Source organism: Clostridium sp. MT-14 (assembly GCF_042436595.1).
In the GTDB taxonomy this organism is placed as follows: Bacteria; Bacillota; Clostridia; order Clostridiales; family Clostridiaceae; genus Clostridium_B; species Clostridium_B aromativorans.
On sequence record NZ_JBHMIY010000011.1, the window covers coordinates 57672 to 102245 of the forward strand.

Annotated in this window: 32 protein-coding genes, 1 pseudogene and 3 CRISPR repeat arrays (1 of these 36 cut by a window edge); of the genes and pseudogenes, 32 read left to right on the plus strand and 1 reads right to left on the minus strand. The window is 31.4% G+C overall.

Annotation, left to right across the window (positions count from 1 at the left end):
- The 7 genes and pseudogenes from ACFHWD_RS09935 to ACFHWD_RS09965 form a co-directional block, all read left to right on the plus strand.
- Positions 1-272 carry the final stretch of an EAL and HDOD domain-containing protein gene (locus tag ACFHWD_RS09935; protein ID WP_150356320.1) on the plus strand. The gene continues 955 nt to the left of window position 1, outside the view, so 272 of the gene's 1227 nt are visible here — the last part of the coding sequence; its start codon lies off the left edge, out of view; the stop codon is at positions 270-272.
- Between the two features lie 211 nt (positions 273-483).
- Entirely contained in the window at positions 484-1281 is a 798-nt protein-coding gene (locus ACFHWD_RS09940) for a TrmB family transcriptional regulator (protein ID WP_190972172.1), read from the plus strand.
- A gap of 137 nt (positions 1282-1418) precedes the next feature.
- Positions 1419-2408, plus strand: a complete 990-nt coding sequence (locus tag ACFHWD_RS09945) for an ornithine cyclodeaminase family protein (protein ID WP_150356318.1) — start codon at positions 1419-1421, stop codon at positions 2406-2408.
- 1246 nt (positions 2409-3654) lie between these two features.
- Positions 3655-7011: a CRISPR direct-repeat array (repeat unit 30 nt; unit sequence GATTTTAGGATACCTATAAGGAATTGAAAC).
- 106 nt (positions 7012-7117) lie between these two features.
- The gene (locus ACFHWD_RS09950) at positions 7118-7297 is read left to right on the plus strand and encodes a transposase (protein WP_378061662.1); all 180 of its coding nucleotides are present in this window, start codon (positions 7118-7120) and stop codon (positions 7295-7297) included.
- 138 nt (positions 7298-7435) lie between these two features.
- Positions 7436-7576 carry a hypothetical protein gene (locus ACFHWD_RS09955; protein WP_378061664.1) on the plus strand — a complete coding sequence of 47 codons (141 nt, stop codon included), beginning with the start codon at positions 7436-7438 and terminating at the stop codon, positions 7574-7576.
- Positions 7577-7851: 275 nt separating this feature from the next.
- Positions 7852-8403: a flavoprotein gene (locus ACFHWD_RS09960; RefSeq protein WP_378061666.1), complete on the plus strand. Its 552-nt coding sequence runs from the start codon at positions 7852-7854 to the stop codon at positions 8401-8403.
- Between the two features lie 292 nt (positions 8404-8695).
- Positions 8696-9558, plus strand: a pseudogene (locus tag ACFHWD_RS09965) (transposase).
- 416 nt (positions 9559-9974) lie between these two features.
- Here ACFHWD_RS09965 and ACFHWD_RS09970 read toward each other — a convergent pair.
- Positions 9975-10106 (minus strand): CPC_1213 family protein, encoded by a 132-nt coding sequence (locus ACFHWD_RS09970; RefSeq protein ID WP_378061668.1) that lies wholly within the window; start codon positions 10104-10106, stop codon positions 9975-9977.
- A 231-nt stretch (positions 10107-10337) separates the two neighbouring features.
- Between ACFHWD_RS09970 and ACFHWD_RS09975 the strand changes: the two genes are divergently transcribed.
- The 25 genes from ACFHWD_RS09975 (at position 10338) to cas2 (ending at position 42493) form a co-directional block, all read left to right on the plus strand.
- A complete protein-coding gene (locus ACFHWD_RS09975; RefSeq protein WP_378061670.1) occupies positions 10338-11036 on the plus strand; it encodes a cysteine hydrolase family protein in 699 nt (232 codons plus the stop codon).
- Positions 11037-11051: 15 nt separating this feature from the next.
- Positions 11052-12410, plus strand: a complete 1359-nt coding sequence (locus ACFHWD_RS09980) for an APC family permease (protein WP_378061672.1) — start codon at positions 11052-11054, stop codon at positions 12408-12410.
- A gap of 390 nt (positions 12411-12800) precedes the next feature.
- Positions 12801-15956: direct repeats of the CRISPR family, unit length 30 nt; unit sequence GTTTTTAGATTACCTATGAGGAATTGAAAT.
- Positions 15957-15975: 19 nt separating this feature from the next.
- On the plus strand, positions 15976-17190 hold the full coding sequence (locus tag ACFHWD_RS09985; protein WP_378061674.1) for a hypothetical protein: 1215 nt from the start codon (positions 15976-15978) through the stop codon (positions 17188-17190).
- Positions 17191-17465: 275 nt separating this feature from the next.
- A complete protein-coding gene (gene cas6, locus ACFHWD_RS09990; protein WP_378061676.1) occupies positions 17466-18203 on the plus strand; it encodes a CRISPR-associated endoribonuclease Cas6 in 738 nt (245 codons plus the stop codon).
- Positions 18204-18764: 561 nt separating this feature from the next.
- A complete protein-coding gene (locus ACFHWD_RS09995) occupies positions 18765-20084 on the plus strand; it encodes a DEAD/DEAH box helicase (RefSeq protein WP_378061678.1) in 1320 nt (439 codons plus the stop codon).
- Positions 20041-20820, plus strand: coding sequence for a DEAD/DEAH box helicase (locus tag ACFHWD_RS10000; RefSeq protein WP_378061680.1), 780 nt, complete (start codon positions 20041-20043; stop codon positions 20818-20820). Before ACFHWD_RS09995 ends, ACFHWD_RS10000 begins: the two co-directional genes overlap by 44 nt.
- Positions 20817-21773, plus strand: a complete 957-nt coding sequence (locus ACFHWD_RS10005; protein WP_378061682.1) for a hypothetical protein — start codon at positions 20817-20819, stop codon at positions 21771-21773. Before ACFHWD_RS10000 ends, ACFHWD_RS10005 begins: the two co-directional genes overlap by 4 nt.
- Positions 21774-22126: 353 nt before the next feature.
- Entirely contained in the window at positions 22127-23308 is a 1182-nt protein-coding gene (gene cmr1, locus ACFHWD_RS10010; RefSeq protein ID WP_378061684.1) for a type III-B CRISPR module RAMP protein Cmr1, read from the plus strand.
- A gap of 2 nt (positions 23309-23310) precedes the next feature.
- The gene (locus tag ACFHWD_RS10015) at positions 23311-24381 is read left to right on the plus strand and encodes an RAMP superfamily CRISPR-associated protein (protein WP_378061686.1); all 1071 of its coding nucleotides are present in this window, start codon (positions 23311-23313) and stop codon (positions 24379-24381) included.
- Position 24382: 1 nt separating this feature from the next.
- Positions 24383-27592 carry a CRISPR-associated protein Csx11 gene (locus tag ACFHWD_RS10020; protein ID WP_378061688.1) on the plus strand — a complete coding sequence of 1070 codons (3210 nt, stop codon included), beginning with the start codon at positions 24383-24385 and terminating at the stop codon, positions 27590-27592.
- 17 nt (positions 27593-27609) lie between these two features.
- Positions 27610-28665, plus strand: coding sequence for an RAMP superfamily CRISPR-associated protein (locus ACFHWD_RS10025; protein WP_378061690.1), 1056 nt, complete (start codon positions 27610-27612; stop codon positions 28663-28665).
- A complete protein-coding gene (locus tag ACFHWD_RS10030; protein ID WP_378061692.1) occupies positions 28637-29023 on the plus strand; it encodes a hypothetical protein in 387 nt (128 codons plus the stop codon). The genes ACFHWD_RS10025 and ACFHWD_RS10030 overlap by 29 nt, the downstream gene beginning before the upstream one ends.
- On the plus strand, positions 29016-29861 hold the full coding sequence (locus tag ACFHWD_RS10035) for a hypothetical protein (RefSeq protein WP_378061694.1): 846 nt from the start codon (positions 29016-29018) through the stop codon (positions 29859-29861). The genes ACFHWD_RS10030 and ACFHWD_RS10035 overlap by 8 nt, the downstream gene beginning before the upstream one ends.
- Before the next feature lie 722 nt (positions 29862-30583).
- Positions 30584-30949: a DUF4180 domain-containing protein gene (locus tag ACFHWD_RS10040; protein WP_378061695.1), complete on the plus strand. Its 366-nt coding sequence runs from the start codon at positions 30584-30586 to the stop codon at positions 30947-30949.
- A 923-nt stretch (positions 30950-31872) separates the two neighbouring features.
- On the plus strand, positions 31873-32742 hold the full coding sequence (locus ACFHWD_RS10045; protein ID WP_378061697.1) for a radical SAM protein: 870 nt from the start codon (positions 31873-31875) through the stop codon (positions 32740-32742).
- A gap of 137 nt (positions 32743-32879) precedes the next feature.
- Positions 32880-33308 (plus strand): DUF86 domain-containing protein, encoded by a 429-nt coding sequence (locus ACFHWD_RS10050; protein ID WP_150358998.1) that lies wholly within the window; start codon positions 32880-32882, stop codon positions 33306-33308.
- A 40-nt stretch (positions 33309-33348) separates the two neighbouring features.
- The gene (locus tag ACFHWD_RS10055) at positions 33349-33747 is read left to right on the plus strand and encodes a nucleotidyltransferase domain-containing protein (protein ID WP_378061700.1); all 399 of its coding nucleotides are present in this window, start codon (positions 33349-33351) and stop codon (positions 33745-33747) included.
- A gap of 225 nt (positions 33748-33972) precedes the next feature.
- Positions 33973-34134: a hypothetical protein gene (locus ACFHWD_RS10060; RefSeq protein ID WP_378061702.1), complete on the plus strand. Its 162-nt coding sequence runs from the start codon at positions 33973-33975 to the stop codon at positions 34132-34134.
- Positions 34135-34856: 722 nt separating this feature from the next.
- Positions 34857-36800, plus strand: a complete 1944-nt coding sequence (locus ACFHWD_RS10065) for a TIGR02556 family CRISPR-associated protein (RefSeq protein ID WP_378061704.1) — start codon at positions 34857-34859, stop codon at positions 36798-36800.
- Complete coding sequence (gene cas7b / locus ACFHWD_RS10070) at positions 36790-37665, plus strand: type I-B CRISPR-associated protein Cas7/Csh2 (RefSeq protein WP_378061706.1); 876 nt, start codon at positions 36790-36792, stop codon at positions 37663-37665. The genes ACFHWD_RS10065 and cas7b overlap by 11 nt, the downstream gene beginning before the upstream one ends.
- Before the next feature lie 10 nt (positions 37666-37675).
- Entirely contained in the window at positions 37676-38398 is a 723-nt protein-coding gene (gene cas5b, locus ACFHWD_RS10075; RefSeq protein WP_378061708.1) for a type I-B CRISPR-associated protein Cas5b, read from the plus strand.
- A gap of 11 nt (positions 38399-38409) precedes the next feature.
- Positions 38410-40722 carry a CRISPR-associated helicase Cas3' gene (gene cas3, locus ACFHWD_RS10080; protein WP_378061710.1) on the plus strand — a complete coding sequence of 771 codons (2313 nt, stop codon included), beginning with the start codon at positions 38410-38412 and terminating at the stop codon, positions 40720-40722.
- Between the two features lie 10 nt (positions 40723-40732).
- Complete coding sequence (gene cas4, locus ACFHWD_RS10085) at positions 40733-41224, plus strand: CRISPR-associated protein Cas4 (RefSeq protein ID WP_179978584.1); 492 nt, start codon at positions 40733-40735, stop codon at positions 41222-41224.
- 9 nt (positions 41225-41233) lie between these two features.
- Positions 41234-42226 carry a type I-B CRISPR-associated endonuclease Cas1b gene (gene cas1b, locus ACFHWD_RS10090; RefSeq protein ID WP_106010410.1) on the plus strand — a complete coding sequence of 331 codons (993 nt, stop codon included), beginning with the start codon at positions 41234-41236 and terminating at the stop codon, positions 42224-42226.
- 3 nt (positions 42227-42229) lie between these two features.
- The gene (cas2, locus tag ACFHWD_RS10095; protein WP_106010409.1) at positions 42230-42493 is read left to right on the plus strand and encodes a CRISPR-associated endonuclease Cas2; all 264 of its coding nucleotides are present in this window, start codon (positions 42230-42232) and stop codon (positions 42491-42493) included.
- A gap of 435 nt (positions 42494-42928) precedes the next feature.
- Positions 42929-44560: direct repeats of the CRISPR family, unit length 30 nt; unit sequence GATTTTAGATTACCTATGAGGAATTGAAAC.
- The last annotated feature ends 14 nt before the right edge of the window (positions 44561-44574 follow it).

Sequence of the window (44574 nt, forward strand, 5' to 3'; positions counted from 1 at the left end):
CAGGGATCATGTCTCTTATGGATGTTATTTTACAGAAACCACTGCGTGAGATATTGGATGAACTGATGATTCCCCAGGATGTAAAATGTGCCTTATTAGGTAGAAAATCAAACTTTTACAGTAAAATACTCGATATAGCTGTTGCATATCAGAAGGGAGAATGGGGAAAAAGTATGCTGCTGGCATCCCATCTCGGTATTGACAAAGTTGATCTGGCCAGTGCATATATTGAATCTATTAAATGGCTTGATGAGGTTGTTCAGGAAATCTAGTAATTACGGTAAATTACTTATGATATAAATTTTTAACGTATTTTGTAATTGTAAGGAGAAAAAAGTATATAAGACGCTGTAAAATACAGATAAATATGAGGATCAGGTTCATTTAACAGGATTTGATCCTCTAAATTTTTTATTGACAAAAATTTATCGTTACAATATAGTAGTATTAAATGGTGCTACTAAGTGATGAGAAGGAATGATTGTGGATAAAGTATTGGAATTGCTGAAAAGTATGAATTTAACGGATGTAGAAGCAAAAGTTTACATAGAATTGCTGAAAAACGGACCGTCTACGGGTTATGAGATAAGCAAGATATCAGCGGTATCCAGGTCCAGGGTATATAATGTGCTCTCAAAGCTGGTAAAAAATGGATTCATAGTGGCTTCAAAATCTAAAAACCCCACCTATTATAATTGCATTTCGGTGGACGAGTTCATAAATAATAAAAAATTTGAATATGATTCACTGCTTCTGGAAATGTCAAATGAATTGAAAAAGGTCGAATGTTCCAACAATATGGATTACATATGGTATATAAATGGCTATGACAATATATTCAACAAATGCAGAAATATTTTGAAGAAATCGAAGAAAGAAGTATATGTTCAGATATGGATGGAAGATGTACCGCAGATGTATGATCAACTGAAAAAACTTGATGATGAAAATATTCCACTGTTGACTGTACTGTACAGCAGTGATCATAAATATAAACTGGATTTGAAATTAGTGTATAAGCATGGCTTTGAACAGGAAAAACATGAGGAATTGGGTGGAAGGTTGATTTCCCTTGTTTCCGATGACAGAGAAGTGGTTTTCGGCCGTATATTTGACGATGGAGAGTCTGAAGTCATATGGACACAGAACCGCTCTCTTGTATTTTTAGTTGAGGAATATGTAAGGCATGATGCTTATTGCCTTAAATTGATTGATTCTGTGGGAAAATCGGATTTTAGTAACTTGAATCAATGCATATCGAATATAAGGGATATATTTTAGTTTGAATACTCAGGCTTAATGTCCTTTGTTAAGAAATGAAAAAGTGGGCAATTTAAAAGAAGAGTGCAGAGAAATTCAGGACTGATAATGTTTGCTGAGAAATTTAAAGTTGATTTATATAGGAGGATATTAAAATTATGTTATTGCTTAATAAAGAGGATATTAAAAAGGTATTTGACATGAAAGATGCTATTGATGCTGCAAAAGAGTCATTGTCTATATTTTCACAGGGTAAAAGTGTAGTGCCCTTGAGGACGAATATTGATATACCCAAATATGAAGGGCAGAGTTTGTTTATGCCTGCTTATGTGGAGAGCCTTGACAGCGCCGGCATCAAGATTGTTTCGGTCTTCCCTAAAAACATTGAGAAAGGGCTGCCTTCAGTACCAGCTAAGATGATACTTCTTGATGGCAAAACCGGCGATGTAATATGTATAATGGATGGTACTTATCTGACTCAGCTTAGAACGGGTGCCACCTCAGGTGCGGCAGCTGATATATTGTCGAGAAAAGATTCGAAAAATGGTGCATTGTTTGGAACTGGTGGTCAAGCCGCATCCCAGCTTGAGGCAATGCTCACCGTGAGAAATCTTAATATAGTAAAGGTTTTTGATATTGATAAAGAAAGAGCTGAGGCTTTTGCTGAAAGAATGAGCGGGGAGTTAAGCCGTTTTTCTACAAAAATCGTTGCTGCAGAGAGTTCCGATGATGCCGTTAATGATGCAGACATCATAACTACAGTAACTACTTCTAAAAAAGCTGTTTTTAACGGCAGGCTTGTAAAGAAGGGTGCTCATATAAATGGAGTTGGTTCATATACCCCTGTTATGGAGGAGCTTGATGAATACATAGTCCAAAATGCTGATAAAATCTATATGGATTCCAAAAGTGCTGTTCTTTCTGAAAGCGGCGACTTTATAATTCCAATTCAAAAAGGGCTTATTGATGAAAGCAAGATAAATGGCGAACTAGGAGAAGTTATCTGTGGAAAAATTCAGGGAAGAATTTCCGAAGATGAAATAACCATATACGAAACTGTGGGAATTGCCGTAATGGATGTTGTTACAGCCTATAAAATTTACGAAAAGGCAGTTAAGGCTAAAATCGGCACAAATGTAGATTTGTAAATATCGTAATAGTTCTTAACTTTTCATGTTGTAGAACTGAGAGGTTTAAAACTGGCAGTCATCGGATAGGTTTTTCCCCTAAGGGATAACGTATTCTAAATACTAAAGCTACTGACAATAACTGTTAATAGGGTTCAGGTGTAGAAAAGTATTCTTTATTGGTAAACTCCATCTGAACCTAAGAATCACTTGATGTTGATGTTAATGTAATGTACACAAAAGCTTTAAAAAATTTGATATTTAACATCAATTGGCGAGAAACCATCCATCTCTCCATAACTGGTGCGACGAATCGCTCTTTCTTTTGATTTTTGGTGTGATCAATCTATAATATAATGTGAAACGGGTTGATGTAAAAGATGCTTATAAAATTATAAAAATATTGGATCCAGGCTTATCAAATGTGATTTTCCAATGTCAATGAGGATATTTTGACCCAGAATCTGAGATTACACTCCACAGCATAAGTAAGGAAAACAGGAACCGTAGAAACTATAGGGATAACTTGGAAAATAAGAGAAACTAGAAACTACTGTTGGTAAAAAAATATTCCGTGGAGTCTGCTCTCTTTCCAGGAAACTCCAACTTCAAGCGTGAAGTACCTCTGGATGCAGCTAAGTGGTGATTAGTTTACTATAAGTAAACCACTTGTTGCAAAATGATTTCCAACCAAATTAAACTCTAAAAGTGTTTCAATGTTTTGAAATGGAATGGATTGAGATACCTGTTTTTATTTCTCTTAAAAAAATAAAAACAGCTGGAAAACTTTCGCCGAAATGCTTTATTTATGCGACTTTAAGTCCTATAATAAAAATAAAGAATGGCTATTTTATGTTAGCTGAACTTTAACATGAGATGTATTTAAATTAAAATAAAGGGTACAAAGAATAATTCTTCGGTGACGCTGAACTTTAACATGAGATGTATTTAAATGAGATTTACCATTAGCCATTTCTTTCTTTATATTATGCTGAACTTTAACATGAGATGTATTTAAATGGTATTATGTTGAACATTAGTGACAAAGATAGAATTGCTGAACCTTAACATGGGATTAGTTTAAAAAATGTTTTAGAATTATATTAAATTTTATGTCGTCGACCCTGAATAGAGTAAAAGTTGCTGGAGGTCGACAATTTTTATATTTATAGTTAATTAGCCGCCTGAGATTAATTTTTAAAACTTTTGTAGGAATATTTCTGAATATTGCATTTTTCTAGATGCTGATGTATTCTATACTTGATGGGATTTTAGGATACCTATAAGGAATTGAAACTTAATAAATTCAATTTTGCTTCTATATTGTTCTATTTGATTTTAGGATACCTATAAGGAATTGAAACATATGAAAAATGAAAAGAATGTACAATTCTATGAGGATTTTAGGATACCTATAAGGAATTGAAACCCATAAGTATCTTTGACTCTGGACTCAAAATTTTTAGATTTTAGGATACCTATAAGGAATTGAAACACAGAACAGACACTATATAACCTGTTCTGTTACGGTAGATTTTAGGATACCTATAAGGAATTGAAACTACATGGCTGGAACTTCCTGCAAGTGATGAAGAAATAGATTTTAGGATACCTATAAGGAATTGAAACATAATCTACCACAAATTATAGATACAGCAACCCAAATGATTTTAGGATACCTATAAGGAATTGAAACATGCCTTTAAAACGGATGCTGCTACTGGTTGCGAGGTGATTTTAGGATACCTATAAGGAATTGAAACAAGCTAGTGCCACAGGAACAGTTACCCCCGACAAGGTGATTTTAGGATACCTATAAGGAATTGAAACATCCATTCATATATTTCTGTTTTGGAATCTAATATTGATTTTAGGATACCTATAAGGAATTGAAACACCTGTGATACTGGGGCCCCAGTTGAAGCAACTTCTGATTTTAGGATACCTATAAGGAATTGAAACTCTGTATTCACAGTCATTTTTCATCAATTCCTTTCATAGATTTTAGGATACCTATAAGGAATTGAAACCATTGATGAAGTGAAGAGAATTGCCAAGAGCAGCACGATTTTAGGATACCTATAAGGAATTGAAACTTTTGTCAAAACATCCAGAATATAGAACATTAGCATGATTTTAGGATACCTATAAGGAATTGAAACGCATAGCTAGTTTTATTTCCTTTAATTCTGAACTATGATTTTAGGATACCTATAAGGAATTGAAACTGCAACATTGCGATCTATAAAAGAGGTAATTCAACAAGATTTTAGGATACCTATAAGGAATTGAAACCTAAAATTTTAAAGAGAGAAAAAGAATCCACCGGGGTGATTTTAGGATACCTATAAGGAATTGAAACTCAGGGAAATTAGGAACTATCCTCCATTGAACATCAAGGATTTTAGGATACCTATAAGGAATTGAAACTCAATATATAAATTTAAGTTGTTATCTTATATCCCTGATTTTAGGATACCTATAAGGAATTGAAACATATGAGCCAGTTAGTACAATATTTGGGCATAGCACCGATTTTAGGATACCTATAAGGAATTGAAACTCAGCTGTATATAGTGCTTTATCTGCATCTAAATCGGGATTTTAGGATACCTATAAGGAATTGAAACTTCCAAAAAAATATTGGAAGCCACAGCCAGACGTTTTGATTTTAGGATACCTATAAGGAATTGAAACGATTCAATCAGATTCTCTACTATATTCCTAAAGTCGATTTTAGGATACCTATAAGGAATTGAAACATGGCTCTATCCTTATTAGCATTAATTGTAGCAACTGATTTTAGGATACCTATAAGGAATTGAAACCTGATAATACATGGCAAATGATTGATAGTTGGCTTCGATTTTAGGATACCTATAAGGAATTGAAACTGGATATAGATAGAGGAGCATATAAGAGAGAAGACAGATTTTAGGATACCTATAAGGAATTGAAACTCGCTAATATGGTAATCTCTCATAGCCATATGAAGCCAGATTTTAGGATACCTATAAGGAATTGAAACGCAGATGCGTTTAAATCCGACAATCCTGACGATATAACGATTTTAGGATACCTATAAGGAATTGAAACTCGGCATAAATTTGTTTTTCAAAATCCTTTGTATCTGATTTTAGGATACCTATAAGGAATTGAAACTTGAATGTTTATCTAATTTGTCATTTATCGGCTGTAAGATTTTAGGATACCTATAAGGAATTGAAACTCAAAATACAAAACATGGTCCGGAAGTATTCCATCATGGATTTTAGGATACCTATAAGGAATTGAAACAGAGGATATATAGCAAGGGGAATGGCGCGCCTAACTGATTTTAGGATACCTATAAGGAATTGAAACTGGGGATCGCTTCCTGTTAAGGTGGAAACGATCTGGGATTTTAGGATACCTATAAGGAATTGAAACTGTCTTTTTCTAAAGGTTGTAGCAACTCTTTTATTGCGATTTTAGGATACCTATAAGGAATTGAAACAATGATATGATTCCAGAATTAAGACATGATTTTGAGATTTTAGGATACCTATAAGGAATTGAAACTTCAATTTTGACGAATATTGGAAAAGCAAAAATAGCGATTTTAGGATACCTATAAGGAATTGAAACCATCTTGGTACACGACTCCCCATGCATCCGTAGTTGTGATTTTAGGATACCTATAAGGAATTGAAACATAAAAACAATATGGGTTTAAAGGATACAAAAAATAGATTTTAGGATACCTATAAGGAATTGAAACGCTTTATCAACAAGCATGGGGCTTACCCTGTATTTAAGATTTTAGGATACCTATAAGGAATTGAAACTAGTCAAGTACCTTCTATCCTGGATATCCAAAGGTATTGATTTTAGGATACCTATAAGGAATTGAAACTATGCTCCTATAGCTCCATTCACAACAGTAGCAAAATTTTAGGATACCTATAAGGAATTGAAACTAAGTGGTATCCTCTAGAAAAATAACCGTAAGTCCCGATTTTAGGATACCTATAAGGAATTGAAACTAGGGGTTTATTCCAAGGATATTGACAAATACGGCAGATTTTAGGATACCTATAAGGAATTGAAACATGATAATAATGTTCTCAAAGCAAGCTGGAGAGGCTGATTTTAGGATACCTATAAGGAATTGAAACTTGCAATAATCGGTGTGGCTTTATATTTTCTTGCTAAAGATTTTAGGATACCTATAAGGAATTGAAACAGGGCATATACTGCCTGCTTTTCTGTGAATTCATATTCGATTTTAGGATACCTATAAGGAATTGAAACGAAGATACACAGCAGTCTGACCTTAACAGGTTAGAGGGATTTTAGGATACCTATAAGGAATTGAAACTCTTCAAAATAATCGGCAAGCATAAAATCGAGAAGAGATTTTAGGATACCTATAAGGAATTGAAACTTAAATATGTTGCACTTTATGACAGATGGTGTGACTGGATTTTAGGATACCTATAAGGAATTGAAACCATTGGAGATTTTAAAGGCGGCTTTGATTGCGGATGGATTTTAGGATACCTATGAGGAATTGAAACAGTCATGTTGGTCCACCTTCCCAGTATGTTGTACCCATTTTAGATTACCTATTAGGAATTGAACCCCAAATTACTAAAGTACAACAACTTGCAACATTGCGGATTTGGCCTATATTCGAATTGATGAACATATATGAGTTAGCTATAATAATCATATGGAGGGGATAAGAAATGTCAGGTAATGGTAAGAGGTATAATACAGAATTCAGAGCAGATGCTGTAAGGCTTGTAGTAGAAGAAGGTAGATTTGTAAACAGTGTGGCAAATGATTTAGGAATAAATGAGCAAACCTTGAGAAACTGGTTCAGACTCTTGGTTTTCAGCAGCACAAAATTTTGGAGTAAATGCTAGGGGGCTAATAGAAATATATACATGGGCTCAAAATTATGATATGTCGTATGTTTCGAATACTAGGAACTTTAGATTGCAATTAGATATAAGCTATTATAATAATTATACGATTGTTACGTTAGATTAGGAGGAACTAAAATGTATAAATTTCGATACAAAGATGATGCTGAAAAACAAAACATAACTGACCAAAACAAAGATAAAATATTAATTGAAGGAGATAGCATTAAGCAGGGTAATTTTCTTATCTTTAGTGATATTAAACCACTGGAAAATTAAATGTAAGACTTGAATAATACAGCAAATATGATTTTACTTAAATAGGAGGGGATTATTATAGAATACAGGGCAAAATAGCAGCTAGAGTAGCTTTTTTTATTTTTTGCCATAAATATTAAAAAATATGATAATATTAATTCGTAGAAGTAAATGCTATTTTTAGAAATGAGGTTATTATTAACTTTGAGATAAGTTATCTTTCACCAGATCACAAAGATTATTGATTCGAATTTTAATAAGTACAGATAAAATCATATGAAAATGGAGGAGTAAATATGTTATCAGGAAAAATAATAACTTTAGGAATCACGGCATGTAGCCCAGCATACCAATCAATTACGTTAATTAGGGAATTGAGAAAGCGTGGTGCACAGGTACATGTAGTTATGACGACAAACGCAGTTAATTTTGTTACACCACTTATGGTACAGAGAGAGGCAGGAACACCTATCCAGATTGAGCAGTTTGAACTTCCAAAGGCTTATGATATGAATCATCAGTCACTGTCGTTTAAATCTGATTTAATGCTTGTTGCACCAGCTTCTGCTAATACCATTGGAAAGGCAGCAAATGGAATAGCAGATAATCTTCTTACTACAAATCTATTATCAACAAATTCGCCTATTATTTTTGCAACTCATATTAACCCGACAATGTACAGTAAACCAAGTGTACAAAGAAATGTGAAAGTACTTAAAGAAGATGGGGTAATATTTGTTGAAAATAAAGAGGCCAAATTCCCCAGCATGTTTCCGAGCATAGAGGCTATTATTAAAACAGTCGAAGAAGTAATTAGTTACTGTGACTCCTGCACAAAACACAGCTAGTGAGATCCTGCGTATCCAGTACAACCAGCACAATAAATTTAGCCTCGGGTTATTTATTGAAGCTGAGGCTTATTTTTGTTATAAAGTGTATTATAATATACAAAATTTAAAAGTTTTGTATAAGATAATATAGAGATTCTCATGATATGAAAATATCTGTAATTAACTATAAATGAGAAGATTTCATAACATATATTTACAGTAAAAAGATTTCATAAAAAATAGAGACAAAACTCACTTTTTGTTGTATAAATTATTTACTACAACAACTTTAACAACAGGAGTGAAGAATATGCCTCATAAAAGTATATTAACAGAAAAATCATTAATAAATCAATACTTATTTAAGCCTGGATTTTTCTTATACTTCTCTAAACCGGTGTTAAAGCATATTGAAGAATTTATAAAAGGTTCCACACAAAAAGGTTACAGAGGAAAAATAACAGATATTGTTATGTCAAGTCTTGTAAACTGCCACAGAACAACCTTCGGTAAATTCTTAAGTCAGGGTGTATGGAATACAAATTTGCATGGAAAGCAATATGGTTTACAAATGAGAAAGTTATAAATGCTCATTTTAAAAAAGGATATCATCTTATAGGCGGACTAAAAACAAATAGCATTATTTATCCGGAAGGGTTTGGCATTCAAATCAAACAATTTACCCAGTATATTGAAAAGAATGATGTTTGCCTTGTTACAGTAAACAATTCTCAATACTGGGTTTATCGTTATGAAGGTGCCCTGAAAGGTATTGATAATGCAGTGGTTTTATTATGCTGGCAAAAGAACAGCTTTAAAAAGGAAGGGGCACTCCGTGCATTTTTATGCACTGACCTGGAATTAAGCAGCCAAACTATTCTTGAATATTACAGCAGGAGATGGCCCATAGAGATATTTTTCAGGCAGACTAAAAACAATATTGGAATCAACAAATATCAGGTTAGATCCTCTAAAGCTATTGATAGAATACTATTATTGGCTTCTTTAACTTATATTTATTGCTCAATAGACGAAGATGCTGGTGATTCTTTTGGCAGAGGGCCCATATTACGTAGAAATCAATTCAGAAAATACAACATTCAATGGATCTACGAGTCTGCCCAAAATGGTATTTCTCCTGATGCTGTTTTAAAAGCCATGAAAGCTGCTTAGAAGATAGCATAACTATATACTGTAAATATTTGTATCTATTTTTTCTCATTTATAGTTCTAAATGAAAATTTGAAAGATAGAAGTAAGAAACACATTTAGGAGAAGTCTAAAGAAACTAAACTAGATAGTGATGGATCTATGTCAATAAAGTAGCACCAAGACCAATTACTCAAATACAGCATAAGTAAAGCAGTAGTTATTGCCCCGGAAACGGGACTTTATTTTTTATTATGTATAGTTAATAAAAATAACCCCCAGCTCAATGATATGCTTCCCTTTTATCATGAGGAGGAGCATATCGAGAAGCTGGAGGTACTGAGTTATAGAACTAATAAAATGAAAGAATTTATCAATTAGTAATATATCCATAAAATATGGAATTATTCTTAATATTTTAAACTATTGATTTTTAGAGGTTAATCTAAGTGTTTTTCCGATTGAGAGCGGGATTTTGCTTTTGAGCTTTCAGCTTGAGGATCATGATTTATATGTTTCTTTTTAAATTTACCATCTTCTTTTTTATTGTTGTTTTTTATTTTATTATGCATAAATACATCGCCTCCCTTGTATAGGTTTTCCTCAGCCTCTGTTTTTATACCGGAGTATAAATGATTAGAAATAATATAAATTCCTTTTAAAATGGGATTTTATGGTGCGGGGCAGATACTTGATATGTACTTAAAAAACTGCTATATTTTAATAAAGTAAAGTTGTACATCAATATTATGTGAAATTATCAAACTATTAAAACTGTGAAGAATTATGGAGGATGAATATTTATGGAGAATAAAACTTTGTATTATGAATTTGTTCCTGCTGAGGGCAATGTGGTTAAACCTGATCCAGAAAAGACTGCACTTCTTATTGTGGACATGCAGAATCAGTTTGTAAAAAAGGATTTTGGAGATGCCAGGATTGCCAAAGAGAAAGGAATGTGGGACAGCTGGAAATATTTTTATGATCGTTTAGAGAATACTGTTATTCCAAATAATAAAAAACTTTTGGATTTTTTCAGAAAAAATAAAATGGAAGTCACTTATGGGAGGATAGCCTGTTACCATAGGGATGGAAGGGACAGATCTCCTGTACAGAGGAGACCTGGATGGAATAATATACTTCTTCCTGTTGGAACTTATGGGGCTGAGATTATAGATGAACTCAAGCCTTTAAAAGATGAGATTGTAGTTGAAAAAACCACTGACAGTGTACTTTATGGCTCCAATTATGAAAGAATTTTGAGAAACATGGGCATTGAATATGTGGTATGTACTGGGGTTGTTACAGATCAATGCGTGGCATCTACAGTAAGGAGCCTTGCAGATGCAGGCTTTGAGGTGATACTTCCCGAAGACGGCTGTTGTGCTGCCACAAAAGAGCTTCATGATGCGGAACTGACTATAATGAACCAGATCTACTGCAGTGTGACCAGCGTAGACGAGATTATAGAGATTTTGGAAAGGCAATTGAAAAATATATAGAAAGGTTTGATAAAAATGGACAAGCAATTTGCTGCATCAGATACTCAGAATTATTCACAACAATTTAAACGTGTCCTGTCTTTAAAGGACTTGATTATCTACGGGATTGCATTTATGACACCTATAGCACCGGCATATATTTATGGAAGTGCGGCTGAATCTACAAAGGGAATGCTCTCTCTTTCGTATTTGATTGCCATGCTGGCAATGATGTTTTCGGCTTACAGCTATGGTAAAATGGCAGCGGCGTTTCCTGTGGCAGGCTCCACTTATTCTTATACACAGAGAGCCATAAATCCATATCTCGGATTTTTCTCAGGCTGGGCAATGTTTATGGATTATGTACTTGTGCCTTTGATTGTTTTCATGGTGGGAGCTTCCTATGCCAATGCGCTTGTGTCGTCTATCCCATATTGGGTCTGGGTGCTCATAATTGCGGCTGTTATCACTGCAATAAATATAGTGGGCATAGAATTGGCAGCTAAAACCAACAATATTCTGGTTTTATTTATGGGAATCGTAGTAATTGTGTTTATTGTTTCCTGTTTTAAAGCTGTTTCCCAGGGGGCAGGGGAGGGAACTTTAATTTCTATAAAACCCTTCTTTGACAGTGAGAATTTTTCCACTACACTTATAATCTCAGGTGCTGCAATGGCCTGTTTTTCTTTTCTGGGTTTTGACTCCATAACCACACTCTCAGAGGAAGCAATAGATCCCAGACGGGATATGTGGAAAGCAGCTATATTATCCTGCTTTATATGTGGAATACTTTTTATAGTGCAAGCTTATGCAGCACAGCTTATGTGGCCAGATGTCACTGCATTTCCCTCAAGTGATGCAGCTTTGTTTGATATAGCCAAAAAGGCTGGTGGTCCTGCAATGGCAACTTTGTATACAGTGGCAGTTATAATATCTACTTTAACAGCGGGACTCACAGGGCAGTCAAGTGCCTCCAGGCTTATGTTTGGAATGGGGCGTGATCAGGTGCTCCCGGAAAAGTTTTTTACCCATCTTCATCCTAAATTCAACACGCCTGTTTACAATATCATGCTTATGTGTTCCATAAGTATTGTAGGTGCATTGCTTCTGCCTATTTCCACGGTTGCAGAATTGATGAATTTTGGCGGCCTTGCCGGCTTCATGTGTGTAAATCTTTCAGTTATTGTATATTACTTTTTTACAAAAAGAGAGAAAAAGATTTTTCGTAACTTGATAATTCCAGCTTTGGGGTTTATAATATGTTTTTATCTATGGATTCATTTATCTCACCTGACCTTGAAGGTCGGCTTTATATGGCTTATAGTTGGGGCTGTGTATCTTGCTTTAAGTACCAGGGGATTTAAAAAGGTACCGCCTGTTTTTAAAGGAATGTGACAGAATTGGACGTCAATTGATTACCTTTATTTACAGCAGGCTTTTGAACCTATAAAATGTATTGAAAATTCAACTGAGATTTGTTTTTATGCGATTTGTAAAGATGATGTTATTTAGGCTTTTATGTGGATCTATCAATTCAAGCTTCTATTATACGGGTTATGGAGAAACGCTCAAGGAAAGACTTTGTGTCATTTAAAATTACTTTGCTGCGGTCTTGAATTTTATGCAGATTTTGTTGTCGACCCTGAATAGAGTAAAAATTACCGTGGGTCGACAATTTTTATGTTTTCAGTTAATTTGCGGCCCGGGATTGGTTTTTGAAATTCTTCCAGAAATTTTCCTGGATATTGCAATTTTGGACAAGCTGATGTATGCTTTGTTTGATTGGTTTTTAGATTACCTATGAGGAATTGAAATTCGTACCTCTGTTCTAAGTCAAATGACTTTGGATGTTGTTTTTAGATTACCTATGAGGAATTGAAATTCTCTACATCCGACATATATAACACATTATTATTCTGTTTTTAGATTACCTATGAGGAATTGAAATGAAGTATAACCCTTATTAAAAATTTCATACATTTAAGTTTTTAGATTACCTATGAGGAATTGAAATTCCCTCTCAGCTTTAGACACCTCAGTACTGTGTACCGTTTTTAGATTACCTATGAGGAATTGAAATTCTTTGGTAAATAATATTTTGGATGTTGATATACAAGTTTTTAGATTACCTATGAGGAATTGAAATTCATTCATCCTTAGCCTCCTCAATTCAAGTATTTTAGTTTTTAGATTACCTATGAGGAATTGAAATCTCATACTTGAAGCGATCACTTAGATGTCTTTAGATCGTTTTTAGATTACCTATGAGGAATTGAAATTTAGTTGGAGGATTGCCACCTTTTGGGGGTATATAGGTTTTTAGATTACCTATGAGGAATTGAAATTCATAAGCAGCGTTCCAAGCTTCTTCTTTTTGTCGTGTTTTTAGATTACCTATGAGGAATTGAAATAAAATATGAAGCTTGAAAGTCAAATTAAATCATTTAAGTTTTTAGATTACCTATGAGGAATTGAAATTTTTGTTCATCTTCACTATTAAACACTACTCATTACGTTTTTAGATTACCTATGAGGAATTGAAATTAAGAGTTTCAGCCCTACGGGTATAAACATCTATAAGTTTTTAGATTACCTATGAGGAATTGAAATATGGACACAAGCATAATTACAGTTATTTCTTCTGTAGGTTTTTAGATTACCTATGAGGAATTGAAATAACATTAACGAATTCGCAGGTACTTTACAGCAGCAGGGGTTTTTAGATTACCTATGAGGAATTGAAATCCATCTACTTTGGCAGATTTAACATCTTTGATATGGGTTTTTAGATTACCTATGAGGAATTGAAATTATCGTTTGAATTGTTTCTTCTGCCTATATCATGTAAGTTTTTAGATTACCTATGAGGAATTGAAATTACCACGCCATAGGGTAACATATGTTGCAGAATGTTGTTTTTAGATTACCTATGAGGAATTGAAATCACATGGAACCAGAAACAGGCGAGGAATATTCTCCGGTTTTTAGATTACCTATGAGGAATTGAAATTTAATTACTCTCCCTCGCACATATCTGTCTTTATTTGTTTTTAGATTACCTATGAGGAATTGAAATCATCAAAAACATATTCTCTGTCTTCTTCTCTAATAAAGTTTTTAGATTACCTATGAGGAATTGAAATTATTTACAAAGGATAAGGAACAAGTAAGATATTCACAGTTTTTAGATTACCTATGAGGAATTGAAATCTATCTCCCACATTTATTACAGTAAGTGCATATTTCTCCGTTTTTAGATTACCTATGAGGAATTGAAATCCCATTCTTCCTCTGCAAAATATTTTCTCTCAGTGCGTTTTTAGATTACCTATGAGGAATTGAAATAACCTTCCAATACCAACACAGGGGCAAGTACAATAGTTTTTAGATTACCTATGAGGAATTGAAATCAGAGAATGGATGGAGAGTGGAAAAAGAATGGACAGGTTTTTAGATTACCTATGAGGAATTGAAATTCTGAACCTGCTCAAGATTTTTCTGCTAAATTTAGGTTTTTAGATTACCTATGAGGAATTGAAATAATTCTTCAAACTCACATTCTTCATCTGCAAAATAAGTTTTTAGATTACCTATGAGGAATTGAAATCCATGTCAGGCATCCATTGTCCATATGTTGTCAACGGGTTTTTAGATTACCTATGAGGAATTGAAATTTCTTTCTCTTTCCCTGTCAGCAAAAGCCTTGGTTTCAGTTTTTAGATTACCTATGAGGAATTGAAATCGTTTTTGATTATGCTAGAAGCCTGTTGAGCTGTTATGTTTTTAGATTACCTATGAGGAATTGAAATATTGCACATCTGCTTTCCCTGATTTCTGGCAAAAATAGTTTTTAGATTACCTATGAGGAATTGAAATCCATCACATCCCACAATTCCATGTAAGCAGCTCTATAGTTTTTAGATTACCTATGAGGAATTGAAATGAAAATTCATAGAAGATATTCTGGAAAGTAATAAAGTTTTTAGATTACCTATGAGGAATTGAAATCCCCCATCATCTGTTTTATACTGGTATATATTTAAGTGTTTTTAGATTACCTATGAGGAATTGAAATCCGCTCTCATACGCCTTCTGCTTTCATATGCCCGTACGTTTTTAGATTACCTATGAGGAATTGAAATTGTGCTGCTGCATATTGTCTATACCAGTTTTCTTTCAGTTTTTAGATTACCTATGAGGAATTGAAATTTCAATTCGTACAATTTTAATACCTCCTAGAATAAACGTTTTTAGATTACCTATGAGGAATTGAAATCTATTTTTGGAGATAAAATCAAAGAATTCTCGAATGGTTTTTAGATTACCTATGAGGAATTGAAATTTGCCATGATATGCAGCTTTTTAAGGTGGTCCCTGAGTTTTTAGATTACCTATGAGGAATTGAAATTATAACCCGCAATGCCTTCATTTTGGATATTACTAAGTTTTTAGATTACCTATGAGGAATTGAAATACATTAAAAAACACATCCTTTGGCCTGTTAAAGCCGTTTTTAGATTACCTATGAGGAATTGAAATTCCTCAATATCTCCCCAACAATTCGTAAATAGGTCATGGTTTTTAGATTACCTATGAGGAATTGAAATATAAGAGTATTAATTAATTTAGAACCATCCAACTTTGTTTTTAGATTACCTATGAGGAATTGAAATAAAACAGCATATGTATTCAATGATGGAAAAACTACTGGGTTTTTAGATTACCTATGAGGAATTGAAATAGTCTAGCGTGGCAGGTATGAAAGATTGGGGTAAAAGTTTTTAGATTACCTATGAGGAATTGAAATTGTATAATGTTGCATTGAAACAAATGAACGATAATTGTTTTTAGATTACCTATGAGGAATTGAAACATACTATTTTGCTACATTTGCAGGAGCCACAGCAGTCTGCTTTTAGATTACCTATGAGGAAAAATAAAATGTTTGAAGGGAACTTATATGAGAAAACGGCATTATTATAAAGGTGAACCAATGGATATGTTGCATACGGTGGCATTTAAAGAGATGTATCCTATTATTTCCTGTATAGTAAAATTATCCTCACCAATCAATGTGAATCGTCTTAAAAAAGCTGTCGAACTTACAAGTGTGCAAATTCCCGAAATTTTATGCCATTACCAGCCTGGGAAAAATCGATGGATTTATTCATCAGAATCAAATCACACAGTGGTCATCCAATTGGGAGAAAATGATGATTTCTTTCAGCAGCCCGTTGATTTTCTTAAAGATACCCAGCTTAAAATTTTTATAAAAAATATACCGGAGTCTATAATTTACATGGTAATGAGTCATATATTCACAGATGGTTCAGGCTTTAAACAATTTCTTTATTTACTGGCTAATAATTATAATCATAAGGAATTAGCCTCAAATTTTCATAACCAGCGTTCAAGTGAATCCATTATAAAGGCATTACTTGGCAATAATGGAGAATATAGATCAAAGATGGATTTACCTGATCACGTTTTGACTATGCCCTTTACAAATGAAGATCCTATTTTGAAAAAATTTGTTGATTATGTTGGGATCTCAAAAGATAAATTTTTAAAAATTAACCAAAGAGTTAAGAAATATTGCTTAACTATTAATGATGTAATTATGGCTGCTTATATTATTACTTTATCACGAGAAACAAAACTGACAAAGATATCGATCCCATGTCCAACTGACTTGAGGCAATTTTCAACTTCTCAATCACTGCGCATTGCCAATTTGACAGGGGAATATGGATTGATAATTTCAGTTGAAAACAGTGATGATATTTTTATCATTGCTCAAAAAATTCATAATCAAATAATGAATTTGAAGAGCAAAAAGACATTTTTACAGTCAATTCCGAAGCTGCAGTCAATTTATCACAAACTGCCTGTTTTCTTTGTCCACTGGATAATTTCGAAACATTATCATGTTCAGTCAGTTTCCTATACTAATTTTGGCATCCTCGACCGACAATTTTATTTTGAGGATAATACAATTTTGCATTGCCTGTTAACGGGCAGCTTTAGAAAAGTTCCACAATTTCAGCTGGCTGTTTCTACATATTCTGGAGTATGTACTTTAAGTTTTTGCATGATAGGAAGTCATTTAAACAAAGAAGAAGGACATGATATAATAAAAAATATAGTTATATTACTGGAAAAATGGAGTCAATAATTAGATAATAGCATACTTTTGCTGGACAATATTATGCCTGCTTATAAGTTGAATCTTAAAATAGATGTATTTAAATGAGCACTTGCCATTATTGGATTATCTTCAGCATAATATGCTGTACTTGAATTGATAGACGCTTATAAGTTAGATATAATAAATATATAATTGATACATGAAACATGTATCTCATTTCAAAAGAAAATTTTAAACTTTTGGGTATTCATTTTCTTGTAGAAAATTTATATATTTGATTTAAAAATTGGAGCTGATAAAGTATGAGATTAAATATAAATGTAGGATTTAAGGAAAAGTTGAGTTTGCCTATACATTACAATAATATACTCCAGGCGGTTATATTAAACTGGCTTGGAGATGAAAATTATCAAAAATTTATACATGATTGTGGATATAAGATTGGAAAAAGAAAGTATAAACTGTTTACGTTTTCTAAAATATATGGGAAATTTAAAATAAACAGGGAAAGAAAAATTATAGATTTCTTTGACAATGCACATTTTACTGTTTCATCTTTGGAAAATAAGTTTTTAAGTTATTTAGCATTGAATGTTATAGAAAAAGATAATTTTAAGTTTGGAAATAATATAGTGGAAGTGGATTCAATTGAGACCGTACATAATAGGATTTCTGAGAGAGAAGAAGTTTACACAAAGTCTCCTATAGTCATGTACAGTACTTTCAAAAATTATGCGGGAAATAAAACTTATTACTATAATCCCCTGGAACATGAATTTAGTGAACTTATAAGAAAAAATTTAATACATAAATATGAAGCTTATTATGACAATCTGCCTACAAAAGATGACTTTTCCATAAGTCCTCTTAACAGAAAAAAATTAAAGGAAAGAGTAGTTATTTATAAGGATTATGTTATAAAGGGATGGGATGGAGAATTTTTAATTGAAGGTTCAAAGGAACTTATGGATATAGCTTATAATGCCGGCATCGGCTCAAAAAATTCTCAAGGTTTTGGATGCATTGAGATAAAGAAATGAGCTATTTCCCGGACAATGTATTCCTTGAGATTATGAGCAGAGTATAAGTGAATTATTATACGCTGGATTTTCTTGTGCTTTATGCAATTATCCTGAAAAACATTGCAGACTTATTTTCCAACCTAATTTATAAATGAAGACAGCAAAAACTGTTAGTTTACAATGTATTATGCTATTTTTTATATTGATTTCAGAAAACTAAAAATACCTGAAAAATTTTTAAAGGAACTGTTTAATTATGTAACTTTAAGACATATAATAAAAATAAATAATGGCTATTTTACACATGTATATGTCAACAACTTTTTGGTACTGAGTGCATGAGAAAAAGGCAGCAAAGAGCTGTCAGGTATGTATCATGAAGCTGAACGAAAGTGAAGAGCTGTTTTAAGCATCGTTAAGACTTCAAAGTATAGTCAAAACTGAGGTTTTGTGTGGACTTCAGGATAAATTTGAAGGAAACCTGTTTACTGGTCAGATGGCTATCGGTGTAGAGGCTACAGGAGCATGACATAGACTAGAAAGTAAATGAGATTACGAAATTGGAGAGGATATACTGCAATGAAAGAATTTATATGTAAAGTCAATAAGGAGCTTGTTGATATGGGTGCAGTGGAGATGGATAATATAATGGCACAACTAATACCACGGGATAGAGCTGAAATCAATATAAGAATTGACGGGGGCAGGTTGAAATCTTTTAAGGTTGACAGAAGTGAAAATATAATAACAGGCAGAGGTATCAAGGGATTTTTTAAAGACATAAAAAACAGCAGGGCGGTTATTTCATATAATGAAGAGGAAAATCAGCTGATACTGAAAAATTTGAATGAAGTTGATAAGAAAGATGAAATATTCAGTTGTGTCAAGAATTCTTCTGAGGCATACAGGAAAATAGTGCAGTTGTCAAAATTCGATTTTGATGATGAAAAATGGAGTCAGATTTATGAACTTGCAAAGGATTTTGCAGTTATTCCTGATTTTGATAGTATTTTGTCACAGAGTATTATAAGAGATATGAATTTATTTGATTATCAGGTTAGAACAGTTAAAGAAGTGCTCAAGAAATTCAGAGGCAGGGCACTTCTTTGTGATGAAGTCGGGCTCGGAAAAACCATAGAAGCATGTACTGTCATGATGGAATACATTATAAGGGGATTTGCAAGAAAAATATTGATACTTGTTCCGCCATCCCTTGTGAATCAGTGGAGCAATGAATTGAAGAGAAAATTCAATCAGGACTTTATAACCAGTGACGATCCTGAATTTAAAAATATGGGAGATAAAGCGTGGACTTATTATCCTAAAATTATCTCTTCTATAAACCTGGCAAAGAGAAAGCGGAATAGTGAGTGCATTTTGAAAATACATTATGATATGGTAATTGTAGATGAGGCACATCATCTGAAAAACAGAAAAACTGTTGCCTGGAATTTTGTAAATAATCTGGATAAAAACTCCATATTACTTTTAACTGCAACTCCCATTCAAAACAATCTTGAGGAATTATATAATTTGATAACTTTACTGAAACCCGGTCAATTGAGTACATATTCGGATTTTAAAAAAAATTTTGTCAAATCCGGGGAATTGATGGAACCTAAAAATATCGAGAAATTAAGAGCATTGGTATCCGATGTAATGGTCAGAAATAAAAGAAGCGACGTGGACATAAAATTTACTAAAAGATATGCCGACACCATAGAAGTTAATTTGTCTGCAGTGGAAAAGAAATTCTATGATTTGATAAGTGAATTTGTACGTGATAATTACAATAAAGGTGAAAAAGGTATGTCCAGGTTTACTCTTAAAATAATTCAGGAAGAACTGCAGCAGTGTGTATTGTGTTATTCCAACTCTGAAAAGATTATTGAACAATGAAAATATTTCCGTAGAGAATAGAAAATGTGTAAAAAATTTCATTGGCATTGCGGAAGATATAGAGAAAATGAAATATGAGGAAAATACCAAAGACATAAAGCTTATAAATATAATCAATGGTTTCAATGATAAAATTATAGTATTTACAAAATATAAGACCACAATAAAATTCCTGGAAAAATTATTAAAACAAAATGATTATAAGACCGCTGTATTTTATGGAGGTATGACAAGAAAAGAAAAAGAAAATCAAATTGAATATTTTAAGAAGGAAGCCCGGATTCTTTTAAGTACCGAGGCAGGAGGCGAAGGCAGAAACCTTCAGTTCTGCAATGCTATGGTAAACTATGATCTGCCGTGGAATCCTATGGCCATAGAACAGAGAATAGGGAGAATACACAGGGTAGGGCAAAAAAGAGATGTGCATATTTTTAATCTTGCGGCTAAGGATACTATAGAATCCTATATATTGGATATACTGGACAAAAAGATAAATATGTTTGAACTTGTAGTTGGTGAAGTTGATATGATATTGGGTGATTTAAGTGAAGAAGACAATGGATTTGATGATGCAGTGATGGATATATGGGCTAATTCACAGGATAAAGGCGATCTGGAAAGAAAAATGGGTGAATTGGGAGATAAACTATTGGATAAAAGAAATCAATATACAAAAGTGAAAGATGTGGATGAAAAAATATTTGGAAATTTATTTAAAGCCGGTGAAAATAAATGACAGATTTGCAGGCATTTGTCACAAAATTTTTTAATACAATGGGTGCACTTGTTGAAGAAATTGAATATTCTCTTATATATGTTGTTGTACCTTATGAATACGGGGATATATTTGGCAAAACTGAATTGAAACTGTGTTTTGATTATGAAGTTTATCTCGAAAATTTGGATTATGAATTTGTTACTTTTGGCAGTTTTATTCTGGATAAAATTATAAATCTTAGTTTTAAACATTTTAATGCAGGCATAAGATATGTTTGTGTTGATAATCTAAATGTAACAGAACCCGAAAAAAAGATAAAACATTTTTTGAATGGGGACATATATGATCTGGAAATTACGAAGCAGAGTAAAATTATAAATTATTTTACAAAGTATGATTTTAAAGTGGATTATATTTCTGATAATATAATAGAAAATTTTGAAAATACAGTAATTGATATGAGCACATTATGTGTTTCCAACGATCTTCCTGAAATCTTAAACAGTGTATTTTATGATATAAAACCGCAATATGATTATCCTGCAAATTGTAATGTGGATTTTTTGGCAGGTTTAAAAAAAGCAGTAGAACAGATAAAAATTATCGGAAGTTCGAAAATGGATGATTTCAGAAATACGCCGGTTAAGGATCGGGAAATAAAAAGAATTAATGAATACTATGAATCGTTGAAGTCAGAAGCTGAAAAGAGAATGAGAAGAAAAAACCTAAGTCAGGAAAAGATAGATGAATATAAGCATAAAATAGATCTATATGATTCTGAAAAAAGCAGACAGATTAATGAAATCAAAGATAGGTATAATGTAAAATTAGAGGTTATTTTTCAAAATGCTGTGGTCTACGCAGTTCCGGTCATATATTTCAAGTATAAATTGATTTACAGAAATAAATTGAAGAATAAGCTCGGAGAGTGTTACTTTAATAAAATAACTGGAAACTGGCAGATATTATGAAGGTTGATTTTTTGCAGCCTTCAGCAGGCTCGTAAAACAAAAATACTTATTTTGAAAAGTTGTCTGCTTAAATGAGTTTTTAGATTTATTTTTATAAGAAGTGTCGAAATTTTTTACATTAATTTAAACAAAACTGAAAGATTTTCCTCCTTTTTAATTATTTGGGAGGATTTATATATTTTTTGTAGAAGTTCTTATGATAATGGAATAGAAAGGATAATAAAATAAAAATATGGAAAATAAGCTTGAATTTGAATTTTTTATATCGTTAAAAAGCATTAATTTGGAGAATATAAACAGGAAAAGTTTTAAAAGCTCATATCTTAAATGCAAAGATATTTCGGGGGTGAATTATGGATAAAGAAGCATTAATCACAGCAAATTTAGAATCTCTTACTCCTATATGGACAGGCAACGCTTTTGGGAAAACGACGAAAATAAAAGCAAGCAGTATACTGGGAAGTATAAGATGGTGGTACGAAATTATATGCAGAAGTCTTGGAAAAAGAGTATGTGATAATGAATCTTCTAAGAAATGTGAGTTAAAGGAAAGAGAATTTTTGAAAGATTTATCAGAAAATATGGATGAAGATAAAGCATTAGATGATCAAAAAATATGCCCAGTTTGTAAATTATTTGGATGCAATGGCTGGGCAGGAAAAATAAAATTGATTGTAGATGATCGCAGAGGAGAGAACACTGCAGATGAAGTACAAAAAATACAAATAGAAACTAGAAAGGAGTCTACTAAAAAAAGATCGTTAGAAGGAAAAATGTTTAAAAAAGGAGGGACTTTAAAATTATCAATTTATCCAGTAAAAGAATTAAAAACTGAGGAAATTGAACTTTTAAACCTTACTATAAGAATAATTTCTGATTATGCAGCATTAGGCAGCAGAACTTCTCAAGGAAATGGAATAATAAAAATAATACCAGAGAACCCTGATAGACAATATAATATTAAAGTTAAAAAAGAAAGTCCGAAAAATTCAAAGAGAGAGAATTGGAAAATTCCTGCTTTAGAAAATTTCTTTTTTTTAAAGATTCACCTAAAATTTGAGGAAGATATTTCTTCTATAATCAAGGGAAATTATTTTTGGGTAGGTGATACAGATGAAAAAAATAAAAAAGATAAAGATAAAACAGATAAAGATAATTCGAATTTAAAAAAATGGGAGACAAATTGGACAAGATATGGTTTTATTCCGATAGGATTCCATATTAGGGACGTAATTAGAAGAGTAGTGGAAGATAAGAGATTGAGACATGAATTATTTGGTAAGTATGAAGGTTCTAAAATATTTGTATCTCATGGATACAAAATAGATAAAAAAACAGTAGAAGTTAGAATTTGGGGATATTACGGAAGTAATGAAATTAAAAAACTAGTATCTGAAATTAAAAGTAAACTTAAAGATGGCAAGAGTTTGAAAGATAATCTATTTATCGATAATTATAATAAGAATTTGAATGTCAATATATATAGTAGTTTATATGGGCAAGAATTGCTTGAAAAGTACTTGAAGAAGGTGTGAAAATGAGTTATGAGGTAATTCTGAATGAGAAAAATAATGATAATTTATCTGATGATAAGTTATATTTTGAAGGTAAAATTTTAGAAAGGAAACGTCAAACTATAAAAATAAAAAAAATACAAAAAAGAAATGAAAAGGAAATAAAAAAATATGAAGAAGATTATATAAAAAAGGAATTTGATTGCAGCAATATAAAAATCATATCTGGTATTTTTGATGAAAATGTTGATATGAAAAACTATGTTGATAATTTAATTCCAGGTTCGTTTGGAATAAGGTGTGAATTTACTTTAAAATCTCCGTATTTTTCAAGAGATAATGACGAATTGTACATTGTACAAAATCCTGTATTGAAAGAGTATATAACAAAGATTCCAATGATAAGGGGAAGTGGCTGGAAAGGTTATCTTTCGTCAGCAGCATTGAAAAAATTAAAAGAAAAAGTGAAAGATAACAATTATACTATTTCGAATATAATTAAATATTATTTAAGCTATACCAGGATTTTCGGTACGGGCTCAGAAAATTTTAGAAAAGTGAGAGAGACAATAGAAAATTTAATAGAAAAAGGCGAGAATAATGATAAATATGTAAAAGCTTTAATTAGATATTGCTTATATGATTTGGGGATAAATTTAAATATAAGTAAAAATGGTACAAGTATTATAAAGCAATTGGCAACTCAAATACTTGAAAAAAAAGAAAAGGCTAAAAATATATTTTTGGTTAATAAAGGGAGAGGTATATTTTACCCTACTTATTTTAGTAACGTTAACTATGAAGTGATAAATCCTCAGGATAAAGTAAAAAGAAAAGGATCAAATCCTATTTTTTATGAAGTTGTGCCAAGTGGCTCAAAAGGTGTTTTCCAATTCACCTATATTCCATTTAATGGGATACTGGAAGATAAAGAAAAACTTAAAGAGGAAATAAAGAACGATAAGAAATTTATTGAGGAAATATTTAAATATTGTTTGGGAAATGTCGGAATAGGCGCTAAGACAAAATTAGGCTGGGGGTTGGCAAAAGTTCTTAGGCCTGTGAAATTCTTTGATGGTAAAATGGAGGCTTGAAATGAAAAACTTGAATTTACAAAACCTTAAAGAAAACAGTAAAGAAATTTTAAAGTCAGAAATAGGAGCACTGCTATTTAATTTAGGTAAGACCCATATTGGCTTTTGGGAGCAAAAGGAAGATGAAAAGCGGGGTCGTAATATAACTTATTTCAAGTTAGAGAGTTCATTTAATGATAAATTTAGTGATAAATATGGTTATGGAGTTTTTAAATACTATAAAGCTTATTTTAAGAGAACTCCAGATGGGAAATGCCCTTTTGAATTAGATCTAGAAAAAGCAGGAGAAGATTTTAAATCTTTATTAATGGATACTGATATTAAAATTAAACTTAATGGTTCAAAAACAAAATCAAGCAAAAATTTTAAACTTGTTAATGTAATAAATGGAGCTGGTGAAGCTTATAAAGATAATTTTATAGAGAAAATCATGCTTAAAGGCTGTGAAAATATTAATTCTGGAATTGACAAAGGTTCTCCGAAGAGACAATTAGATGATTTCAATTTAAATATTGCGAATGCTTTTGGAAGCATAAAAGAAAGGATCCTTGATACTGATGAGGGAAGAAGCAATTATGATAAAAAAAGAATAGATTTTTTAAAAAATCTTGGAAGTAAAAATTTTGATTTTGATAAGGATTCAATTAAAATAAGAGAATATATTCAGTATGAAACAAAAAATTGGTATAAGCATCTTTTAAGCGACAGCAGATTTCCAATCAATGATATAACTTTATGGGATCAGGCATATATGACTTCTTCTATGTTTAAAGCAGCTTTGGCGGCTATATCTTTGGATGGTTCAATGTATGATAAATATATGGATGATCCACAAAAAATAAGGTGGTCAATTCTTGGAATACAGTATGATAAACTTGGCCTTGCAGAGAAAGCTATAAATCCTCGCTTTATTAAATGGTACAGAGAAGAAACCTTTAAAGTGGATGAAATAATAAGAAAATCAATAGAAACAAAGTATACTTTAGGAAATGAAATCTATAGAGATGAAACTGGAATATATTTTATTGTTCCGGAAAATATCTGCGGTAAGCATGTGAGAAGGGATGACGAGATAGGAAAACTGTATTATTTAAATGATAGCCTAATTGAACTTCAAGATGAAATAGTAAAATGTTTTGAAAGTTTTAACGGGGAAATTTTTCCTGCAGTATTTTTGACAAAGCCTTCAAGGGGAACCATGAATATAGCTTATCTTTTAGAAAATGCAAAGAAGGATTTTTTTAAACCCATTTACCCTAAAATTGCTGATATTGAAAAATCATTAGAAATAAAATCAACAGAACATTTTAATACAATATGTGATGTTTGCAGGGTTAGGCTTGCTGAAAGACAGGTTGGGGGGTTAAAATTATGTGTTGTCTGCGATAAAAGAAAGCGTTATGAAGAAACTAAATCAATAGATAACAATGATGAAGAAACTGTTTTTACTGGAGAACTCCAGGACAAAAATGGCAGAATAGCTTTAGTGACACTCAAATTTGAATTGAGTGAATGGTTAAATGGAAATATGCTGAACTTGATGTTAAGGAATGAAAATGTTAGTAATAGCGTAGAAAAATTGGAGAGTAATATAAAGACAAATTTAAAATGTAAAAATGACTGCTCAGTTATTAAAGACTTAGTATATAGTAAAGAGTTGGACAAAGAAAGTATACAAGAATATTGTAAAAAGATTCTTATTGAACGCACAATAGGTGATGAATGGGAAGAAATTTTGCAAAAAAATCTAGGAGACAAAATTAATTTTGAAGGAAGAAAAATTAATTGGAGTAAAATTAAAAAAGATGAAAAAACTTTAAAATTTTTATCAGAAATACTGCTTCAATTTCTTATAAGAAAAAATCCTTCGCCGGCAAGGTTTAGAAGAATATGGGAAACAACAGAGGAGTTCTTTAAGGAGTTGCAAAGCAATTTATGCAATACCTTTAAGATGCCAGAGTGGAGAAATAAGCGGATTAAATTTAGGAATATTGTTGATGAACAATATAGAAACAGAGAATTTGAATATAAGGCATTAAATTTTACTCCTGATGCAAATGGGAATTTATATCTTATTTCATCTGTAGAGCAGACTGTTCCTTTGTTAAAGAAAAATTTGATGAAAAATAAAACTGCTTATCGTGAAATAGAAGAGGGCCAATCAGATTGGTTAAATAAAGAGGAAATTGAATTAACAGATATGGATGACAACAGTAAACATTCAGTTGACTTAAATAATGTTGAATATATTACTTATAAACCTTACATTTCCATAATAAATCCAACTCCGGTATCCTGGCAATTTATTATGCCTGCAGAATATGTTCCAAAAGTAATAGAAAGAGTTGAAAAAAAATATAATAAAGACTTTAAATACGTAAATGGCAAACTTCCATTGCATATGGGGATAGTGTTCCAAGATTATAAAAAGCCCCTTTATATAGGGATAAAGGCTTTAAGAAATATAAGAAGAGATATTTATAATTGGGACAGTATTAAAGATAAAAAAACGGGCGAAGAATTAAAAGGATCTTTCGATATTAGTGAAGAGGATAAACTAAATTGTAAATATTATAGCCTTTTTCAGCTGGATAGAGAAATTAATCATGAAGATGATAAAATTTATCGATTTTATTTGCCTAAACAAGAAGAAGAAAATATTTTTCTTAAAGATGTAGACAATGCCAGTAAAAATGAAGAATATTATGTATATCCTAATACAATAGATTTTGAATTTTTGGATACGAACATAAGAAGAAATGATATAAACTATAATTATGAAAAGGGTGGTTCAAATGCAAAAAGAGCTACAGAATTAAAAAATAACAGACCTTATACATGGGAAGAATGGAAAAACTTTGAAAAGTTTAAAAAATATTTTAGAAATGAAGAAAAAGTTAAAGATGATGAAGAAAAGGAAAAAGAAAAAATAAATAATACAAAACTTCAAAGTATGGTAAGTCTTATATATTCAAAGCTTAATGATTGGAAGGGCAATGAAAACCAGGACGGTCTAGTAAAATTTATGCTTTCTGCTTTTATAAATATATTTGAATTAAAAGATGATGAAAAAAAGAATGAATTTGCAAAAATTTTAGGGGCTTCAAGCTGGAATGATCTGAAGGAAAAGTCAAGTGATGAATTTAAGTCTTTACTTTATAAATTCTTAGATATGTACGATTTTTGGCATAATTGTTTAAAGGAAATATAAAAAAGGAGCTGAAGTAAATGAATATAATTGCTATATCTCAAGACCCTATTTATATAGGAACAGGTGGATTTACCATAGGGCGTGTTGATAATACTATAGTAAGGGATCCTATAACAAGAATACCTAAAATACCGGGGACAAGCTTAGCAGGAACCTGGAGATATTATATGACTATTACTCTATATTCTTATTTTAATGATGAATACAAGAAAAGCAGATCTAAGAGAAGTGAAGTAGAAAAAGCTGATTTTAAGAATCTTTTTATAAAAAATGAAAAAAATTGGGTAACAGGTATAGAAGGAAATAGATATGCAGCAATCAAATGTGCAGGTCAAGATGAGGAGCCTGATGTAACGGTTGAAGAATCGCAAAAAAGTGATACTGGACACTGTGGGAGTTGTATAGTGTGCAAGACTTTTGGCTATTCTAAAAAGAATAAATCTGAAAGGGGGATGGCATATTTTTCGGATTTGAATATATTGCTGTTTCCCGTATATACAAGGTTAGGTACAATGTGGATAACTTCAAAAAATATTTTATGCTCTGCAGGTATAGATGTAAAAGAAGAACCGTCAGAAGATAAGGTAATTATATTGAAAAATGGTATAAAAACCATAAATCTTGGATGGTTAAATTTAGGAATTGAAGATAATAATGATATATATACTAAAATAGAAAATTATTTAAAGATGAAAGAGGATTTAAAAAATCAAAAATCTGTACTTCAAAATATTATTTCAGAGGGGAAAATTATAATAGTATCCGACAGTATAGTTGCACAGATAATAAATTCAAATCTTGAAACCAGGACTTCCGTATCTATAGATCCGATTACAGGAGCGGCTAAAGACAAGGCTTTATTTACCAGTGAAGCAATTCCTAGGGGAGCAGTTTTTTATGGAAATGTGAGGATTGAAGAGCGTCCTTTATCAGAAAAGCCTCAAAAAAAGGATGTCGAAGAAGCTTTAAAAGAAAGTAAAAAATATTTTGAAACATTAGGAATAGGTGGCATGACAACAAGAGGTTTTGGAAGAATGAAGATTTTTGATAGAGGTGAAGGAAATGGAAACTAATAATCTTGATTCTCGTATAAATGAATATAGTTACGATATGATTAATGACAATAAAGACAAGAAAGATGTTATTAACTTAATTGACAAAGCTTTAGGAGTATTATCTAATGATGGCGTATATGGATACTATGTCTACTGTAAATCTAAAAAAAATAATGATATAAGTAAAGCATTTATAGAGGATATAATAGAAAAATTTAAAAATGATATTGACATTGATTATAAAAATAGTTGTGACGAGTTCTTTATTGAATTATCTGAGGACTTAAATTCCCTACTGTTTTTTAAAGATATAATTGAAAGGATATTGATCTATGCCAGATATCATGCTAAGGCTTTGGGTGATAACAATGGCTAATGAAGCAAATGAATTGATATGGTATAAGGTAACATTTAAACAGATTAGCCCGATTCATATAGGAGAGAAAAACTATGGAGTTTTGTCGGAAACTAAAGTATTTATTCCTGGCTGGACTTTGTGGGGAGCTTTAGTTAATAGTTATGGGAAATTCAAAGGCGGAAGAGCTGAGGATTTTGAAGAAGGGAAAAGAATATTTGAAAATATAACCTGTTTTTATCCTAAAATTGATGATGAGCCCATGTTTCCAAACTTAAAGGATGGCCGACTATATATAGGAAATATTTCAGAGAAACAATTTAGAATAAATTATACAGATGTGTTTATGTCTACAGCAATTAACCCCATGTGTATTTCTGCAAAAGATGCTTCACTTCATGAAACTGAAATTATATTACATAAATCTAAAGACAAAAAGAAAAATATATACTGGATTGGCTTATTGGGAATAAAAACAGAATATAATTCGAAATTTAATGAATTCATAAATAATTTGGATGAAATATCTGTTGGAGGAGAAATATCTTATGGATTTGGACAAATGAAAATGGATGAAAAGCCTTTGCCAGTATCAGAAGACAACTTAAATAATTGGGACTTAAAAAATGATGGCAGCTTGCTTATTAATAGTAAAAATTCGGAACCGATAAAAAATTATATTCGCTTGTCAGATGATATAAAATTTGTAAACAGTAAGTTGGAATATGTAGTGCAGTATAATTTTATCAAAACTCATCATTTAATAGATTCTAAAGGCTATTATTTTATCCCGGGTAGTAAAATTTTAGAATGCAATGAAAATGTTTCTTTTAGATTAAAAAAAGGAATGTATATATAATTGAAAAAGCATGAACAAATTGAGCATGATGCTAATTTTATTTGTATTGCATATTCTAGTTTTGTATAAATGCTCCTAAAACTTCTATGCTATTTGAAGGTGTTAGGTTACTATTCACAGCTTCATATAATGTTTAAAAGGCATAGTGAAAAACTTATTACAATTAATATATTTTTCTATGTATAGAAAAGAAAATTGTTTTGATGGAATGAAACTAAATAGAGTAAAGATTACCAGGGGTCGACAATTTTTGTGTTTCCAGTTAATTCGCAGTCTGTGATTGTTTGCTGAAATTCTTGTTGGGTAAAGGAGGTGGAGGAGATGCGACAGCGATTTTAGGATTAGAATACCTATAAGGAATTGAAACTTAGCAGGTAATTGGAGCAATTATACAATTAGATTATGTTTGGTTTGCTGCTCCAGTTTTTATAGCCTTTCAAATGCTTTAGGGCCTGGAACAACGAATGATAAAGTTTTTTAAGCAGTAGCCCAGCAAGCATAAATGAATTTATTACTACTACGGTATCTAGAACTTTTTATATAAATAAAAATCCAATTAGTCCTAATACGAATTACAATTATAGATATGCGAAGATGATAAATTTGAGATTGGGATGATGGTGCCAAAGAATTAGAGATAGCTTTTTTATTTTGCCTTTATTTTATTGTACTAATATGTTAATATGTTTTCTAAAAGGTACTAGTGAAAGGCAGATGAAGTTATGGATACTAAAATAGTTCAGAAAAATGGTAAATCAATTGCAATTATTCAGAGTAATGATATATTAATAAAAGATGTTCAATCAACTTTGGATTTTATAGCAACTGTTTCATATGAATCAGAATGTTATAGAATTGCTTTAAATAAAGAAGCTATTACGGAAGATTTTTTTAAATTGAGTACCCACCTTGCTGGGGAAATATTGCAAAAGTTTGTTAATTACAATATAAGATTTGCTGTTATTGGTGATTTTACCTGCTATTCAAGTAAATCGTTGAAAGATTTTATATATGAAAGTAATAAAGGGAATCATATATTTTTTGTTCCCAATGAAAATGAAGCAGTAAAAAAATTATCTATTAATTAATAGAAGTTAAATTATTAAGAGTTTTGAACAAATCCAGGGTTCTTTTTTAAAATGGAAAAATTCAAGTTACATATGTAACCGATATTCTAGCCATAGATGGTACTCTAGTGGGTGTTACTAACTCTATTTTTGAATTGGTGCCATTTTTAAAGAAAATGGGTTTGAATATATTATCTTATTATGATAATTTAATATATTCGAACAATGCATACCACATCAAATTAAAGAAAAAAAGAAATGTAAATAATGGAGTAAATTGATTTTTACCATGAATTATGCATAGAAATATAAATATGACATTTAACAAGAGTACAGTATTACAAAGAATAGGTATATATTTTTCTAACATTTTAATTCTCTTTTCGTGCATAAACCAATACCTCTTAGTTTTAATTTTTATGTTTAACTTTTAGTACAATGTTTTATAATATATGTAAGAAGCCGTTATGGTTTTTAGTTGATTGTATCTTTAGTATTTAATTAAGATGTGCTTTGTGAGAGCTCATCTTAATTTTTTAGAATCTGAATTTTTATCATTATTTATATTGATAAAAAATTCTTTATTACTGTTTTTAGAGCTATTCTTGTATTTTAGAATAGCTTTTTCTTTTGAATGTGCAATATGTACATTCTATGACAAATAGAAAACTATTGGATTAGATGAAATTGGAGATTAATAATTGCTGGATTCAGTTTTGAGCTTTCCATTTCAGTCTTTTGGAAAATGAAACTTGTATCTGTACTGAATTTTTTAACCATCTAATGATAGTAGATGCTTTTATTTTTATGAATTTACTCAAGCCATTGAAAATACTGAGCTTATAGCTTGATACTTTTAATTTTTTCGAAGTACTGAAAAATATAATTCTGAGTGTTACAATATAACTGATAACTTAAGATTTTATAGGCAGGAGGGAGCTACAGTGGAATATGAAGGTATTGTATATAGGCCTCCTAGTGAGGCCGGAAGTTTTATAATTCAAGTTACTATAGGTTGTGCACACAATAAGTGTACTTTTTGTAATATGTACAAAGGAAAAAAATTTAGGATAAGGAATGTGAAGGAAATATACAGGGATTTGGAAGAGGCAAGAGAAATATATGGACATGTAGATAGAATATTTTTGACTGATGGAGATGCACTTGTACTTCCAATGAAAAATTTAAGAGATATATTGCTTAAGATAAAATTGCTTTTCCCAGAATGTAATAGGGTTTCATCCTATGCTGCCCCGGGGGATGTATTGGCAAAATCCCAGGATGAAATGACGGAACTGAAAAATTTGGGACTTAAAATGATATATATGGGTGTAGAAAGCGGAAGTGATAAAATATTAAGGGAAATAAAAAAGGGAGTTGATTCCAGACAGATAATAGAGGCAGGCAAAAAAATTAAAAACAGCGGCATAAAACTTTCAGCTACATTTATTTCTGGGATAGGTGGAAAGAAGTATTGGAGAGAAAACGCAGTGGAATCGGCAAGAGTTATAAATTCCATGCAGCCTGACTATGTGGGGCTGTTGACTCTTATGGTTGAGGATGACACAGAACTGTGCAGAGACGTGAGTAGTGGTAAATTTCAGCTTTTAAATCCCCGAGAAATTATGCTTGAAACCAGAGAACTTATTAAAGACATCAATATAAGCAATTGTGTCTTTAGAAACAACCATGCTTCCAATTATGTGGCTCTTGGAGGGACTCTTTCTCAAGACAAGCAAAAATTGATTGATGAAATTGGCGGGGTTTTAAAAGGAGAGCAGGGATATAAACCTGAAGAATTCAGGCTGCTGTGATTATGAATTTATTTTTTTCTACAGATATTTTTTATAGATATATAGCTGTATTTGATAAGTTTTTATATGGTATAATATAGTTAAAAATATTCTGATTTGTATAATTGTTCAATTGAGATGAATTAAGGGGATAATTTATGATTAATAATATCGATTTACCTAAAGTAAAACAAAGGATAATGTTTATGCAGGATAACCTGGAAAAATTAAATAGACTGCGAAAAATTGATAGAGATATATTTGTAAAAGATTTTAGGAATGTAGATAGTGCCAAATATTTATTACAGGTGACAATTGAGGCAATGATTGATATAAGTAATCATATAATAGCTAGAAACAGGTGGGGAAGGCCGGAAACTAATAAGGAAAGTTTTAAAATACTTGCAGAGCGTGGCATTATTGAAAGAAAATATATAAATACCTATTTTGCTATGGCAAAGTTTAGGAATAGAATTGTTCATATGTATTTTGATATTAACAATGGGATGATCTATGAGATAATTCAAAATAATTTAAGGGATCTTGAAGCTTTTATTAAAACGATAGTTAAAAATATTAGCCTTTAATTGAATTCAGAAAAATATATTGAAAATTGGAGGTGTTAATTTGCTGAATATAGAAGACAAAATAGAAAACTTAAAAAAGTATTTTATTAAGGAGCCTGATATTTTAGGAGTATGGATAGTAGGCTCTTACGGAACTGAATATCAAAGAGAAGATAGTGATATTGATTTTGCTATACTTTTTGATAAAGATATAGACGATATGGAGGAAATGAAATTTGCCTGTGATATTACAGATATACTTAAAGTAGAGAATATTGATACTATAAATTTGAAGAAAGCACCAATTACTCTTCAATTCAAGACTATAAAAGAAGGAAGAAATTTATATGAGGCAGATTATATTAAAGTGTGTGATTATATAGAATATGTGATAAATAATTATGGAGACAAAAAATATTATCTAGATAAATTTGAGAGGGATTATTTTGCTGCTTTTTAGAAAAGTGGGGTAGCTTGGGGTAGCTAATGAATAGAAATTTTTTAATCGAACGGTGTAGAAGACTTGAAATTATACAAATATGAATATTATTATAAAAATAAGACAAAAATATAATTATATATAATAATCTTTATTATGGTATATGCTAATATAAATATATAATGATATGGTTAGTCTTAAAGGGAAATTCAATTAGCCTCTAGATAGCTAGATAGAGGGATTATTATGAGAAGATCATTGAATCTTAGTAAACTAAAAGGCAGACCTCGAACTACAATTACCTCTAGAGAAGCTTTGAAAGACGCTGTTCCTTTTAAATGGAGCAAAGGTGTATTAGAAGGTAAAAAGAAAATAACTGTTAATGGAAAAGCAACTATTGAAAAGTAAAATGGTGAACCTAAGTGTGTAAAGTAGGAGATATAATTCTTATCAGAAATTATCAAAGTGAAGGAGTAAAATCAGGACATATTTTTTTAAGAAAATATATTTATTACTGTAAGTTTGAAATCTAAACGATTTTTTAAATTATTCATATCTGGAAGATAATTTGTGATAAATAAAATATAAAAATATGAAATACTGTTTAATAAATGGATTATATAGAATTTACAATATATTTTAATAATGATTAGAAAGATAAAATTTTTTGCTTATAAATTATTTACTGAGTTTTTATCTTTTTTAATAAGAAATTATTATAATTAATTTTCATAGTAGGGGAGCTGAAACAATGAGTGATAAGTTAATAGCATTGATAATAATAGTATGTTTTGCATTAGTATGTATTATTGCTATGGTAACTATATGTTTTTTGCGAAATAAAATTCTATAAAGTTGCAAATGAGAAATTTAAGTATTGCAAAAAATATTGTATTTATGTAAAATTAATGCTAATATATGACATATAAGGCAAAAATATTTTTAGGGTACCTAAAAAAGGAATTGAAACCTGTAAGTTTGGAATGTATATTTTAGAATACCTATAAGGAATGGTTATGATTAAAAGAATAGTTATATTTTTCTTAAAAATACAATTATTCTTTTAAAATTAAATGCTTATAAAATGATTTATATGTCCAAAATTAACAGAAGGGAGTGAAAATTTATATATGATAGAAGGTATAATTCAAATAGGAAATTCCATGCTTTCTGATGGCGGGGACATGCTTTGCAGCTTGATTAAAGATGTACCTTCCAAAAATAGAAAGGGGAAACAGACTCATGTGCTGAAATTTTGCTTTAGCACACAAAAAGATGAATTGAAATTGAATGCCAAAGAAGAGGTTGACAGTTCTACGGCTTTGAAATATGCCTTTATAGGTTCTGCAGATGGCCCTGCATCTCCACAGTGGTTTGTAACCAGCAGTTCATATCTGTACCACATAACTGAAACATTATATAATTTGACAAAGGTGGATTTGGGAAGTGAATTAAATGGAAAGCTAAAGACTATATTCAGCAATTATTACGTAGATCTGGGAGATAAATTCAAACCTAAAAATAGATATATTTTAAATTATAAAAAATATGGAATTGGAGAAGAGGATGTTTTAGAAATATTAGACAAAATTGAAAGTGAAGAAACTGAAGAAGATGAAAAACGCAGGTATAAAAATGTAGCCTCATCTCTAAAAAAAGTTTATTCCAGGGAGTTTGAAAATTACATAAAAACTGAATTCGATATGAAAAAGGATGAGATAGGTCTTTGTACTATTTTAGTGGATGGAGTACCCTTAAGTGATTTCAAAGAATATAGACAGGCGATTCTAAAAAGCAAGCAGAAAAGCAAAGGCAGTAAAAATGTCAAAGGCTACTGCAGTATGTGCGGAAGCAGTGAAAATTTAACCTCCGATTTATCCAAAATGAAAATAAAGTACTATACTACAAATCAAATTATATTTGCAAGTGAGCTTAAAAACTATGATAAAAATATGCTCTTATGCAGTGAATGCCTCAATAAACTCATATCAGGGGAAAATTATATACAAAATAAATTGAATACAAGGCTTGTGGGATTTACAGTTTATTTAATTCCCCATTTTGTATTGGGAAGTCCTATGAATAAAAAGGACTTGGACAAAGTATCCGAGAAAATTCAGCATTCTTTTAATACAGTTAAAAATTTAAATGGAGTAGAGAATTTTAAAGATGAAATTCAGAATATAGCAGATATGAGAGACAGAAATACATATTTTTTGATAAATATAATGTTTTATAAAAAATCAAATCAGGCAACCAAAATTCAGAAGCTGATTAAGGATGTGGATCCATCTGTATTTCAGAAGATTATGACGGCGTCCTACCACATAAGCAAATTGAGCAGAAAAATCATGGGGATAAACTATAGAGTCAATATAGATCTGCAGACCTTTTATTTCATGACACCTATAAGAGTTAAAAATTCAGAACCTATGAATTACAGAAAACTTCTTCAAATGTATGATGCTATTTTTACACAGAGGAGTTTAAAACTGGATGAATTTATAAAAGGAGTTGTTTCCTGTGTCAAAATTGAATTTTTTGATCAAGAAGGTTACAACGTAAATGGTAAATCAGGCATATATAACACAATACTTAAAGCTAATTTCTGTATAAAGTTTTTAGAATATATGGGATGCATGGAGGAGGGAGAAAAAATGGACGTTTCCAATTTAAAAGTTAGAGATGATATGAAAGTTTATATCTTAAACATGGGATATGATGAACAGCAAAGTGCCATGTTTTTACTTGGATGTCTTATAGGTGAGATAGGAAATGCACAGTACAGAAGAATGGGTGAAGACAGAAAGCCAATTTTAAATAAACTTAATTTTGGCGGTGTTGATAAAAGCAAAGTTGTAAGACTTGCCAATGAAGTTTTCAACAAGCTCATTCAGGAGAAAATAAGAAAATACAATGAAATTACTTTTTCAGAGTGTAAAAGGCTCATGGATGCCAACAGGGATTCATGGAAGTTAAACAAACACGAAAATTTGTTCTATATTCTGTCTGGATATAGTTATGATACCATGAAAGCAATGTTAAATAAGGGAGGAAAAGAAAATGAACAATAGTGAAATTTTGTATCTTTATGATGCAAAACTTACAAACCCAAATGGAGATCCTGATGAAGAAAACAGGCCTCGTATGGACTATGAGAGGGATATAAATCTTGTTTCTGATTTGAGAATTAAAAGATACATAAGAGACTACCTGCTGGATAAAGGCTATGAATTATTTGTTTCAAAAGTTGATGATAAAGCTGTAACTGCAGAGGGCAGGATAAAAGAACTTGGCAGCAGTGATGTAGATACAATACTGGGTAAACTTATAGATGTAAGGCTTTTTGGGGCTACTATTCCTGTAAAAAATGACAATAAAAATTTTATAGGACCTGTCCAGTTCAACTGGGGGTATTCTCTCAACAAAGTGGAACTCCTGGAAGCCAGCATAACATCCCATTTTGCTTCAGGAGAAGGAAATAAACAGGGTGCTATAGGGAAAGATTATAGAGTTAAATATTCCTTTATTGCCTTCAGCGGGGTTATAAGCGGTAAAAGAGCTAAACATACGAAATTAAAAGAAGAAGATGTGGAAGTCCTAGATAAAGCTATGAGATATGCTATACCTGAGCTTGCTACAAGAAGTAAAATAGGACAGTATCCAAGGTTATATCTGAGGGTCGAATATAAAGATGATGAAACCATACTTGGAGATCTGAGGGACTATTTAAAATTTTCTTCTGAGGATGAAAGTGTAAGAGATATAAAAGAAGTGACTTTGGATATAACAGAACTTGTGAAATTTTTGAATGAAAACAGTGACAGAATTTCTAAACTGCATTATTTTGCAGATGAAAAGCTGAAACTTGTGCTGAGTGGAAATAAAGTTGATTTCAAGGAGGCATTTGGCGGCTTTTCATTAAATGAAGTAAAGTAGGGTGAAAGATATGGATTTATTGATATTAAAGGTTAAAGGAAAATTTGCACATTTTAGAAAATTTTATACGAATTCATCTTCACTTTCCTATTCCGTGCCTCCAAGGACAACTGTGATAGGTCTGCTGGCAGCTGTTCTGGGTTATGAAAGAGACAGCTATTATGAGCTTTTTCCCAAAGATAAATTTAATGTATCTGTAAAAAAAGACAGCTGTATAAGAAAGGTAATACAGAGTGTAAATTATATTAAAGCTACAAGCCCTAAAAATATATTCCAGCCTAAGGACCATACCCAGATTCCTGTAGAAATTTTAACCGGAGATGACGGGGTTGGGTATACCATTTATATAAACTGTGCTGACAAGAATTTAATGGATGAATTGGAGCTCAGGGTGAAAGATAATAAATATGTCTATTCTCCATATCTGGGGGCTGCACCTTTTAACTGTAGTTTTCAATTTTGCCGCAGGCTAGATATAGAGCCGGAGAAAAACAGTGAACCGATACGGATATCCACACCTGTGAATTTAAAATATGTTGTTTCAGGGAGTATAGATATATTTGAAAATGACAATTTGAAGCTTCTAAAAGAGAGAATGCCTGTGGAGTTTTTAAAGGGCAGAGAAGTGGGAAATATGGCTTCCTATATTTATGATGAAAACGGACATCCCTTGAAATTGAAACTTAATACTGAATTTATAAAACTTGAAGATGAAAATATAGTGTTTATGTAGGAGATGATAACATGAAATTTTATTCTCATCCTGATAAATTAATTTTAACTCATCTTATGGAAGTCAATGAAATATCTCGGAATTATTGTGATAAAAAATACAGCAAAGCAGAGGAAATATTGAGTTTTTCTCATGACTTTGGAAAATATACTACCTTTTTTCAAAAATATATTTTAGGTAAAGATAAAACTAAAAATGCCTTGAATAACCATGGGTTTATATCTGCGCTGTTTGGGGCATTTATTGCCCTTGGTTTTTATAATGATGATGTTATGCCCGTGATTATATATAATTGTATACTTCATCACCATGGAAGCATGCAAAATGTTGATATAAATTTGCCTAAAAATTTTAGAAAGCCGATAATAGATAGAGCTGATCTCAGAGGAAAAGTTGATATTGCCTATGAACAAATGGAGAATATAGAAAAAAATAGTAAGTTTATAGCAGAAGATTATAAAAAAATTGGATATGAAAAATACTTTGATGAATTCATAACTCAAAAACCTCTTGAAAAGATTCTGACTGAATTAAAAAAAATGCAATTTAAATTTGAATATGACAATGAAAGTGAGGAAACTTATTTTATAAGTCAGATGCTGTACAGCTCACTTATTGCAGCAGACAAGATCAGCGCTTCAAATACAGATGTTCCAGAAATAAAATTTGCAGATTTCGATATCCTAAACAAAACGAAAAATGAGAAATTTAAAGATAGTGCTAAAGATAAAATAAATTTAATTAGAGCTCAGATATTTAGCAGTGTACAAAGCAACATTAATAATGTTTATGAGGATAATAAGGTGTTTTCTATAACAGCTCCTACGGGAACGGGTAAAACTTACTGCGGATTTTTTGCAGCTTTAAAACTTCAAAAGCTTTTAGGGGGAAATAGGAAAATAATATATTCCCTTCCGTTTACGTCTATAATAAACCAAAATTATTCTTCAATATATTCCCTTTTTGAAAATATTCCTGATTTTAAAAATCAAAGCAGTGAGTATATAATAAAGCACCACAGCCTTGCGGATGTTGAATACAGCAGTGAACACGAAAATTATACAAAAGTCAAGGCTGAAATGTTAATAGAAAATTGGAACAGCGGAATAATAATTACAACCTTTGTCCAGCTTCTTGAAACTTTAATAGGCAATAAAAACAGGATGCTTAAGAAATTCAATGCACTGAAGAATTCAATAATTATCCTAGATGAGGTACAAGCTATAGATATAAAATACTTGAAACTTGTAGAATTTATTCTTGAATCAGCCAGCAGATATCTTGATTGCAGGATAATAATGATGACTGCAACTAAGCCTCTCATACTTTCAAGTGCGTCAGAACTTTTGGATAACAATAAGAAATATTTTGATATGTTCAATAGAACTTCTATTATTCCAAGGCTTGAACCAATTAAAATAGAAGATTTCATAGAAGAATTTTATGAAAATATGGAGAACAAGTCCTATCTTATAATATGCAATACCATAGCACAATCCTTGAAAATTTATAGAGAACTTAAAAATAGCGGCAGGAAAGTGTTGTATTTATCTACTAATATTTTACCCTGCCATAGAAAAAAAAGAATAGATGAAGTGACACAAATGTTAAAAAAAGGTGAAAAAATAATACTCATTTCCACCCAGGTTGTAGAAGCAGGTGTGGATTTTGATTTTGACGTTGTGATAAGGGATATAGCACCCATTGATTCCATAATACAGTCAGCAGGCAGATGTAATAGAAATGGTGAGAAAGAAAATGGAGATGTGTATGTTTACTCTATGGTGGATGACAGCGGTACATACTATGGCACCAGAGTTTATGGGAAAACTCTTATAAATATAAGCAGGGAACTTTTAGAGGACAGGAAATATATAGAAGAAAAAGAATATTTTGAACTTATCGGAGATTATTTTAATGAAGTGGATGAAAATAAAAATCAGGAGGATTCTGAGAAATTCAAAGAATCAATTATAAAGATGCGTTTTAGTGACAAAGACTACAGCCTGGATAAGTTCTCACTTATAAAGGAAAATAGCAATTATGTAGATGTATTTTTTAGAATCAGTGATGAGGCTGAAAGAATATATAATGAACTTTTGAAGGCTCTAAGTATTAAAAATATTGAAGCTAAAAACGAGAAAATTCTTGGAATAAAAAATAAAGTCAGGGAATATACTCTGTCTATTCCGCTTAAATATGTTGACGAGGTAAATAACAAAGATGATATTATATTGAATTTTCCCAAAAGTGCCTGCGAAGTATATTATGATGATATGACAGGATATAAGAGGGAAAAGGAAGAAGATTTTTTTGTTATGTAGGAGTGATATTATGGAAGTCAATGGAACCATGCTTTGGTACTACAATGTGTGCAAACGGGAAGTTTGGCTTATGTCCAGGTCCATAGTGCCTGACCAGCAGGATGAAAATATAGACATAGGCCGTTTTATACATGAACGTACATATAAGAGAAACAGCAAGGAAATCAGTTTCGGGAACGTTAAATTCGACGTGCTTTTCAGATCCAAAAATCAGATAACAATTGGGGAGACGAAGAAAACTTCTAAATATGCTGAGGCTTCAAAATGGCAGCTTATGTATTATCTAAACCAGTTAAAAGAAGCCGGCATAAAAGCAAAGGGTGTTTTGCTATATCCGGAGGAGAAAAAGAGGACAGAAGTAAACCTAACAGAAGAATCCCGGGAACGCCTTCAAAAAATGTGCCTGGATATAGAAAAGATATGTGCACTTGAACATCCTCCTTCTGCTGAGAAGATACGATTTTGCAGGAATTGTGCTTATAGGGAATATTGTTATTCATAGGAGGCAGAGATGAAAAAGGATATTTATATTTTTAATGATGGGGATTTAAAGAGAAAAGACAATACCGTGTTTTTTGAAACAGGTGGAAAGAAAAAATATTTGCCCGTGGAGGAACTAAATAATATCTGGGTGTTTGGTGAAATCAATTTAAATAAGAAATTTCTTGATTTTGTATCTCAAAAAGAAATATGTATACATTTTTTTAATTATTATGGATATTATACTGGAACTTTCTACCCAAGGGAGCATTTAAACTCTGGATATGTCATATTGAAGCAGGCTGAAAATTACCTTGATTATGAAAAGAGACTTAAAATAGCCAGGATGATAATAGAGACCGCAGCGGAAAACATAATTGTGATTTTAAAATATTATAACAGCAGGGGTGTGGATGTTGAACCAGAACTCAAGGATATAGCGGAAAAGAAAAAGTTTATGGAAAATTGCCGGACTATAGAAGAACTCATGGCAGTTGAGGGCAACATGAGGCAGGAGTATTATGGATGTTTTTCAAAGATAATAAAGAATCCGGAATTTGCCTTTAAAATCAGAAGCAAGCGTCCTCCAAGGGACAAGATAAATGCACTTATCAGCTTTGGAAACTCCATGATGTATACTACTGTTTTAGGAGAGATATACCAAACCCAGCTGGATCCGAGGATAGGATACCTTCACTCCACAAATATGAGGCGTTTTTCACTTAATCTTGATATAGCTGAAATATTCAAGCCCATAATAGTGGATAGAACTATCTTCACCATTCTTAACAGGAATGAGCTGACGGAAAAAGATTTTGAATCTGATTTTAATGGTATAATGTTGAATGATAAAGGAAGAAAAAAATTTATAGAAGAGTACAACAATAAACTTTTAACCACAATAAAGCACCCTAAAATAGGAACTACTGTCAGCTACAAACGTATAATAAGGCTTGAATTGTATAAACTTCAAAAATATATAACTGAAGATGAGCCGTATAGTGGTTTTGTTGCGAGGTGGTAATCAGTGTTTGTAATACTTGTCTATGATTTTGGGGAAAAGCGTGTAGGCCGCGCTCTTAAAACATGCAGAAAGTATTTAACCTGGGTTCAAAATTCCGTTTTTGAAGGAGACATAAGCATGGCTAATTTAAAGAAATTAAAGTGCCAGCTTTCTGACATCATGGTAAGCAGTGAGGATTCAGTGATAATATATACTTTCAAAAGCACTAAATATTCTAATAGAGAGGTTCTTGGCGTGTCGAAAAATCAACAGGATATATTTTTATAACTGCAATTCATAATATACAATTTATACATTAAATATTCAAGGTATTTGTATAAATATTAGCCTTCAAAAGAGCCTAAAGGCGCATTACTTCGTTGAAGAATTTTTATTTAACTTCAAATTACGAATTGCAGATTTTTATAAAATGGCTTGATTAATTTTCAAAAACATTTTAGGACTATCTTAAATTTTTTGTCGTCGACCCTGAATAGAGTAAAAATTACCGTGGGTCGACAATTTTTATGACTGCAGTTAATTGGCGGCTTGAGATTGGTTTTTGAAATTTTTCCAGAGATTTTCCTGGATATTGCAATCTTGGACAAGCTGATGTATGCNACTGCAGTTAATTGGCGGCTTGAGATTGGTTTTTGAAATTTTTCCAGAGATTTTCCTGGATATTGCAATCTTGGACAAGCTGATGTATGCTTTATTTGATGGGATTTTAGATTACCTATGAGGAATTGAAACATAATTTTATATTGTATCCATAACAGGGATATAGTAGATTTTAGATTACCTATGAGGAATTGAAACATTCTATCTCGTATTGCTTTTTGAGCATATATATCATGATTTTAGATTACCTATGAGGAATTGAAACTTAATCTCACACCGCATACAATCAATATCATGTTAGGATTTTAGATTACCTATGAGGAATTGAAACAGGTTAAATTTAAAACTTCTTTCGCATTTTCATCAGAGATTTTAGATTACCTATGAGGAATTGAAACATGTCTATTTCTTTATTACAATTACATTATATTCTAGATTTTAGATTACCTATGAGGAATTGAAACGCTAATAATGCCGTTGGTATTAAAAAAGGTCAAAGAGATTTTAGATTACCTATGAGGAATTGAAACGTGTCATTTAAATAGGTCAGAGCACTCTCACATTCAACGATTTTAGATTACCTATGAGGAATTGAAACTAAATACAAAGAATGGCAAGACAACAGGGTTTTACTGATTTTAGATTACCTATGAGGAATTGAAACTAAAAATGGGAGCACGAAGAAAAAAAGTTCCTCAAAGGATTTTAGATTACCTATGAGGAATTGAAACAAGAACAATGCCCAGGCGCTCGGCGACAAAATAGAGGGATTTTAGATTACCTATGAGGAATTGAAACTACAGCCAACATGAATAAAGCTGATGCCCAGCTTTCCGATTTTAGATTACCTATGAGGAATTGAAACACAATCAAGGAAACACAGGACGTGCTTAATATGTTTGATTTTAGATTACCTATGAGGAATTGAAACGTGGTGATGTCGCTGGAAATCTGCTCAATAAAATAAGATTTTAGATTACCTATGAGGAATTGAAACTAGAGTCTGATAGAGAGCAAGAGGTAGCTGTAGATCCTGATTTTAGATTACCTATGAGGAATTGAAACCTTCTTATCTGCCATATTTGTTCACCCCTTTATTTTGATTTTAGATTACCTATGAGGAATTGAAACCTTTTGATTCTTAACATAAATTTACAAAAGCACGTTGATTTTAGATTACCTATGAGGAATTGAAACTATAATATAACTTTTGGGGGGTGTACAGTTATAACAGATTTTAGATTACCTATGAGGAATTGAAACCTTGGCATGGATATGATAAAGATACAGGTATAGTAACTGATTTTAGATTACCTATGAGGAATTGAAACATATAAAATCCATCACTTTTCTTTTCATCAGAATTCTTGATTTTAGATTACCTATGAGGAATTGAAACAGAAAAATGGTTTTTCTAATGTATTAGATTGTAAAATGGATTTTAGATTACCTATGAGGAATTGAAACAGTATAAGGACTGTCCCTCTGGTCTAAATGAGAAGATGATTTTAGATTACCTATGAGGAATTGAAACTCTGTGCAGACAGCAACAGTAGTAACTATTATCTACGATTTTAGATTACCTATGAGGAATTGAAACTATTTGAATACAAAGGAAAGTATTATAGTGCTTATTGATTTTAGATTACCTATGAGGAATTGAAACAAATGTGATTTACGTCGGGCAAATGAGACTTCTGAAATGATTTTAGATTACCTATGAGGAATTGAAACCAGAAAGCATATCC

Bases quoted from the DNA above. Each gene is read 5' to 3' on its own strand.
- ACFHWD_RS10020 (WP_378061688.1), top strand. From the start codon at position 24,383: ATGAAAAACTTGAATTTACAAAACCTTAAAGAAAACAGTAAAGAAATT.
- ACFHWD_RS09950 (WP_378061662.1), top strand. From the start codon at position 7,118: ATGTCAGGTAATGGTAAGAGGTATAATACAGAATTCAGAGCAGATGCT.
- cas6 (WP_378061676.1), top strand. From the start codon at position 17,466: ATGAGATTAAATATAAATGTAGGATTTAAGGAAAAGTTGAGTTTGCCT.
- cas3 (WP_378061710.1), top strand. From the start codon at position 38,410: ATGAAATTTTATTCTCATCCTGATAAATTAATTTTAACTCATCTTATG.
- ACFHWD_RS10065 (WP_378061704.1), top strand. From the start codon at position 34,857: ATGATAGAAGGTATAATTCAAATAGGAAATTCCATGCTTTCTGATGGC.
- ACFHWD_RS09960 (WP_378061666.1), top strand. From the start codon at position 7,852: ATGTTATCAGGAAAAATAATAACTTTAGGAATCACGGCATGTAGCCCA.
- ACFHWD_RS09995 (WP_378061678.1), top strand. From the start codon at position 18,765: ATGAAAGAATTTATATGTAAAGTCAATAAGGAGCTTGTTGATATGGGT.
- cas1b (WP_106010410.1), top strand. From the start codon at position 41,234: ATGAAAAAGGATATTTATATTTTTAATGATGGGGATTTAAAGAGAAAA.
- cmr1 (WP_378061684.1), top strand. From the start codon at position 22,127: ATGGATAAAGAAGCATTAATCACAGCAAATTTAGAATCTCTTACTCCT.
- ACFHWD_RS09975 (WP_378061670.1), top strand. From the start codon at position 10,338: ATGGAGAATAAAACTTTGTATTATGAATTTGTTCCTGCTGAGGGCAAT.
- ACFHWD_RS09945 (WP_150356318.1), top strand. From the start codon at position 1,419: ATGTTATTGCTTAATAAAGAGGATATTAAAAAGGTATTTGACATGAAA.
- ACFHWD_RS10025 (WP_378061690.1), top strand. From the start codon at position 27,610: ATGAATATAATTGCTATATCTCAAGACCCTATTTATATAGGAACAGGT.
- ACFHWD_RS10040 (WP_378061695.1), top strand. From the start codon at position 30,584: ATGGATACTAAAATAGTTCAGAAAAATGGTAAATCAATTGCAATTATT.
- ACFHWD_RS09970 (WP_378061668.1), bottom strand. From the start codon at position 10,106: ATGCATAATAAAATAAAAAACAACAATAAAAAAGAAGATGGTAAATTT.
- cas4 (WP_179978584.1), top strand. From the start codon at position 40,733: ATGGAAGTCAATGGAACCATGCTTTGGTACTACAATGTGTGCAAACGG.
- ACFHWD_RS10005 (WP_378061682.1), top strand. From the start codon at position 20,817: ATGACAGATTTGCAGGCATTTGTCACAAAATTTTTTAATACAATGGGT.
- ACFHWD_RS09985 (WP_378061674.1), top strand. From the start codon at position 15,976: ATGAGAAAACGGCATTATTATAAAGGTGAACCAATGGATATGTTGCAT.
- ACFHWD_RS09980 (WP_378061672.1), top strand. From the start codon at position 11,052: ATGGACAAGCAATTTGCTGCATCAGATACTCAGAATTATTCACAACAA.
- ACFHWD_RS10060 (WP_378061702.1), top strand. From the start codon at position 33,973: ATGAGAAGATCATTGAATCTTAGTAAACTAAAAGGCAGACCTCGAACT.
- ACFHWD_RS10015 (WP_378061686.1), top strand. From the start codon at position 23,311: ATGAGTTATGAGGTAATTCTGAATGAGAAAAATAATGATAATTTATCT.
- cas7b (WP_378061706.1), top strand. From the start codon at position 36,790: ATGAACAATAGTGAAATTTTGTATCTTTATGATGCAAAACTTACAAAC.
- ACFHWD_RS09955 (WP_378061664.1), top strand. From the start codon at position 7,436: ATGTATAAATTTCGATACAAAGATGATGCTGAAAAACAAAACATAACT.
- ACFHWD_RS10035 (WP_378061694.1), top strand. From the start codon at position 29,016: ATGGCTAATGAAGCAAATGAATTGATATGGTATAAGGTAACATTTAAA.
- ACFHWD_RS10050 (WP_150358998.1), top strand. From the start codon at position 32,880: ATGATTAATAATATCGATTTACCTAAAGTAAAACAAAGGATAATGTTT.
- cas5b (WP_378061708.1), top strand. From the start codon at position 37,676: ATGGATTTATTGATATTAAAGGTTAAAGGAAAATTTGCACATTTTAGA.